Here is a 57,671-nt window from a genome sequence, read left to right on the forward strand (position 1 = left end):
ACGACTTCCAAATAAGTACGCTCTTGTACATACGCATCACGAAGCTTGTTTTGTTCTGCTGAAGATTCAGTGACATTCTCGTCCAATTCTTCGTTTTCCAATTGTTGTTGATTCATTTCACATTTCGTATCAATGCAGTATCTACATGGGATACTAACTTGAACGGTAAGATAAAAACAATCACACATCAGCGAGAGTGACGAATAATTAAACAACCTTACTTTTGCTTTGATCTAAAGACTGTTACATCATCAATTGATGTGCTTTAATCAGAAGCAGACAACGTATTTGACGAATAGGAAAAGGAATCTATGAGCAGCGTATTTGAAATTGTTAACCAAGCACGACGTAAGAACAAACTTAAGCGTGAACTTTTAGACAACGAAAAGAAAGTTCGTGACAACCGTAAGCGTGTCGACCTTCTTGATAACCTACTTGATTACATCAAGCCAGAGATGACCCACGACGAGATCCTAGGCATTATCAAAAATATGAAAGCTGACTACGAAGACCGTGTTGATGACCACATCATCAAGAGCGCTGAGATTTCTAAAGCTCGCCGTGACATCAGCCGTCGCATTCGTGAACTGACAGAAGAAGACAAGCAAATCCAAGGTAAGAAGTAATCTAACCTCGCTAATTTACTTGTAACAATGTTAGTAACCCACTCTTAGTAGTGGGTTTTTTTTACCTAAACTCCAGCGTCTATACTTAAGCATCTAAACCTAACCGTCTAGGCTTAAGCGTACCTAAGCAAAATGAATGAAACTCAACAGCAGTATCAAACTAAATAACGAGTGTACACTAGCGATGGAGAGACTTTATGTACGGAAGTATTCTGATTACCTTGGCGTTATCAACGACACAACCTTACCCTGAAAAATTTGAGAAACTTTATACCGAAGAAACCGAAATCACTTATGACGATCTCGTGGTCGATGTTCATGGCTACAAGGTTCCGACCCGATCAGCATTTCGAGGTTGGATGCTCCTCAATCACGCTCAAGACCAAGTGAGAGCAATCGGACAACAACTCAAGGACAATGGCGTTACTCAGAGCATGCCTCTGCATCTCGTTCTATTGCAAGGGACGGATTGGGCAATGAGTAATACAACCTTGTTTACCCTCCCAAATAAGAAACATGTGCCAAACATGATCAATACCCTGAAGTACATACAACAATATATTGAGCCTGAAATCGGTGTTGTTATACCAGTATCTGGAGAGCGAACCGATATCTACAATCAACAAGCTGGTGGTGCACTGCGAAGTAAGCACTTAGAGTTTTGTGCCTTAGACCTAGTGCCTGCAAATGACATTACTCGCGAAGATCTACACGTGAAACTTAAAAATATTCATTCGGAATTCGGGCAAAAAAATAACGTTGGGCTGGGGTTGTATTCTGGTGTTCGATTCCACATCGATACGTGTGGGTTTAGACAATGGTAAAACAACACCACCAAGTCAGAAAGACTCGACACTGCTGCGTGTCATTTAGACTCAAAAAGTAAATGAATTTTCATAAAATCATGATTTTAAATGCAAATAAAAGATGGAACGCTAATTGCTATTGATAACGAGTATCATAATTATTAATAGCAATTAGGAATTCAATATGAAGACGATGACTCAACGCTCTCAAACGCTACTTTCTGTTTCAAACTTCAGTCTAGCAACCACCGCCTTGCTTATGCTACTCAGTATTATCGTTGCTTATCCAATGGCCGATCACTTCTCACTGCCAATTCAAATCGTCGCCCACATCAGCACCATCTTAATCGCAGCCTTGTTGAAAATCAGCTATGTCGGTCGTTGCCTTGCACAATACAACCTTGGATTAGAAGTTCGTTAAGTAGCGCCACGCTAGCCTTGATACGAATGCCCTTAGACAATATCAAGGCTACTGAAAAGATCGTACAGCTGATGAGATTTATAGGGTTTCGGTAAGTAGGCGTTCATACCGGCTTCAAAACAGTCTTTGATGTCTTCTTCCAGAACACTGGCGGTTAAAGCAATGATGGGTAATGGGGTGACTTGTTGATCGGCTTCCCACTGACGAATCGCACGAGTCGCCGTTATACCGTCCATAACAGGCATCATGCAGTCCATTAAGACCGCATCAAACTGAGCTCCTTGAGTAATGACATCCACCGCTTCTTGGCCATTGCTGGCAATCAAATATTCATAACCCGCTTGCTCAAGGAAGAAGCTCGCTATTTTTTGATTCATCAGATTATCTTCAACGATCAAAATGCGTCGATTCAGAGAGCGAACCTCTTCATCTTTTGCTTCCACTTGAGGAGTTTGCTCTTCGCCGACATCGAGAGATTGTAAGCTAGTTAAGAAACGTCGGCCCAAGAATGGCAAGGTATGAGTCGAGTGGACCGTCTCTGTGATTAGGTTGGTTTTAAATAGGTGATGCTGACACACGATGACGCGAGCAAGAGGATATATCGCCTTCAACGTCGCAAGATCTTTCTCCATAGAGTGATGCAAGGTATGACAATAAAGTATGAAGTCGCTTTCTTTGACACTTTCACTAAGGGCAGCAATGGATGACACCACATTGGCTCGAACATTCAAACGCTCACACTCTTTAACAAGCTGATCGAGGTAATTGAAAGAGTTCGATATGATGGTCGCTCGGCTCAGGTTATCGAAAGTTTGAACTGGCGCTTCTACAACATCGACATACAAACAAAACGTGAATGTAGAACCCTCTCCTTTCACTGAACGCGCAGTAATGTATCCACCCATCAAATCAACAAGCTGTCGACAAATCGCAAGCCCTAGCCCCGTACCACCAAATTGGCGGGTAATGCTGCCATCTTCTTGGGTGAAAGGTTCAAATATGGACTCTAACTTCTCGGGCTCAATCCCAATCCCGGTATCAGACACGCTGCATTCAAGCTTGCCTCTGCCCATAGACATAGGTGTATAAGCTATGTCCGTTGTAATTGTGCCCTTGGACGTAAACTTGATGGCATTAGAAAGCAAATTGGTCAGCACCTGTCTCACGCGGTACTCATCGAAAAACAGTTGTGGCGGCGTTTGATAGTCGATATTGATGTCGAGCTCGATATCCTTACTGATCGCTTTCGACTGAATCACACTTACAGAATCATAAACCGCTTCTCGCAAATCAGCATTGTGTGGTGACAACATCAAGTTACCCGACTCGATTTTAGACAGGTCGAGGATGTCGTTAAGCAGCACCAGTAAAGAGTGAGAAGACGATTCGATATCTCCCAGTACTTCTTGTTGATTTGGGCTCAATTGGCTTTGAGATAAAATCTCAGCCATGCCAATGATCCCGTTAAGTGGTGTGCGTATTTCATGTGACATATTGGCTAAGAATGCGCTTTTGGCTTTGTTAGCCGAAATCGCATCTTCTTTTGCTGTTATCAACTCTTTGTTGTGTAGATAGTTGCGCTCCATCACTCGGTTTAGGGTTTCAGTGAATTCGGTAAGCTCATCGTTCCCTTGGATATGGATCACCTTTGGCTGACCGTAGCTATCAGCGCATTCCGACACGCCTTTCAAAATAATCGACAGGTTTTTGTTTAAACGTAGAGACGTCGCGACCCCAAGCCACATCAGAACCCCAGAAGCGATGAGTATAAGCAACGTCATGACCAAGGTTTGCCTTTTCTGCAACGCGATATTCTTGGTCAGTTCAAACTGTATTTGAGTGGTGTAAGCGCCAATCGCGTTTGAAATAGCGCGTTTTTTAACCTCTAAGCTTTTCAAGTGTTGATATATTTCGGGTGATGAAAAGTCTCCTTTGAGGATTCGAGATGTAAATTTGTCTTGGAATTCATCTTTGGCGACAGCGTTTAGCAACTGTCTAATGTTTGGAGAACGCGTATCCGAACGGAAAAAGGTATCTAATAGCTGTTGCTGCCTCTCTAGAGCACCGACATAGCTAAGCAAGTATTGATTTTTAAACTCTGGGGAGCGATACAAGCTGAAGCTTAACCACGCTTCTCTCTGAGTCCAAAACACGTAATGCGTAAGATTGATAAACATCGCATCCGCTTGACCGATATTTTCATCGACTAAGGCCATACGATATTCAGACAGCTCTATTAACACGTCTTTTAATAAGTCGAAAGCGCGCTCTGTCAATTGTCTGCTGTTTGTTGTTTCAGTTGTACTAGCAAGGCTCATCAACAGCTTTTTCAATTCAGCTAACTGAGGATCAATACTCCAATTGCTGTCGAACTGTTGAAGTCGCATTCCATACTGAGTGAGTCTATCCAGTTCTGATTGCAACGTTAAAAGCAACTGACCTTTCTCAGGGGAGTCATTAGACAGCACCAACCATCGATAAGCATCACTTGAAACCGTATTAAAAGATTGAAGCGCTTCGACCTTAATACGCGTTGTTTCAAGGTGATTCATCTTCTCATCGTTCTTAAGCACTTCATTCACTGTAAACCCAAACATAATGAGTACAGAAACCGTGGAAAGAAAAATAAGACGCCATCTAATTGACATGTTTATCATTTTTATAACTACTCCCTTCCCGAAAGTAATTTACCTAGCCCAAATTAAGAATAGGACATTAACAGGGGGTTATTGATCAAATTGGATATGAACAAACGATACTCTGAGCCCAGAACGAAAAATTAGAGCCAACTGGTATCCAGAAAAGTGCTTTAAAGCGGAAAGGCGTGCTTTTAATAAGACTGGTTTAAACAAGCGAGGTTTCAGTGAGCAAAATGTAAACAAAAGACGTTTTCTCCAGTTATTATCACCCGCATAACAAGTGAACATCCACATTCTACGGCTCAACTAGACTGTGAATAATGACTCTGCGCGCTAACAAAGCGGATAGTTAGGTTAAAATTGTGACATCCAATCGTTTGCGTGATGCACTTTTCACACTCAAGCTAGGCTTATTCAAAGGTCGAACAACAATACTGGTTGATTCCCTTATTTGTCGTTTACTGTTTACGTGTAACTTGAGTTAGCGATCACACCTTTAATGTTCAATATGACCTGTATTACATATTATCTTTTGAATTGAGTATTTTTTGACGAAAAATAAGTGCTACAGATTGTTAAAGTCAATAGTCTTTATTGACGTTCAAATCTTGATTTATGGCTAATATAAAGCCAATTTACAGATATTTTGTCTGCATTTATTTTTCCTAGCAGAATAACCCGTCGTACCTTACAATCCTGCCACATAAAAATTACAAGTTACACACAAGGTATATCAGCACATTTAAGTGGCAATAAAGACCACAGCCTGATGCCTCAAACCCCCTATGCTGATTGGCTTCCCTACAACCGCCATGAATGCAGAAACTTAACGTGAAAGGTCCCGAGTAAAGATGAGTCCCGAAAAGCACCTCCTAGATTGGCAAACTAGTCAAACCATTGCTGAATCCATCGCTCCAACTTTAGGTCAGTTATACCGTCAAAAAGGCGTAGAAGTTATCCTCTTTGGTAAGACCTTAGTTAACGCGACAACTATCGACATCATCAAAGCTCACCGCATCGCAAAACGTTACACTGGTTCTCCTCTTACAGCAGAACAGACTCAACCTATCATTCAACACCTTCTCTCTATGGACTTGTCTCCATGTCGTATTGATGTTGGTCGCCTTGCGCATTCATTCTGGCAAGATCGCGAAGACACACACGGGTTGGATGATTTCCTACAAACTGCGCTTATCGAATCGCTTGAAGGCGATGCGATGACAGAGCCTCGTGACGTTGTATTGTACGGTTTTGGTCGTATTGGCCGACTGCTCACTCGTCTGTTGATCGAGAAAAGTGGCCCGGGTTACCCACTGCGTTTGCGTGCCATCGTTGTACGTGGCGGCAAAGATGGCGACCTAGAGAAACGTGCAAGCCTGCTTCGTCGTGACTCTGTACACGGCCAATTCAACGGCAGCATTGTTGTAGACCAAGAACGCAAAGCGATCATCGTTAACGGTAACTTCATCCAAGTTATCTACGCAAACAAACCAGAAGAAGTGGATTACACGGCTTACGGTATTGAAAACGCACTTGTGGTTGATAACACAGGCGTATGGCGTGACGCGGAAGGCCTGAGCCAACACGTTGCGTGTAACGGTGCGAAGAAAGTGCTACTGACTGCGCCTGGTAAAGGCGACATCAAGAACGTGGTATTTGGTGTGAATGAAAATGTTATTCAGCCAGAAGACACCATCATCTCTGCAGCAAGCTGTACTACCAACGCAATCACGCCAGTATTGAAAGCGGTTCACGACAAGTTTGGCGTGCTGTCTGGTCACATCGAAACGGTGCACTCATTTACCAATGATCAAAACCTAATCGATAACTTCCACTCGGGTGATCGTCGTGGTCGTGCTGCGTCACTGAACATGGTTTTGACATCGACTGGCGCTGCTAAAGCTGTATCAAAAGCGATGCCGGAAATGGAAGGTAAGCTAACAGGAAATGCGATTCGCGTACCTACGCCAAACGTTTCAATGGCAGTTGCGAACCTAAACCTTGAGAAAGGCACAAACAAAGAAGAGTTGAACGAGTACCTGCGTGAAATGGCGCTGTCTTCTGCTTTGTCTGCACAAATTGATTACACAGACTCGACTGAGATTGTATCTACCGACTTGGTTGGCTCTCGTCACCCAGGTGTGGTTGACGGTGTGGCGACTATCGCACAAGACAACCGTGCCGTGCTGTACATTTGGTACGATAACGAGTTTGGCTACAGCTGCCAAGTTGTTCACTGTATGGAACAGATGATGGGTGTACGCTACAAGACATACCCAGAAGTTTAATTAACTTCGCTCTTGTAGATACGTCCATCGCAACAAGCTCCACAACATAATAACTATATCTGCGAAGTCTGTATGGACTTCGCAACCCCTTTTGTTTTACTCCCCCGTATAAACAAGAGGGTTGCCACTTAGGTCTGCTCTCTCTAACTGATCTAGGTGGCCTTTTTACATCTAGCGCCCTAACTTTTATCGCTATAATAAGATCTTGTCTTCATCACTCTTGCACAGCTTTACGTCTGTTATAACTCAACCTCAACATCTGACTGAATCGAGCTTGAACATGCAAGCACGTAGCCCTGTTCAATCTGCTCTGGCGTCAATGTTTCTTGGCTGCTTGATTCCACAGATCCTTTGGTCACTTTGCATTTACACGAACCACAAATCCCACTACGACAAGCGATAATAATTGGAACGCCTGCTTTTTCTAATGAATCCGCCAATGGTGTGCCAGTTTCCGCTTCAACTTCAGCGCCGAACGCAGGCACAAATACCTTAACAGCACTATTCGTATCGTCAGCAATTTCGGCGTTTGACGCTTCTGATTGAGCATCCTGAGTAGCAGGAGTAAAGCTTTCTTGATAGAAGTTATCCATGTTGAACTCAAGCTCTTTCAGATAACTCTCAATATCTTGCATGAAGCCGACAGGCCCACACAGGTAAACCGTTCTATCTAAGATATCTGGGCTCAGTTTCACCAACCAGTTTTTATCTAAACGACCTTGAGAGGCGGTTGTTCCTTCGTTGTCTTTTAACAGCAGTTTTAAGTTGAAATTCGCATGTGATTCATCGAGCTGATGAAGTTCTTGAAAGTAGATAGTCTCAAGCTTGTTGCGTGCCATGTGGACGAAATCAATCTCAATGTCACTGTCACTGTCTTGAGACAGCCAATATTTTACCATCGCCATTACGGGTGTAATGCCACAGCCCGCACTCACTAGCGTTACTTTCTTTGTTGCCGTTGGCATGCAATCAATACAGTTAAACGAGCCTGCCGGCTTCAACACAGAAACCTCGTCACCTTCATCAAGCTCATCAACAATAAAGTTCGAAACCAAGCCACCTTCCACACGCTTGACCGTCAACTTCAGGCGGTTATCTTCGGGGCAAGAAGCCACGGAATAAGCACGGTAATCCGTTTTCGTCGGCATATCTAAACCCAAGGTGATGAACTGACCGGGCTTAAAATTGAAATGTAAATCTTGTGGAATACTGCCAAGCTCAAAGCTGACCGTATCTGGCGTCTCGTGCCATTTCTTTAAACACACTAAATTGATTGAATCGCTATCCGACCATGCATACATAGTTCACACACCTCACTGATACTAAAGAATTAAATCTAAAAAGCCCCGCCGCTGCACGTTCCTAGAGAACAGCAACAACGGGGCTTGGGAGTGGGCTTAGATTAAGCCGCTAAGATTGTTTTAAGATCTTGCTCTGGCGTTGAGATAGAACGCATATCGAACTCGTCTTGAATAATCTTTAGTAGGTTTTCAGTTAGGAATGCAGGCGCTGTTGGGCCTGTGTAGATACCTTTCACACCCAGTGCGAACAGAGTAAGCAGGATAACGATCGCTTTTTGCTCGAACCAAGAAAGAACAAGTGTTAGTGGTAGTTCGTTGATGCCACAATCAAACTCTTGAGACAGCGCAAGAGCAAGCTGAATCGCTGAGTATGCATCGTTACATTGGCCAACATCGAGCAGACGTGGAATACCGTTAATGTCGCCGAATTGGTTTTTGTTGAAACGGAATTTACCACATGCCAATGTCAGGATTACTGAATCTTCTGGCGCTTGAGCTGTGAAATCTGTGTAGTAGCTACGTTCAGATTTGTCGCCGTCACAACCACCCACTAGGAAGAAGTGTTTGATGTTGCCTTCTTTCACTTGTTCAACAACCGCAGGCGCTGCTTCCATCAAGGCGTTACGACCAAAACCGACAGTGATCATTTGCTCGATCTCGTCATGCTTAAAGCCTTCTTGCGCAAGAGCACAATCGATCACTGCACTGAAATCGTCACCTTCAAGGTGAGCAACACCCGGCCAGCCTACGATGCTACGCGTAAATAGGCGGTCAGCGTACGAGCCCACATCTGGGTTAAGCAGACAGTTAGATGTCATTACGATCGCACCTGGGAAGTTCGCAAATTCTTTTTGCTGGTTCTGCCAAGCGCTGCCGTAGTTACCCGCAAGGTGTGGGTACTTGTTTAGTTCAGGGTAGCCGTGTGCAGGTAGCATCTCACCGTTGGTGTAAACGTTAATGCCCTTGCCTTCCGTTTGTTGAAGGATCTTTTCTAGATCATGCAGGTCGTGACCAGAAACAAGGATACAGTGACCTCGCTTCGTCTTCACATTCACGGTTGTTGGTTGAGGGTGACCGAAGGTATCTGTCTCGCCTTTATCCAACATTTCCATGACCTTGTAGTTCATTAAGCCGATCTGCATAGACGTATCTAACAGTTGTTTTAGGTCTGATGGATCTGTACCTAGGAACGCCATGATTTCATGGTATTCAGCGAAAATAGCATTATCAGTTTGACCAAGAACACGTGCGTGCTCCATGTAAGCTGCTGCACCTTTTAGACCGTATAGGCAAAGAAGGCGAAGACCAATCACATCTTCGTGTTGAGAGTCGTGACCACGGTTTACCGCCGCTTGAGGGGCAAGCGCCAATAGCTCTGAAGAGTCCGTTGGAAGGTCGAATTGAGCAGCAGCAGAAAGCGCTGGGATCTCAAAACCAATCAATGTCGCTGCCGCGCGAACCTGTTGTTCTAAGCGCTGCTTAAATTCATGAGATTGCTGTGCAAATTCAATGATACGAGCAGGGTCGAAGTTAACGTTGGTTAATGTTGCGAAAAACGCTTTTGGCGCCCACTCGTCGATTTCAGTATCAATAACATCACACGCACGGCCCAAATTGGCCCAAAAAGAAACACCTTGAAGAGAATGCACCAACACGTCTTGAAGGTCGGATACTTCAGACGTTTTTCCACACATGCCTTGTGCGAAAGAACAGCCTTTTACGGTTGGGGTTTGAATTGTTTGTTCACATTGAATACAAAACATATAAGGGCTCCAGTAATTTTTATTAACTGTAAGTACTTTGCTTACAGTGACTTATTCCAAACCCTATAGAGCATTAAGCGTGCCAACCTTTAAGTTATTGATTTTATTTAACTTAGTTTTATTCCATATTTTTAGTGCGTGATTATGACTACATATAAACTCCCTAACAGCACACATCCGTGTCATAGTGACTCTCTGAGATTTATTAACGACGTTCATGTTTCGTTCAGAATAGAAGCGATAAAGTAACAACATAGAAAAAGAGGAATGAATATGAAAAATATATTAGTTACGATTGTTGCATTGTTTACTGGCCTTTTGGCGTTATTCACAAGCTTGATCCTTGCTATTCCTTTAGCTATTGCAGCTTTAATTACTGGCAAGCGCATTCAGAATCAAATGAAGAAACAAGGTTTCGCAGCACATATGAACACTCGTCAGTCATCAACCAATGATGCCGGTGTTATTGAAGGTGAATACGAAGATCTTTCAAGCAAAAAGTAACCTAAACTTTAGTTTCAGACATAGTGAAAGCACAACAGAGACAAAATTACATAATGCAAAGAAAGCCCCTCCTAGCACTGCTGGCCTTAACGACTTTAAGTCTCGTTGGTTGTTCCAACGAGACACCGATACCCGCTTACGAAACATCTCCAGACTTGCCTAGCTATCAGCAAGACAGCTTTGATGCCTACGTCAATGACACACAAGATTGGTTATTGAAAAACCGCGTGTTCATGACGGAAGACAAGCAACTCGAGATCCAACTCAATTCACCAACCGAGTATCAACCAACCTCGCCAAACGGCAAGGCGGTATTATTGGTTCATGGATTAGGCGACTCACCTTACTCATTTAAAGACATCGCTACCCATTTGGCAGAGCAAGGTTACTTAGTGAGAACCGTATTACTTCCGGGTCACGGCAGTCGCGTGGGTGATTTAATGCAGCCGAGCCTAGAAGATTGGCAAGGTGTGGTGGCTCATCATACGAAGTTACTTGAGCAAGAGTATGATTCTGTTTGGCTAGGCGGCTATTCAACCGGCGCGAACCTCGTGACTTCACAGGCGATGAACGATCCAAAGATCTCTGGGTTACTGCTGTTCTCACCTGCGTTTCAACCGAGCTCGTCTGCCGTTCAATACGCGGGACTAGCAAGCTACTTTGTCACTTGGGCGGATCAAGATCCTGAAGACAATGTGTTGCGTTACAACTCGTTGCCAATGAATGGTGCATCGGTTTACTACGAGACATCAGAAGTCGTACGTGGTGACTTACAAGATAAACACTTCGATAAACCAGTTTTTATTATGATGAGTGAAGGCGACAGCGTGATTGACACCAACTACGTTCAGCAAGCCTTTATTGAATCTATGCCGAATCCAAACAATGTGTTGGTTTGGCAAGGAGAGACGACTCTCGAGGATCCTCGCGCTGTTCAGTACAGCATGAAGATCCCAGAGCAACGCATCTCGAACGGCTCTCACATGGGCTTACTGTTCTCACCAAACAACCCTTATTACGGAATCAATGGTAGCGAGAAGATTTGCTCCAATGGTCAGGCAGAAGGGTTTGAAGAACAATGCAATGCAACCAGTGAGGTTTGGTACTCAGCTTGGGGCTATCGTGAAGAAGGGAAGAACCATGCGCGTTTGACCTACAACCCCTACTTCTCAGACTCGATGGCGAAGCTAGATGCCGTACTGAACTCTGAAGGCTAATAAGCTCAAGTCTTCCAAAAGCTAATCCAGAGAAATCAAAAAGGCTCACTAGATAACGTCTAGTGAGCCTTTTTTAATGAGTGTCGTTTCTGGTGAACGTCTAGGGTCTGTTGACCTTTAGAGCTGATTTTTGCAGCACTTTGTGGGAAATTTCTACAAGGCAGAGGCTTTGAAGTGTAGCTAGCCTACATGAGAAGCCGATAACGCAGTAGAAATGAACCACAAAGGCTGCCCGAAGGGTTCGGCTAGAATCGTTTTATGCTTTGTTAAGAAGTATTAACTTAGAATGACTAGGCTACATACTCCTTGCCGCGCCTAAAACGATTCTATCTCGAACAAAATTTAACCACTAAAAGTTAACAGACCCTAGTTACTTATTCTTATCGTTTACTGCTATATCGTCCACACCACGCGAACAGCAAGCAGGATCAGCACCACGCCAGATAGTCGATCAATCAACTGAGCTTTCGAGCGAATACGTTCAACAATCAACGGGCTAGACAGTACCAAGGTGATAAAGGTGTACCAAAGGCCGTCGACAATCAGCGGCGTTGAGACAATAATCACTTGATTGGTCAGTTCATTACCTAGCGCTACAAATTGGCTAAACAGAGCGATGAAGAACAGTGCGATCTTTGGGCTCAAGATAGAGATCAAGAAAGCCTCACGAGCAGACTGCATGTAACTCATCTTTTCACCCGCTTCTAATTTCGCGGCAACACCACCTTTCGAACGTAACGCATTAACGCCAAGATAAAGCAGATAAGCAGCCCCCGCTAAGCTAATACCTTTAAATAACATTGGGGATTGCTCAAGCACAACGGCTAAACCAACAATGGTTGCGAACGCATAAATACCGATACCAGCAGCGTGTGACCAAGCTGCGATAAGCCCGTTCATACGGCCACCAGCCAAACTGTGTTTAGCGATCATCGCCAAGCTTGGGCCCGGAGACATTGCACCCAACAAGCAAATCGCTAATAAAGAAAACCAAATTGTTACTGTCATCATTCCATTCCTAATAAAATAAAGCGTTCCAGCTGAACGCTCTACGCTTAATACTCAATACTTGGCACTTACCATAATTCGCATGAGGTATTATTTGAAATCAAAGATTATCATCACACCTATGATTTCAAGTCATACTGATATTGTAACTCGACTTTTGCATGGCTTGGAATGCTTTTTCTCGCGCCCATTTGTGGGCAGAGTCGTTGTCATATTTAGGATGCCACATTAACCAATAGGTATGCATTTCCGTATCAAATGGCAACGAAAAGTAGGTAGTATCGAGGTGTCGACCTAGGTTATAGGCAATATGTTCTGGCACGATCATCAGATAGTCGTCTTGCAATAACACAGTACCAGCAGATGAAAAGAACGGAACCTGTAAAGCCACTCTTCGCTTCAGCCCTTGCTTCTTCAATGCTATGTCCGCGTAACTGTCTTTATCTCCACCACCCGTCACTTTGATGTGAGAGTAGTGAACAATATCTTCTGCACTCAAAACCGCTTGTTGAGCCAGCGGGTGCGACTTTCGCATCAAACACACCGACTTATCTTCACCAAGTTTGATACTTGAGACATGTTCTGGCTTTGTGGGAAACATACTAGAAGCCAAATGAATCCCAGACTCGTTCAGTGCTTCAAGGTAGTTTGGCTGCCACAATCGATAAGCCAAATTAATGTTCGGCGCTTCAGCAGACACCTCTGCCACAATCACAGGAAGAATATACTGAGCGACATAATCACTCGAAGACAACACCAATTCACCCTGCCAGTCTTGCGGCTCGAAGGGTTTATCATCTAACAGGTGGTCAAACTCGCCAAGCAGGTCGTCGAGTTTACCTTTGAGTAGCAATGCACGGTTGGTCGGCACCAGTTTGTTGCCGTCACGGACCAGCAAAGGGTCGCCACACAAATCACGTAACTGGCTGAGCTGACGGCTCACCGCGGATTGTGTGATATGCAAACGTTGGGCGGCACGGCTCACATGACACTCTTCAAGAAGTACATGCAGTGAACGCAGTAGGTTTAAGTTGATATTGCCTAACATGAATGCACCGTCGTATTCTGTTTGTTGAAAAACTCGGTCAAAACCGTATGAGTCATTAAGTGGCGAAGATCCGGGTAACTTTGCAGCTGATCGCGAACTCGGTTCAAGCTCTCCATGCTTTCCACTTCCACGTACAACATCATATCTGTCTCACCGCTAATAGAGTGGCACCATTGCACCTCATCAATACTCTGGATTTGTTTCGCGTAAGACTCACAACTATGGTCACTACTCGACATGTCGAACTTCAACAAGATATAAGCGCACACATTCTTCGTTTGGTTGGGTTCTGCCACTTGAGCGCAGTAGCCCGTAATCACTTTGTCGCTTTCCAGTTTCTTGATTCTGGCGTTCACCGCTGAGCGCGAGAGGCTGACATCTCGGGCGATATCGCTCACTGAGCATCGTGCATTGGTTTTGAGAATATCCAAAATCTGGCGATCAAATTTATCCATGCTTCTGATTCTTTTCATTTATTGTTCTATTTATAACGCCTAATTTGACACAACTTTCCTACTTATAACAGCCATTCTGACAGCCGACACTTTCACACTGAATCGGATTAATACCGTTAAAATGACGGTGTCTTACGACGTTTCGCTAGCTGTATTATTGATGTCAACAATGTATGCTTTCAATCATAACTTCTCACACACCAGAAGAAAGTTACTGGAAGACCGTGACCAGAATCAAATAGCTAGGAGAGCGAATGACACAACTCAAACAAGAAATCACGCTTATTTCAGGAATCGGACAACTCTCGACGACCTTGCTAGGCACTGGATTATTTATGATCCCTGCGATCGCAGCAGGCATTGCAGGACAGTTGTCTCTTCTCGCTTGGTTAATCCTGTTTATCGCTATTTGCCCGATTGCACTGACCTTCGCATCATTAGGAAAACGCTACCCGAATGCAGGTGGTACTGCCTATTTTGTGCGCCAGGCGTTTAGCGAGCGATTAGAAACAAGCGTGGCGTGGTTGTTTGTGAGTGTTATTCCTGTCGGTATTCCAGCGGCCATTGCACTGGCTGGTGGTTTTGCTCAACAATTGTTACCCGCACCTCTCGATACACCACTTGGTGCTCAATCCTTTACCGTCGCCCTGCTTATTGCCGTCAATTTGATGGGCAGTAAATCTTCTGGCCGACTGCAAACCGTGATCGCATTGTCGATTTTTGCCTTAGTCAGCGCTTTTGTTTGGAAAGCCGACATCACGGCAACCGATGTTGCTCTTCCTGCCATCTCATCCAATTCAATGTGGTCTATCGGCGCTGCTTTAGCTGTCATGTTTTGGTGCTTTGTCGGAATAGAAGCTTTTGCTCACATGGGAGAGGAATTCAAAAATCCACAACGTGACTTCCCAATCGCCATCATTGCAGGCTGTTTTGTTGCGGGGCTAGTGTACTGGGCTTGTTCAGTAGTGATTCTTAAGCTGGGTGCTTTCGGTTCATCTGAATTCGATGCCGCATCCATCCCTTGGGTAACAGAACAACTGTTTGGTAATGGCTTCAAAACCGTCATCAGCGTGCTGGGGTTCTTTGCTTGCTTTGCCAGCCTAAACCTTTACACACAAAGCCTGTCTCGGATGATCTGGGCTCAGGCCCGCCAACACAGCCCTGCAAGTCGAATGGCTCAACTGAACAGCCGCGGCGTACCGCTCTACCCAACGTTAGCAATTGGCTTTGTCGTGCTTATTTCGTGTGTGATTGGTGAGCTGTCTAATTTAGACCTTGAGTTCTTTCTCAAGCTCGCCAACGGTATTTTTGTTCTGGTTTATCTGCTCGCAATGTTAGCCGCTTGCCGATTACTAACAGGCGCATCTAGATACACTGCCATGCTTTCATTGGTCATCTGTACCTTGGTGTTTATCTGTTTAAGTTGGTCGATGCTCTATGCTGTGATTGTTTTTGTGACATTGTCACTCCCTTGGCGGAAGTGGCTAGGTAAAGGTAAACCCACCGTCTCTATCGACAAGTTGTAACTCGATTCGTGATGAATCAGAAAATGGTAAACAAGCCCTACCAATATTACTGATAAAAAAGCCGAGCGATCTGTTTGATCTTCGGCTTTATGTCAGCCAATCGGATATTTCCAAACCCCAACACCACCCCACTCCAATCACGAGCATCACTTGATCCATATTCATAAAAATCAAACGGACGAATGATGATATTTTCAAGCTCAGCTCTATGACTCCATTCAGTCTCAGATATACCTTGATACCACTTCACGGTCACATGTAGCCCTGCTGCCTGACTGATCACTTCAAGATCACCGTTAAACTCGCTTTCAATCGCTTCTATCATCGCTTCATACTTGAGTTTGTATGACCGACGCATCTTTCTAATATGACGCAGCAAGTCGCCTTCTCGAACAAAATCCGCCAAAGCTTCCTGTGTGTGGGACGCCGTGTCTCCAGTGAGCGCGTCTTTGATCTCAAGACACTTCGCCACCAGACTTTCTGGCACCACTAAGTAACCTAAGCGGAGTCCGTTGAACATGACTTTACTCAGCGAACCAATATAAATGATTCGTTCATCAAACCCGAGTTTACCCGCTAAGCCTTGCATACTGGTGTAAGGGCGATGAGCAAACTGGAACTCACTGTCATAGTCATCTTCAATGATCCATGACTGATGTTGATTGGCCCAGTCGATCAGTTTAAGGCGTTGCTCAGTATTTAAAGTCGTGCCCATTGGGTATTGGTTACTCGGTGTGACATACAGAGCCTTAGCATTACTGGCCAACACTTTTTCAATATCTAGCCCCACCTTTTCACGCACACTTACACGATCCAGCTCTAATCTCAACAGATCGATAATTTTATGCACTTGTCGATAACCGGGCTCTTCCACGAGGATTTTTTCGCCCATCGCTAACGTCGCCATTAATCCGATTGAGATGGCTTGCTGCGCACCTGCGGTGATGATGATTCTGTCGGCACTGCAATGAACGGAACGACTGCTTGCAAGATACCCACTCAACGCTTCCCTCAAGGCTGAGCTTCCCTGAACCTCTTGATTGCCCGCAATGTTCTGACGTGTAGAGTGACGTTGCAGCAACCTCTGCCATTTCGCAAAAGGGAACGCATCTAAGTCAGGAACTCCTGGGGCAAAGCTGCGGTTAATGTCGTTAGGTGTCGCTATGTTTGTACTCGGTTTACTGACTGTTTGTTTGACCTTCGGATCCTGAACACTGTTTGGCTTAGACAAACTTAGAAAGTGTTCTGGTTGTTCAACCGAGACATAAAACCCTGAGCCTTGCTTACTCTCGATATAGCCTTCAGTAACCAGTTGTTCGTACGCATAAATCACCGTATTTCGACTCACCGATAACTCGACAGCCAACTTACGTGTTGAAGGTAACTTACTGCCCTTGCTCCATAAATCTTGAATGATCTTCTCTCTTATCGCGTGGAACAAGGCGGTTTGACGCGTGCCGTGTTGTTCGTCTAACTGTAGATCACCGACATCGATAGGCTGCATAACTGGATCCAAATAGTGTTTAAAAGTGGCTCTATTTAATAGACCAGTTAATCGCTACATTAATCAAAAGGCAATGATTAAGGAGCGATTATGTTATCTAACACGAAAAGAACCACGATTAAAAAAGGGGCTCACAAAGCCGTATTTGAACAAGAGAAACTGCACCAAATTATTGATGAGAGCTTAATCGCACACATTGCATTGCAGGGCGAACAAGGACCAATGGTCATCCCGATGCTCGCGTGGCGAGTGGGTGATATAGTCTACATTCATGGAGCTAAAAACAGTCGCCTACTAAAAGGACTAAAAAAGGGAGAACCAACCTGTTTAACGTTCACCTTGTTCGATGGTTGGGTGCTGGCTCGTTCGGCATTTCATCATAGTGCGCATTATCGTTCTGCTGTGGTATTGGGGTCATTTTCAGTCATCGATGACAATCAAGAAAAGGATCGCTTGTTGAATATCTTTATTGAGCAAATCGCACCGGGCAGAACCGATGAAGTGAGGCTCAGTAATGAAAAAGAACTCACTGCGACCGAGTTGTTGGCGATACCTTTAACAGAAGCTTCCGTGAAGATTGGTAAACATGGAGTGAATGATGATAAAGCCGATATGGACATTCCAGTTTGGGCTGGCGTATTACCCTATAGAACTGTTGTTGGGCCGTTAGAAACCGTTCCAGAACAAGAAGGCATCATTGAAACACCAGATTACCAACAAGCTTATGGTGAACGCTGGTATCAGAATTAACACTCGAAGATGGTGAACTTGATAAAATTGCATACAATCTGAATTAAAAAAATTTAACATGACTCAATAATGTAATCAGACGATGAAAACGAACAAGGATATTCTGCCGTTTCAAGGCTTGCTCAATGGCATTGGGCAAGTCTATTTCACACCGTCTATCATGACGTCGACTTTGCTGTTGCTTGCCATTTCTATTGAGTCACTGGCGCTGGCTTTTCTTACCTTACTTGGCGCCAGTTGCAGCTATGCATTAGCTTTCTATGGCTATATGTACACCAACACCAACACCAACACCAACACCAACACCAACACCAACAAGTCAGTTGACGACATTGATAGTGGAATGTACGCGCTAAATGGCGCTTTGATTGGTTTATTTATCGGTAACTTTTTTGGTGTGACACCATTATTGGCTTTAGTGACTGCGTTAGGTGCATTACTCACGGTGCCGATTGCCCACATCGTATTCAGTTTTGAGAAATATCGCGGTTACACTAGCGCCTTTATCCTCACCACTTGGCTGATTTATATTATCCAATCAACCTTTGAGCTGTCAGCGTTTTCTGCACCTGATTCCGCACTGATGCCACTCATCAGTATTGAGGCTAACTCGTGGTTCAACCTGCCGACAGTGGTGATCCCGTTGTTAAAAGGGATAAGCCAAGTCAGCTTCATCGAAAATGCGTTGTCGGGGCTCGTTATCTTAGTCGCCATCGCACTCAACAATATCAAGCAGGCCATTTGGGTTATGCTCGCAGTAATAATTAGCACCGTATTTAGCGGGTTGATTGGCGCTTCTAACGAACTGGTAGCCCAAGGTCTTTACGGGTACAACGCCATTCTTGCCACTTTAGCACTTGTGCCCTATCCGCGAATCCGTTGGCCGTTAATCCTATTAGGCATGCTGTTAAGCTGTCTCATCACACTTGGTTTTCATGAACTGTCACTGTTACCACTCACCGCCCCTTTCATTTTGAGTACTTGGGGGATGGTTTACTTGTCCAGCCTGATCCATAAACGAACCATAAGTTAGCTCTGAATAGTTACAGGCCAGTTTTTAGGCGCTCAACATATTGCTTGGGTGTCAAACCTCGATGTTTCTTAAACATCCGATTAAAGCTCGCGACATTGGTATAGCCGAGCCTCGTCGCGACTTTATCTATTGGCACTGAATACATCAACAACTCCACCGCCACATTACTTAACGCATAGCCCATAATGGTAGAAAAGTTGATGCCTAAGTTATGCAATCGACGTTGAAATTGCTGTTCAGATAACCCAAGCAAACTCGACACTTTATGCAGTGTTGGCAGGCCGAAATGGCGACTGTAATTGATCATCTCATAGGTCACCTTATGCTCATCCGCGGCATCAGGCATGTTGAGGTAATTATCTAAGTCATGAAAGTTCATTGCCAAGCTCATCTTGCCGCTAGAAGGGGCTTGATTGCTCGATAACCTCGACTGGCTTGGTATCCAGATTTCAGTTCGTGGCTGGCCCCACTGAATATTGCACCCAAAATACTCTTGATAGAGTTGAGTGTTCTCGCGATAACCTGCGATAGAGACGGCTGCGGGAGTAAAGTCGTCTCCCAAGTAACGCCTTAATATCTTCATCATAAAGATGGCAACTCGAATTGAGTCATGAACTTTACCCACCTCAGTATAAGCAGGATTGTCGTAGCACCATTTGATGAAATTACCGACTTGAGCGCCATATAGAAAAGCCCCGGACTGCAAACAGTGCAACCCGATGTTAACTCGGCGTATAGACGACGCCAGATCGTGCCCCGAGAAAAACCAGTTAGAGAGAGGACCTAGCCTTTCAATATCCACTCTATCAGCCAGCTTCAAGATAATATCGGAATCACCGGTTTGTTGTTCAAGTAAGCCATACCATTTGTCCACTTCACTTACGGGGATAAGGTTCATCGGGTTATTAAACACCGATTTAGGAATACCTAATTGCTCAGTATTCACCGCCTTATTAGTCGTTGCGTATTGGTAAATACCCAAAATACCCAATGCTCTTAAGAAGTTACAATTGTTCATTAGCCACCATACTTAGAAGTCACTATTACAGATCAAATCATAATGACATCATTATTAAAGTAATTGGTAAATTATCAACTTCTAAATCTGATATCAATAACACTCGGTGCTCAATTTAACCTAGGGTATATCAATGAGTTTAGTTAGTGTCCCATTTGTCGGAACCGGCGCAGATACCGCACTACACGTAGTTGCAGGCGTAGTGTTAGTCGCAACCATCGCTGCTGCATGTTACGGCTTCTGGCGTGTGCATGAATTACCAATCAACAAGGCTCACAGTAAAGAGCATCAACAACTCGGTTTGATCACCGCATTAACATGGATTGGTTTTGTATGGCACTGGGTATGGGTACTAGCAGTAATTTTGGCCTTCGTTGATATGGAAAAAGCCATCATCAATCTAAGAGACACATGGAAGTCACCGACCACAACCAAGGAGCAAACAACTTCCGACAAGCAAGATGAGGAGAGCCAAACATGTTAGAAGGCTTGGCAATTTGGGCACTGTTCATTTACTTACTCAGACTTGTTGGTATGCCTTGGAACAAAGGCACCAAGGCGTTTGCGTACCTAGGGGGTACATCTTGGTTGCTGTTTGTATGGGTTGGCCTACTCAATTTTACTCCGATGGATCTATCGGGAGGCTCAGTGGTTCAGTCTCCACATATTCAGCTGCGTCCCGATTCAACTAATGTGTCGGGAAAAACTTCTAAAGTCCACATCCACCCGAACCAGGATGTGACTGAAGGACAACTAATTTACGAAATTGATGACACCAAATATGTCATCGCAAGAGACAAAGCCAGCGTTCAACTTGAGTCTGCAGAGGTCGCTTTAGACACAGCTCGTCAAGAAGTGAGCATTGCAAAAGTCAGCTATCAATCGGCGCTTGAAGACATCAAAGCTTCAGTCGCACAAATAGATTCGGCTAAAACAGACTTAGTACTGCAGTCAAAGACGCTTGATCGTTACCAGAAGCAAAACAAAGTGGTAGAACATACGATCACTGAAACTGACATCGACCAACAAACAGCAAAGGTAGACTTAGCGACGTATAACGTTACGACATTGGAATCTCAGCTTAGCAAGAAAGAAGTCGATGCCGAGAATGCGAAGTTGAACATCCACAAAGCTGAAACCAATGTGAGCAAGAAGCAAACTGAGGTCGATTCAGCAAAGGCAACACTGGCACAAGCACAATGGGACTTGAACAGCACCAAAGTCACGGCACCGACTGACGGCTTTGTAACGAACTTTATTCTTCGTGAAGGTCAGCGTGTTTCAATGATGCCTCGTATCCAGATGTATACCGAAGAGAAGTACGTGCTGATGCGAGTTAACCACCAAGCGATTCGTAATATTAAGGTCGGTCAACCTGCGGAATTTGCGACAGCGGTATACCCAGGAAAAGTGTTCTCTGCAACCGTAGAAGGCATTGTAGAGGCCACTGGTGAAGCGCAAGCAAGTTTGCTGGGTATCGATGAGCAGGTTCGTGTTACCACAGGCAAAAACCTTCAGAACAAGCACCACTTTGTTCGTTTAAAAATTGATGAGGCAGAGGGTTACGATATTCCTGTTGGCTCTGTCGGATTAGCGTGGGTAAGCGGTGAGAAGCCTATCAGCTTTATGGCGTTCCTAGACGTAATACGCGGGATCATCATTAGAATGAAGTCTCAACTGTACTTCTTCTACTCCATCTAATACTTCCTATTGGTGAAACAATACCCAAGCCCGTGCGCTCTTAGATCGCACGGGCTTTTTGTTTATTTCACCATTCGTCGCCAGAAAGAACACAAACCCGAAAAACGAATAAACACTCTAAAGTTGCAAATCGCAATTGCATTTTGCAACTAGGCATTGCAAAAACGCAAATTAAACGCTCAAATACGCACCAGATTGCTATAAAACTGCCGTTTTACGTGGTTTTAAAAGTTGGCACACTAACTGCAATGTATATATTGACCCTTCTTAAGCCGAGGGTCACCTAGCCAACTGACGTTGTTAGTGAACCTATTCTTGTTCACAAAATATATAGGCCAATTGCGATTATTGCGATTGGCTATTTTTTTGCCTGCAGTTTGGCCAACCGCCCTCTTTTTCGATACAGACACCCATTCAGACGTATAATAATAAGCATTCATAGCCAACCAAGAACAGCAGATAACCAACGCATTATAGAAAACGTTTTCTATTTGTTTTTTTAAATAAAGACAGAAAATAACCCTATGTTTTACAAAATAATTACTGCAATAACTGGTTTTTATGGGCAATTATTGACAAAATTAGCATTGACCATGTGATTTATATCACCATAATGCGCAAGTTTTCCTGCAATACGGCGACCGTTAATTTTAATTTTGATCATTTGCGGAGGTAAAAAATGGCTGCTGATAATAACTACAGTCTAGGGCCGGTTCCTACATCGGCTAGGAAAGGAGTCGCTTCACTCACCATGGTAATGCTTGGACTCACTTTCTTCTCTGCAAGTATGTGGACAGGTGGTTCACTCGGGACAGGTCTTTCATTCAACGATTTCTTCCTCGCCGTTCTCATCGGTAACCTAATCCTCGGTATTTACACTTCTTTTCTTGGCTACATCGGCTCATCTACTGGCCTCTCTACCCACCTCCTTGCTCGTTTCTCTTTCGGTACTAAAGGCTCATGGCTTCCTTCTGCTTTACTTGGTGGTACACAAGTCGGTTGGTTTGGTGTGGGTGTTGCGATGTTTGCTATTCCAGTACAAAAAGCAACGGGCATTGATACCAACACCTTGATTATCGTATCTGGCTTATTGATGACGGGTACAGTGTACTTCGGCATTCAAGCGCTAATGGTGCTTTCAGCGATTGCAGTGCCTGCGATTGCGATTCTGGGTGGTTACTCAGTACTGACTGCGGTAGACAGTGTTGGTGGACTAGAGCAATTGCAACTTATTAAACCAGAGACGCCAATGGACTTTTCAATGGCTCTTGCAATGGTTGTAGGTTCGTTCGTAAGTGCGGGTACGTTAACGGCCGATTTCGTTCGCTTTGGTAAAAAGCCAGCAAGCGCAGTATTAATTACTATGGTTGCGTTCTTCATCGGTAACTCGCTGATGTTTATCTTCGGCGCAGCAGGAGCAGCAGCAACCGGTCAGGCTGATATTTCAGATGTGATGATCGCGCAAGGTCTGCTGCTTCCAGCCATCATCGTGCTTGGCTTGAATATCTGGACAACCAATGAAAATGCACTTTATGCATCCGGTTTGGGTTTATCTAACATCACTGGTCGCTCAAGTACTACAATGTCAATCATTAACGGCATTATCGGTACGATTTTCGCACTTTGGTTATACAACAACTTCGTTGGTTGGTTAACCTTCCTTTCGCTGGCGATTCCACCAATTGGTGGCGTAATCATCGCCGACTTCTTCGCGAACCGTAAACGTTACAAAGATTTTGCAAATGCAGAGTTCCAAACCGTTAACTGGGCTGGCATTATCGCGGTAGCAACAGGCGTAGCCGCTGGTCACTTCCTACCTGGCGTTGTTCCTTTGAACACAGTGTTAGGTGGTGCAATCAGTTACCTCGTGCTTAATCCTCTATTGAACAAAAAAGCTCTGAAATCTCAGGCCGCTTAAGGACACACTATGACAACCTTATTAATCAAGAACGCGAAACTTCAAGACCAAGAAGGCTTGAAACAGATTCTGATTGAAAATGGTCAATTTTCTCGCATTCTCGATAATGGCGCGCAAATCAATCATCAAGGCGACATCCTTGATGCTGAAGGTGGCATTGCAGTTACTCCTTTCTGTGAACCGCACATCCACCTAGATACTACTCAAACTGCTGGTGAGCCTAACTGGAACATCTCTGGCACTTTGTTTGAAGGTATTGAGCGTTGGGCTGAGCGCAAAGAACTGCTATCAATCGAAGACGTAAAGTCTCGTGCCAAGCAAACACTGAAATGGCAGATAGCTAACGGTGTTCAACACGTTCGTACACACGTTGATGTGTCTGACCCAACACTCGTTGCGTTAAGAGCGATGGTTGAAGTTCGTGAAGAGATGAAAGAGTGGGTCGACATCCAGATCGTTGCATTCCCTCAAGAAGGTATTCTTTCATACCCTAACGGCAAAGAGTTGCTTGAAGAAGCAGTGAAGATCGGCGCTGACGTTATCGGTGCTATCCCTCACTTCGAATTCACTCGTGAATACGGGGTTGAATCTTTGCATTATGTGTTCGAGCTTGCACGCAAGTACGACTGTCTGATCGACGTTCACTGTGATGAAATCGACGACGAACAGTCTCGCTTTGTGGAAACATTAGCAGCCCTTGCTCATAAGTTTGAAATGGGCGAGAAAGTAACTGCTAGCCACACCACTGCAATGGGTTCGTACAACAGTGCTTACACATCTCGCCTGTTCCGTCTATTGAAGATGTCTGGTATCAACTTCGTGGCAAACCCGTTAGTGAACATTCACTTACAGGGCCGTTTCGACGATTACCCGAAACGCCGCGGTGTAACGCGCGTTAAAGAGATGCTAGCAGCAAACATCAACGTTTGTTTTGGCCACGATGATGTGTTTGACCCATGGTACCCACTGGGCACAGCGAACATGCTTCAAGTTCTGCACATGGGACTGCATGTGACACAGGTTATGGGCTACGATCAAATCAACAACTCACTTGATTTGATCAGCAAGAACTCTGCTCGCACATTGAACATACAAGACAACTTCGGCATCGAAGAAGGTAAGCCAGGTAGCTTACTGATTCTTCCTGCTGACAATGGCTTTGATGCAGTGCGCCGCCAAGTACCAGTGCAGTACTCAATACGACACGGTAAGGTGATTGCAGAGACTCAACCAGCGAAAACAAAAATAAATTTAGATCAAACTGAAGATATCAACTTTAAGCGTTAATATCGTCTATACTAATGATCAAAAGGAAGCTGAGATGCTTCCTTTTGTTGTGTTGGACGAAGCGACAAAACTATCACTAAATCAGTGTAAATCTTGTACATTCGCACGGTATGACAAAAAAAGCACAAATTTCTTAAGCAATGCGTGTACATCTCAAAAGACTGTGTTAACATGCTCTCGCTCTGTTAGCCGGAGTTATTTAAGTTAGATGAATAGTAAAAAATTGACATGTAAAATCGTTACCCGTTTTTGTAAGTAGTTTTTCCTTATTTCTTAGCAATATTAAATAATTCAATTATCAGCGCATTGCATTAAATGCAATCAACAACTTAGAAAATTTATGAATAAGGGACAAATTATGTCTAACACAAATACTGGCACTGTAAAATGGTTTAACGAAGAGAAAGGTTTCGGTTTCATTTCTCAAGACAACGGCGGCGCTGACGTATTCGTACACTTCCGTGCAATCGTTTCTGAAGGCTTCAAAACTCTGAAAGAAGGCCAAAAGGTTTCTTTCGAAGTTGAAAACGGTCAAAAAGGCCTACAAGCAGCAAACGTTGTTGCTCAATAATTAGCTCTTATAGCTAAAAAGAATTTTAAAGCGCTGATTTTTATCGGCGCTTTTTTATGCCTGCTTATAAACATTTCCCCTCTCGATACAGGCTTTCCCCCGTAAACTCTGAACAAATGCAAATCACCAGCCAAGCGTCCTCAACCTAGACTTTCTCAGTTAAAGCTCAACGATCAATTTACGTCACTTTTTGTATGCACTTCCCTAAACAACACTTAATTCTCAGCAATCTTTTGATACTAACTCACGCTACGCCGAAAGTTTGATAAGCCCAAATATGGTTAAAGAACAATCCATTAGATTACACTTATGAATACGCAATCGATATTCATAATAAAAATGAGTTATTTATCCAACCCTCATCCACTAATCATATAATTTTTAAAGCAAAGACCTTCGAAATCCGCTAACCTTGTTCGCAAGTGGCTTAGTTGTTTTGGTATCTGCAGTAAAAATAATGAACAAAGACGAATTTCAGAAATCCACCGCAAATCTAAAAAAAGCGGTGCCTCTTATGATGAAGAACAGGGTGTCAACGACACCTGCAAATTACGCACTTTGGTACACCTATGTCGATAACGCTATTCCCCAGCTGACTCAAGACATGGATGGTGTTTTAGAACACTACGGTATTTGTCCTCCTGCCGTTGGTGAGCAGCTATACAACAATTATGTTGCCAGCAAATCCGAAACCAATATCAATGACCTTCGCGCTAATTTGGAACTGTTAGTTTCTGAAGTTTCCAATTCAATGAATGACACCCTGACCGACACCTCCGCTTTTTCTGACATGATCGATAAAAGCTTCGAGGACTTGGCTCGTGTTGATAATGAAAGCCTATCTATTGATGAAGTCATGTCCTTAGTTCGACAGCTGGTGTCTGAATCCCGTCATATTCGTCACTCTACTCAGTTTTTAAACTCTCAGCTAAACTCTGCAACCTCAGAGATCACCAAGCTAAAAACCCAGTTAGTAGAAGTTCAGAAAGATGCGCTTTTCGATAGTACAACCACACTCTATAACCGTCGCTCTTTCGACCGTGACATAGAAACCCTGTGTGAAGCACAACAATCTTTGTGTCTGATTCTTCTCGATATCGACCACTTTAAAAATTTCAACGACACCTATGGCCACTTGTTTGGCGATATGGTGCTTAAAGCGATCGCTCGCAAGCTGAAGTTAAGTTGCCGTGAAGGTATTTCTGCCTATCGATTTGGTGGTGAAGAGTTCGCGCTGATTGTGCCTAACAAGTCTTTGCGTATTGCTCGTCAACTCGCTGATACCAATCGTCGCTCTCTAGAAAAGCTGTCGATTAAAGATCGCCGCAGTGGTCAACAAGTCGGCAGTATCACTGCATCGTTTGGTGTCGCTGAACTTGAACCCGGCGAATCAGCTCAATCGCTGATTGAACGTGCTGATAAGCTACTTTATGAAGCGAAATCACTTGGCCGTAACCGAGTCATGCCTTTGTAAAACACACCAACAATGCTCTTATCGACATATTAGTCGGCTCGTATTGAGACTAGAAAGCCCCAAAGACATTATCTTCGGGGCTTTTTCTTTAGTTGTATAAATTACTTTAGCTAACTAGGATTCACCGTTAGATCTGGAAGCAATAATTCAAGCAGTAGTCTTCACCACTCTTTGCTCTGAACTCTTTATCTTCACTGCATGCCTTTGGTTTACCCTTTGCGTCACCTTGAATCAAACTGATCCAGTGGCGCATCGCTGCAATGGTCTCTTCACGCATTGTGGTTGTTGCTTCCATTGGTGATTGGCCAAACGTGGTGCATGATTCCAACTGAATATCATCAATTTCTACTAGCTCAATACAACCTGTCCCTTTGTGGCAACCAAACATCACCTCTAGGTGGCTGCCACTGCCATCTCGAAACAAGATAGAGTCTGGGTCGTTCTTCTCACCCATGTACGCTACAAACTGCTTAGGGTGCTTCAGACCGCTGTGCTGACCGTCTTTAAAGTAAGCCATAATATGGCGGTAATCGACTACGTAGCTGGTTACGTCTTGATGTGAGCCATTCTCTAGTGGGAATAGTCGATCAAGCAGCTGCTTTGCTTTCACTTGCTTTTCAGTTTGCTGATTAGCATTGATTGTCTCCACGGCAAAGACAGCTTCAGCGATAAATGGCTTTGATTGTTTTTGGATTTCTGTTTTATCGAATGTAAGCATATTCATAGTCTTTCCCTCTTGACCAGTCCGGTGATAACCACCGATTTCTACAGCAAAAATGTGTCCTAGAGCAATTATTCCAAACTAACGTTTAATTTATTTGTCATTTTGTGAATTGCTTAGTTTGTAGATTAGCGCTTTTTTACATACAATTTCACAACAAAAATTTTACAATGTGAATTTTACAAATATGGCCTTGTCAAAAAGTTTAGTTCGTCAGTCACATTTCCTAGGTACGAAAATACGTAACCTAAGAAAACGTAACCATTTAACGATGGAAGACCTGTCTGCGCGTTGTATTAGAATCGACCCAGAATGTGCTCCTTCCGTTTCTTACCTTTCAATGATTGAACGTGGAAAGCGGGTTCCGAGCATCGATATGCTGGAAGTGATTGCACAGGTCTTTCAGAAGAATCCGACGTGGTTCCTCGACGACGAATCTGAACAACAAGCCATTGCTCCTGATAAGGGGAATCGTGGTGGGATAAGTGGCATGGCGCTCGAGCCGAGCTTCCTATTCTCAAACGACATCCTGCAAATTGCGATTCCTGAGATGCTGTCACAAACGGGCATTTCAGGCCGCCAGTTTGCGCACCTCTTGATTCGAGCACACCAAGAGAGCAACCAGAACCACTTCCCTGACCTTGAGCGCGCTGCGGAAGAGGTAGGCTTAAAACGTCTTAACCTCAGCGTAGAAGACCTGATAGACATCGCTAGAAGCCTAGGAATCAACATCCGCTGGGTGACGCGCACGCCGCAAGACGTCGTCGATGAGCTCGGAATTAACGCTAAGCAGTTAGTGACCTCCTTCTTTGAGCCTCCCGGTACTATCTTCTTAAACGAGATTCTTAAAGAGTATCCAACTCGTCTGAAATACGACCTTTCGGTTTATATCGGTCATTGCATTCTGCACAGCAAAGAAGGCCTAAAGAGTGTGTTGTCGGTCGGTAACAACAACACGTGGGACGACAACCAGGTATCAGGCTCTTCACAGCTCAACTCCCAAGATATTCTTCAAGCATGGCGAGACTTTGAATCCAGCTTCTTTGCTGGCGCACTTCTGTGCCCGAAAGTCCCGTTTAGGCAGCTACTTGACCGCACTGGTTACGAAATCGACGTTCACAAAAGAGCAGGGGTTTCCCCCTCTGTTGCGATGCGTCGAATGACTGTAGTATCGCCCTACCCTCACTGGCACTACTTTGATGCTTATGGGCCGGGGAAACTCAAGGCGGTATATCGCGGGAACGGGATTCCGCTACCTTGGGGAAATATGAGAACGGTCGCTGACCCATGTCAACATTGGGCTGTGTTCCGTCGATTATCAGAACCTCGAGCGGGAAGCTCGGCTCAAATCTCCATTTTGAACGTGGGTGATGAGCCAAGAATCTACTGCTGTGAATCCATCAATATGACGGATCCTGCGGGTAACAATCGTGTGTTGTGTGCTGGTATAGATCTCAACCCTGCAATTGATGCTCAAGGCGGTAATTCAAGAGACATAGCAGAGCAGCTTAAAGCGTCATGCGTTAACAATGGTGGCTCTGTGGCAATTCCGCGTAACATCAAAAAAGATCTCACGACAATAGCCAAGATTCTAAATATAAATTGGATTGAACGTGGGATTGAGACAGAGGCGAGGCTTATCTGCTCCAGAGGTGGAGAATGCCCACGCCAACCAAGCTGTTACTCTAAGTGTGGTGAGTAAAAAAGTAATAACAAAAAATAGAACCTAAATTTCAGGCAAAAAAAAACCAATCACAATAAGGGTGATTGGTCATATATTTTGTGTGAACAAAAAAGGTTCACTAACAACGTCAGTTGGCTAGGTGACCCTCGGCTTAAGAAGGGTCACCATTACTAATGCAGCATGCGTGCCAACTTTTAAAACACGTATTTACTACGCATCTGGACACGTATTGGCCGGATATCCTTGTTTGTTTTGCAAACTGGAATTGCAAATTGCAAAATCCAACAAAAACGCTAGTGATTATGTTATTATTAATGAATAATTAAAGATTCATTACCCTTCCCAAAAATGTCATATTTCCCTTAGATTCAATCACTTTAAACAGCAATAACCCCCCCCCCCTAGCTTACTCAAGCTATACGGTTACTCAACATAAACAACACCCTAAACAACGCCCATAAAAAAACGCGAACATTGAGATTCAATATTCGCGCTTATTCGATTTCTATGACAGAAAGAACTTAACCCACGAGACGCCTTTTTATAAAGCGACTCATGTTCGTTGCTCTTTCAATATCTCAGAAAAGATTACTTCTGAGGAGCTGGCTTAGAACGGCTTCGAGACGGTTTGTTTGTAGAAGGTTTGTTGCTTGTCGGCTTATTTGACGACTTGCTTGGGCCGTAGCTACCGCCGTAACCAGACTTCTTAGGTTTGCCTGCAGGTTTACCCGCGTTGTTTGGCTTACCAATACCGTTAGATTTACCCGCACCGCTTGGTTTGCTCAGAGTGTTCTGAGCACCTGCGTTATTTGCAGCAGGTTTATTGCCCGCACTACCGCGTTTAAAGTTGCTGCCGTTGTTTCTTATTGATTTATCTTCAGTTGTCGCAGCTGAGTTGTTTTCAGCAGGTTTCTTACCAGATGTCGGCTTACGCTTTGGAGCCGAACCATTACCAGCTACATGACGCTTGTTCTTACCTGCTGGCTTGTGCCCGCGAGCGTTATCACCAGAGCGTTGACCATCAGCATGTTCACGTGGCTGTTTTGCTTTCTTCGGTTTCTTAGGCTTGATTGGACGTGAATCCAACCGAGACTCAGGTAACTTATTTACTGGAGAGAAACCTTCCAGTTCACGACGCTCTAGCACTTGTTGAATCAGGCGTTCAATACCGAACAGCTCACCCACTTCATCAGCACAAACCAATGAAATCGCTTTACCTACTTCACCTGCACGGCCAGTACGACCGATACGGTGTACATAGTCTTCTGATACATGAGGAAGATCGAAGTTAACTACTTGAGGCAGTTGCGGGATATCGATACCACGAGCGGCGATATCAGTTGCAACAAGTACTCGTACCTTACCTGTTTTGAAGTTCTCTAAGGCTTTAGTACGTGCACCTTGGCTCTTGTTACCATGGATAGGTGCAGCAGTGATGTCTTGCTCTTCAAGGAAGCGAGCAAGCTTGTTCGCACCGTGTTTCGTCTTGCTGAACACCAACACTTGTTGCCAATCGTTATCTTTGATTAGCTTCGCTAGCATTGCGCTCTTTTTCTTTTTGTCTACGGGGTAGATGCTTTGCTCAACCGTTTTTGCCGTCGAGTTTGCAGGGCTTACTGAAATCTCAACAGGATTGTTCACTAAGCCTTTCGCTAAACTGCGGATATCATCAGAGAACGTCGCTGAGAACAGTAGGTTCTGACGCTTCTTAGGCAAGAAAGCTAAGATCTTACGAATATCGCGGATGAAACCCATGTCTAGCATGCGGTCCGCTTCATCTAGCACTAGGATTTCTAGTTGGTCAAAACGCACTGCATTTTGGTTGTATAGGTCAAGTAGACGACCAGGTGTTGCCACCAACACGTCACTACCTTTACGCAGTTTTTGCATCTGAGGGTTAATCTTCACACCACCAAACACTACCGTCGAAGTCAGCGGTAAGTTAATACCGTACTTCACTACGCTGCCATTCACTTGCGCAGCAAGCTCACGAGTTGGCGTTAGCACGAGCGCACGAACTTGGTTCTGACGTACGCGAGTACCTTTCGATAACATTTCAAGAATAGGTAGCGTGAAGCCTGCAGTTTTACCTGTACCTGTTTGAGCAGCGGCCATAACATCTTTGCCCGTTAGGACAGCTGGCACGGCTTTCTCTTGTATTGGTGATGGCTTATCGTAACCTTGTGCTTCAATAGCTTTAAGGATCGGTTCAGAAAGGCCAAGGGAGGTAAAACTCATAGATTATTTTCTCAGTTGAATAACATTTAGTATGAGCAACACGTTAAAAAGTGCGTTGCTTCAGCTTTTGCTCATCAAATACATTGATACGGAGCAAAGCGCGGTATTCTGAGGCTTTTCCCCCCATTCAGCAACTAAATTCTAATCGCAGCTAAAATTCAACCTAGATAACTTGTCGCTTCTGTTCGTACATTTTTTCATCAGCGGCTTTCAAGAGCGCATCGACATCATTGTAGTTACTATTGTGAATAACCCAACCCACACTGATTCTGAGATAAATAGAGTGCGCTTCGTACACAACTGGCGCCGAGCATATCGCCTTTCGTAGTTTAGTCACGATTGAAGATACGTGTTGATCATCGATGATGCGCGGCAACAAGACCAAGAACTCATCACCGCCTATCCTTGCAACGATATCTGAAACACGCAGCTCACTTCTTATGCGGTTAGCACACTCAATCAATACCTGATCGCCTGCCGCGTGACCATAAGTGTCGTTGATTGCTTTAAACCCATCGAGGTCGATATTTACAACGGCAAAGGTTCTCGCTCTCTGTTTTTGAGTGGGTTTGAAGGCCTGTTTGAGGCTATACATGAAGTATCGACGATTCGGTAACATCGTTAGCTCATCATGCATAGAGCGGCTATCTGCAATCCGGTACAGACGATAAATAGTAAAGAAGGCAAACGCCAACACTAATATAATGGAGTAGCCTACCAGCCTTACCGCTTGGATTCGATACCAAGGCTCATCCATCAATACATGTTCGTTACCGGAGAGAGCAAGGTACCACCCCCCGTATGGGAAACTCACCTGTTCAGTGGCGAACGCATTATCGAACACATCCTGAGTGCCATAAAAGACAGCGCCATCTTTCCCTGAACTGTTTGCACCACGAATTGCTAATTCATACTTGTTCTCTATCTTGCCGATTCCAACATCTTCAAACAGCTCATCTAAACCGATAACAGCACTGGAGACACCCCAGTAATCTTGATTGAAAGGCGGGTCTCGGAAGATCGGAGTGCGTGCAATGAGGGCTTGTCCACCTTGAAACAGCTCAAAAGGACCGGCAATAAAGGTGTTGCCAAGATTACGGGCTATCTCAACAGACTCCCATTGATTTGGGTGATCACGATAATTAATACCGAGAATCTGCTCATTACCTTCCATCGGGTAAACAAAGTTTAGAATGTCGTCTTTGGCGAGTCCGATAAGTCGAATATGGAAGCCATCTTGAATGATATTCTCAGCAATCTTATCCCAATTTTTCACCTCACCATCGGGGTTGATGGTCACTAAGGTCGAGAAATTATTGAGGATATACATATCTGACACGATCGCGGCTTCAATCCGAGAACGAATAATGGATAGTTGCTTTTTTGCCTCTGAATACGATTCGTTTTTAAGAAAAGTTAATTGCTTGGCATGAAAGAACTCAATTGCGCTTACTATCGCAAGGAAAAAAAGAAAAGATACTACTCTGGCAGACCACTGCTTGCTAGAACCACTTGGCATTTACGAACCTCTAACACTATTGTTCTATATACTGCCTTATAACGGCTCATTTCTGGCTTATTGCCCCAGTATGCCGCTAAGTCATTAAAAATCCATACTGACGTCGACTATCTATCAAATATTGAGTGATCCATCACTTCAAACTTCTTTACTAAACGAATGGTTTAATCAAAAAGGGTTAGTGAACCTTATAAAGCTTACATTGTATTGACTCAACGCTTACATTGAAGGATTCATCAATGTTATTTTACATAGACTAATAATCAGCTTGGTACCTCACGACATGAAGTTAAAAACTATCACACTGTGTACATTGCTATCAGCCTCGGTTGCCGTTCACGCACAAGAAAACGTTCAAGCGCCAACCGCAGTGAACGTTCAATCCCAAGCAGATTCGCTCAATTCTCAAGAACAATCTTTCAAGCAATCTGCAGACCTAATTCGCACCACCTACGAAAGCCAGCTTTACACCCTGCCTGCATTCAAAGAAGGTCACTACGGGCTGCGCATGTATCGTCAAACATTAGACGATAAGTATTCAGCGGCGGTGTGGAGCGACATGGCTCGAGTGGCAAGCAAGCTCAGCACCCTGTCGAATGACGTTCAAACCATGGAACAAATCGTACTCTACTCAGAGAAGCGAGTTGCATCTTATATTGGTGATAACGATGAGCGCAGTATTCGACGCTACAACATCACCAAGCACATGCCTGAATACCTTTACCTTGGTGTTGACCTTCTAGGCTCTATGGCTCGTGCTAACGAATACGGTTTAGAACACAAGAACGATGCCAAGCTACGCGAAATCATTCGTCGCTATGACTTCTCACGATACGTGACCAATGAAGACATGGTGAAAGCGTGGGCCGCTCAATTAGCGAATCAGGTTTACTGGTTGCGCCAACTGGGTGAGCAGGATGTCGTTGATGAGTTTGTCGATACCTTCAAAAAAGCGTATCCAGACGATAAAGACAAAAAACTCTCAAGCCAGCAATTCGGCAATAAGATCTATGGTATGACACACGTCATCTTCGGCGACTCAGAATATTACCAACATCAAGTAAGCGAACAAGACCATCAATGGATCTACGATTACTTTAGAGAAAACATCGATACGATTCTGCTGCGTGCGAAAGAAGATGTGATTGCTGAGGTTGGATTAACCTTCTTATTGGCAGGTTTAGAAGATGACCCAGTTCTAGAGAAAACTCGACTCGCGATTCAAGCTTCAATCGATGAGAAACAAGGCATGATCCCTTCAATTACTGGCGATTTTGACCTTGAGTACGGTGAACACCGCAACGTATTAGCAATCATGCTACTCGATTGGCAGCAAGTGAATGAAGCGCCGACTTATGAAGGCAACCCTAAGGTGTTTACTAACATCCCTTACGGACTCATTAAAAACCAACCACCGAAGAACTAGCAACATACCTAGCCTAGGTTCATCATAGAACCCAAAAAGCCTCATACCTTTCAAGGCTGCGGCTTTTTGCTGTTTACTACGTCAGTACTCGTATCAAAAGTTGTTAATATCAAAACCTGCGTAAAGATAAAAACAAAGACGACATCAAGCTCCTGACACGGCTTTGTTCATCACTATCGTAAAATCCCCTTCTGCGTAGCCCTCCGTTAAAGAGACATCATCGCAGAGCGTTTTACAGAAACGATAGACACCTTGAGGGTGATAACTCATCAAGGTATTACGCGAAGGATACTGGCTTGAGTTGAGAAGATTAAAAATCACCGTCTGATTCGCCAGTTCATACATGCGAGTAATCATGTTTGTCAGATAATCAGAATCACGAGAGATGTAGTTCAGTGAACCACTAGCGATGACAATGTCGTGCGCCTCAAGGTTCATTTTGCTCATATCACCCGCCAAAAACTGACAACGATCTTCTGTGTAGTTTTGCTTCGCCTTCTTAAGAAAGCCTACGTGTTGGTCAACGCCGGTATAAGATTGAATACGATAGATGCTGTCGAGCAGTTCAAACAGCTCGCCATAGCCGCAACCCAAATCTAAAACACTCTTCTTTTCGAAGTCCGCCGCACGAGCGATTACTTCAAAGCGACACAATTGACTCTCTTCGCTAGTCCAACCTAAAGCTTTAGCCTTGTCGCCATTCGAGCGGTTAGTCTGTTTTCGATGATAGCGATACACCTTCCAACGATCGAGCCAGTGCATTACGAGAAATCCACCCACACTTCACGACCTCCAGCCAGCTCTTGGTTATGGTATTGCCATTGATATTGCGCGAGCAGCTTTTCGGTGAGCTCTAACCCTAGACCAAAGCCCAAATGATTGTCTTCTATCGTGCCGCCAGTATTGTGATTAACAATGGTGACTTTCGAGCCTACCTGAACGATGACCACGGTACCGCTCCCTGTGTGTTGGAAAGCATTGCGAATCAAATTGGTCAGCACGATGCGAGTGAGTCCGACTGGCAACTGACATTGTGTGTCGTCGCTTTCAAGATTCACAGCCACGGCTTTGCCATTCAATAGATAGCTTAAATCGTGGTTTATTTGTTGCAGCAGTTCGCCGAGATGTACGTTTTCCAGAGGCAGATCTTTGTCTTGTTGTCGGGTAAGCCACAACAAGGTTTCTGTCAGATCTGTCATGGTGAAACCCGCGCGCTTGATTCGATCAATGACTTCAAGCTGCTTTTCTGGGCTCTTACCCTTTTGAATCAGCTTCTCTAGCAGTTCACTATTTGTTCTTGTGACCGCAATAGGAGTACGTAATTCGTGGCTCGCGTAACCCAAAAATTTCTGCTCTCGTTCTAAGCTGTTTTGAACCGAACTCAAACTATCACGAATGATGTTAGCCAAGGTGTTCAGTTCACTAAAGTGAAAATCTGGTGTCGGTTCATTGAGGTTATCTTTATCTAGCGATTTGGCCCAGTTCTTTAGCTGCTCAACAGGCGATGCCACCTTACGTAACACCAAAACCAAGATAACGAAAAACAATACAATCGCACCCAGTGCGGTCAAAAAAATCGTGATAAAGTGCGGAAGCCCTTCGTCATTAATGAAAGGGTCATGTTTTTGAGCAAACACCGCAGAAACATAACGAACTTCATTACCTTTCATCACCTTCATGGCGAAATAGCCTTTCTCCGGAGGTGAGAATATAGATTTGCCAATGATTATTTTGGTCATTCGGTTGAATTGCAGTTCGTTCTGGTTGAGGTTGTTCTGAATACTTTGTGGCAAGTCGCTCCATTGGGTCGCCACCGTAAATTCTTGATTGGTCATAGGCTTGCCTGCCTTCACCGCATCTTGTTGCGCTTGGGCAATCATAGAGCCACGCATAGCGATATCCATCCCCGAGACAAAGTAGTTTACGCTCAACGCAGAAAGAACCAGAATCGTCGTGACACCTGTAACCAGAATCGCCAACAAAACGTAGATCCTTAGGCTTGGTCTGATCTTCATGCTTGTCGTAACTCCTTAATCGCAAAACCTTTACCCGCAATGGTATGCAGCAGCTTATTGTCTTGTTCCGCATCCACTTGTTTACGCAGATTGAAGATATGCACTTTTAAGCTGTTACTGTCTGGTTGATCGTCGCCCCACACGCCCTGCATGATGGTCTCGCGAGAAACAGGATTAGGGCTAGAACGCATCAAGATTTCCAGTATTTTGAGTGCGGTAGGCGAAAGCTTTAAAGGGGAATTATCACGATAGGCTTGATGCTGTTTGAGATCGATTTCCAAATCGCTTACCGACAAGCGGCGAACCTGACCACTGCGTCGCTTCGCCAGCACTTGTACTCGAACAATCAACTCTTCCATTGCAAAAGGTTTCACTAGGTAATCATCGGCCCCTTTTGAAAAGCCTGTCAGCTTATCATCAAGCGTATCACGTGCCGTCAGCATCAAAACGGGTGTATCAATGCCCTGCGATCTGAGATTCTCGCACACCTGTAAGCCGTTCATTTTAGGCAAATTGAGATCGAGAATGACCGCGTCATATCGGTTTGCTTCGATGAGGTTGAGTCCAGCTAAACCATTCGCTGCATGATCGCACTGGATATCTTCTAAATCGAGGTAATCAATAACCGCAGTGGCTAAATCGAGGTCGTCTTCAACCAAAAGCAATTGAAGCTTATCTGTGAGTTTATTAGTGACGGATTCTGCCATCGTGAAGACCTCTATTGTTAGTTGTAGTGTAGCTTTGTAGTGATCTTTAATATCTTGTTCGGTAATGAACCTAGACCGAAGTTGCTGAGGCTCGCTCGGCAATCATCAGCCTAGATATCATCATTAGCTTAGCTATTGTTAAGCCGTTTGTTCAGCGCCTTTGACTCGATTTGTGACTTTAAGAATCAGAGACTTAATCTCACACTGAATCATTAACAATGCTGGCGTTAGAATCAGTGTAATAAACGTCGCAAACAAAATACCGTAGCCTAGCGCCGCTGCCGCAGGGATCAGGAACTGAGCCTGCAGAGACGTTTCACTTAATAGTGGCGTCAAACCTGCGAACGTGGTGACCGATGTGAGTAACACGGCTCTTAGTCGACCAGAACACGCTTCAACAATCGCATCGTGAACCGACTTACCTTTCTCTTTGATTAGCTCGTTAAAACGAGAAACCAACAACAAGCTGTCGTTCACCACCACACCGCTCAACGCAAGGATACCGTTTAACGATAGGATACTGATTGTTAAGTCATTCCACCAGTGCCCTAAGATTGCCCCAACAATGCCAAATGGAATCGCTGTCATGATGATCACAGGTTGAATGTAAGACTTCAGCGGGATAGCAAGCAGCGTATAAATCGCTATCATGGCAAGTATGAACATACTCATCATTGAACTAGCCGTCTCTTCTTGTTCTTCCGTTTCGCCAGCAAAGTCGACCGTTAATCCCGGGTATTGCGCTTCTAAATCGGGTACTAATGTGTCTTGCAACTGATGAACAAGCTCAGCAGGTGCAACCACGTCTTTATCTAATACTGCACTGATGTACACCGCTCGTTGGCTATCAATACGTGTGATCTCTGATACTTGGTAATCAGAATATACTTCAGCCACGGTGCTCAAAGGCACCACGGTACCGTCGTTGGTTCTCACGCTCGATTGCTTGATATCCGCAATGGTTTGGCGATCCGATTCTGGGTAGCGCACACGGACTTTTACCTCATCCTTACCACGTTGGAACTGCTGAACAATATCACCACCAAACGCTTGCAATACTTGCTGTGAAAGACTTGCAGTATCAAAGCCTAACGCACGGCCTTGCTGTGTTAATTCAAAACGATACTGAGGCTCACCAAGATCCAAGTTATGGTCAATACCACTCACACCTTCAATCGCTTGCAGCTTGGTTAAGAACTCATTACCCGCCGCAGTCACTGATTCTTCGTTCCACGCTTTCAATTCTACTTTGAAGTTGTCGACCATCTCCATTTTAGACAAGACTTTGAGCTTCTTAACCCCTTCCATCTGGCCCACAGTCTCTTGCCAAGCATCAGCAAACTCATTCGATGTGTAGACACTGTCGCTGTCCAATTCAATTTTAACTTGACCAGAGTCATCAGCATCCGCGATAACTTGAAGACTCAGCAGTTCAGATGCTTCATCTTGAGCACCGTATTGCGCTCTCAGAGTTTCATCCGTTTGGGTTGCCGCCGCTTCAAGCACCAACAAGTTTTGTTGTGTTTGACCAAAGCTCGCATCGTTTTGCATCGACATATCGGCAGTTACCGTATCGCCCGGCATATCAGGGAAGAACGCTACACGAACCGCCCCCGTCATTGGTAACCCAGCAACTAAAATAAGCAATGACAAGAAAACCATCACTACCGCATAACGCAGTTTCAACGCCCATTCAATTACGGGGCAGTAGATACGCTTATTAAACCAACCTAGCCCAGTATCGGCAGCATGTTGAACGCGAGCCCACAGCCCCTTCTTCTCACTACGCTTAGTATTAATATGAGCAAGGTGCGATGGCAGAATGAACTTAGACTCAACTAAAGACAGCAACAAACAGATAGTCACGACCGTGCCGAATTGAGCGTAAATTTGCCCCATTTTACCGTCAACATTCGCTAACGCTAAGAAGGCAACAACTGTCGTTAACACACCAAATATAGTTGGTGATGCCACCTTCATGGTGCCTCGTATAGTACTGCCTATCGAATCGCCTTCTTCTTTGCGCGTGGAATAGATACTTTCCCCAACCACCACCGCATCATCGACTACTATCCCGAGCGCCATAATGAAACCAAAGGTGGTCATTTCATTGATGGTTAACCCCATGAAGGTATCTGTCATGAAGAACATGGTGCCAAAAAAGACAAACGGTAAGCCAGCTGCTACCCAGAAAGCGACACGCACGTTTAAGAATACCGCTAACACCATGAACACCAATGCAATACCGGTGAGCGCGTTCTTCATCAATAGGCTTAAGCGGTCTTTGATCATGGTACTTTTGTCGTACCAAGTTTCGATTTCGACATCGCTCGGCAGCATGTTGCTGTTTTCCCAGCGTTCTACCACTTTCTCTGCTTGTTCAACAATGCTGACGACGTCTCCGTATTCATCCATCACGATCTGAATTGCCATCGCATTCTGTTGGTTATAGCGAGACAGCATGAAAGTGTCGTCGGCAAACATGTCTTCTACATTGGCAATATCACCCAAGGTAATTTGCGTACCGTCAGTCGTCGTCATCACCGGAATCGCATTGAAATCTTGGATCTCATACGCCTGTTCAGAAACCTTCAAACGAACCGTTTTTTCGCCATTGCGAAGGCTAGTCGAGATAGCCGCAGAAGATTCCGCATTGATCGCTTCAGAAACGTCAGTCAGAGTTAAGCCGTAAGCCTGTAGCTTGTTCTCATCAACCTCAACCGAGATCATAGGATCGGCTTTGGCTTTGATTTCCAAATCACGAATGGATGACTGGCTCAGTAGATCTGATTTCAATTGCTCGGCTAAGCTCTGCAGCGTTGCTCTGTCTGCATCCCCATAAAGCTGTACCCATAAGGCATGATCTTGCATGCGAGCTTTATCAATCACAGGATTATCAGCGCCAGAAGGCAGGTTATTGATCGCATCTACCTTGGTTTTTACGTCGGCTAATAGGGTATCAAGATCGTAAGTGCTGGTTTTTTCGATCGAAACATGGCTGCCATTCGCATCAGACGTTGACGTAATACGCTTAATGCCCGGTACGGTTTCTAACGCATCTTCAATCTTAATCGCTAGGCCTTCTTCCGCCTGAATAGGGTCACCACTGTCATAGGTCACAGATACAGTTACCACATCGGGTTCAAGGCTTGGAAATGCTTCTTTACGTAGCGTGTTAAGCGATAAAAGACCGATGATGATCACGCCCACTAACAACAAATTCGCCGCTACAGAGTTATTCGCGAACCATGCGATTGCGCCAGTGTGTGGTTTAGTTGGCTTCTGGTTACTGTCCGCTTGGTTATTCGGTTTCAACTCATGAGACATGACTAACCCTCCGCCTTAGCCAGAACGACCATGCCCGCTTTAAAGCTGCTTAACGGACGCTTAACCACTTGTACACTGTCACCAATTTCCACGCCCAGTTTGGTAGGGTCGATATAAATCAAACCACCCTTTTCAAATTCAACATTCGCGTTTGATTTCGAAAGTTGACCGCTATCATCCACAAACCACAGGTCACCTTGTTGCGAAAGTGCAGAAGCCGGAAGCTCCCACAATTGAGTTAGTTGCTTACCCGAGATCGTTGCTTGCACGAACGTGCCTGGATAAAGATCTTTCTCTTGCTCCAAAGGATTATCGACTTTAACGATCAATGAACGTTGACGCGTGTCTTGTTGTAAATGCTGCTCTACTCGCTCAACATAACCTTGCCATTGGAATTGACCATCAGAACTCGATAGAGTCACTGGCCACGGCTGCTCTTTCAGTTGGGTGTTATCGCTGTTGGGTAGGCTCAACCATTGGCTTTCAGAAAGGGGGACAGAAACTTCAACCTCATCAACGCTGTATAACGTGGCTATCTGAGCGCCCGTTTGTGCGTAGCTTCCCGGTTGAACATCACGGCTCACGACCAACGAATCAAAAGGGGCAACCAAGGTTGTTTTTTCGAGGTCTTGCTCAGCCTTTACCAACTCTAGCTTGGCGTTCTCCAAGGCTGCTGTTACTTGTGCCAGTTGTGGCTCACGTAATACTAAAGGTGAATCCGGCTCGCCAGACAAACCAGAACGTTGCCATTCAGACTTAGCTTGTTCGCCTTGCCTCTGTTCTTCCAATAAATCCAGTTGAGCTTGAGCAACATTCGCCTTCGCTTGGGTTACCGCTTGTTGGTAACTGGTCGAATCGATATTAGCGATCACTTCACCTTGGCCAATCACTTGCCCAGTTTCAAACTGCGAGCTGATTGTCTCTACTCGACCACCAACTTCCGTCGAAAACATCAGCTCATAACGCGACTTCGCTTCTCCGTACCCCACCACTTCTGCTTGGTAGTCACCGAGAGTGACAAGTACCACAGACACTTGCTGTTGTTGTGAAGCTGGCAAGGTCGTCGTATCAATAGACTTGGTTTGAATAGGCGTAGCTTGAGGCTCTGAAACCGTTAGTTCATTCGTCTTTTTAGGAGCAGGAGCCACTTGTGAACCATTGTAAGCAAGGGCAGCAAAAATGCTTGAACCAGCAACTAAGGTGATTGCAATTGTGATGGTGTTCAGTTTCATGAAGATACTCCCAAGCCCAGAGCTAGGCCTAAATCAATTCGGTTTACGAGACGGTTATAAATGGTTTGTGTTAACTGCGCTTCAAGGTCATAGGTTTGCTGCTGAACAGTAAGTAGATCAAAAATGTCGACCAAGCCCTGACGGTATTTCTCTTCATAGCTAGTGAAGCTGCGTTGTGCGCTTACCAAGGCGTTCGTTAGGTGTTGCTGTTGAAGCGTTAATGAGGACTCTTGCCCCATTGCGTTTTCCACTTCATTCACCGCATTGAGCAGTGTTTCTTGGTAAGCCCAGTAGCTGGTTTCTGTGGTTAGGTCAGCAATTTCTGCCTGCGCTTTTAGCTTGCCACCTTGAAACAGTGGTGCTGACACTTGGCCAAGCGCACTCCACAAAGGCCCGGTAAGCAGAGCTTCGCTCGGAGAATCCGCCATATCGGTTAGGCTGGCAGATAAGCTGATAGATGGCAGCATCGCTTTGTACGCCGCGTCAGCACGCAATGTTTCTGCTTCGATATTAAAGAAAGCGGCTTGAAGATCGGGACGACCTGCTAGATCTTGTGTCGGCATGTTTTCTAGCGGATTAATGATGGTTGGGAATGAACCGAGCTCAGCAAGGGATAGCTCATCAGACTCACCACTCCATTGCCCTGTTAACAAAACCAACTCACGTCGACTTTGTGCAAGCTGCTCACGGTAATCAGCTAAGGTTGCTTGAGTCGATGCGCTGCTGGTTTTTGCATTATCTAGATCTTCAAGGCTACCTAGCCCTGCTCGATAACGTTCTAAAACAAGTTCTTCATTGTTTTCTAGAATCACCAAACGCTGCGTTTCAATATCAACAAGCTGTTGCTTCAAACTGATATCAAGCCAACCTCTCATCACACTCGCGACCAAAAGATCTTGAGCGCCCTGAAGGTTAGCCTGAGACGTCGCAATGTCTTTCAAAGCAGCGTTGTTTGTGTCTGCAAGCTTCTGCCATAGATCGAGCTCCCAACCAACCGTGACATCAGTGGTGTAGGTTTCAGTAGTGCTTGAGCCGTTAGTGCCTTCGTCAGCTTGACCAGAAAAGCTCGCATCGACGGTTGGTAAGCGATCACCTGAAGTTACACCTTGCTGCGCATAAGCTATTTTGAGTGCTGTAATGCTTTGTTGGAGGCTTGGGCTGTTCTGCAGAGCGCGCTCGATATAGAGATCGAGCTCCGGTGCATTCACTAAATCGGTCAGTTGTAGGTTTTCCGCGTCTCGATCTTGTTGAGTCGACGCTTGATCACTAGAAGCCTGTTGAATCAGCTCTGCGAGTAAGCTTTGTTGTGTCTGATTAGTGCTTTGCTCAGCGAGTGAAACATAGTCGGCCTGACTGGTTGTCGTGCAACCCATCAATCCGATTAGAGCAAGTGAAATAAGGGAATGTTTTAAAGGAAGATTCAATTTCATCTTCTTGTCTCCTGTAAGAATGGAGACAAGATAACGAGCTGGGGGTTAAGAGAGGGTTAAGGCGAACGTTAACCCCAAAAGAAAATACAAAAAGCGTACGTTTAAACTTCAGCTTTACGCTTCTGACTTGCTTGAAAAGAGCCCACCGATTTTATAACCGATCGCATAGCAAACCACGGCGACAGTAACAAACACCAATGCCGAGAAGAAATACGCTACAGACGCTGCGACACCAGCCCCCCACACCACGCTGAACACCAAACCGAGATAAGCCTCTTTTGGCCACTGGTAGATAGGAAACTGAGCGCCGCCAGCAATTAGGTAAACCATCGCAAACAAGCCAATGAAGGTAACAATAAGACCGATGAGAACGCGAATGTTCATGGAGAGACCCTTGATTAATTTAGCTTGGTTGCCATTGTTCCTAATCGAAAGCGGATATGCTTAGTCGGAACCGAATATTCTCAATCGAAATCGAATGTTATTAATCGCAACCTGATGATATTCAAGTATATCGGATAAAAGGAACTGGCTCTATTACTCTTCCGAGTGAGCTTTTACTCACGATAGACAAATCACAGTCGACGGCCAAAACCTGATTTCGCCTGATTAACAGGCACAAAAAAGCGGACACCCTCCTTACGTTAACTCCGTAAGTAAAGTGTCCGCTTTAACTGAATATAGCTTAAAGCAGGATGAAAATACCCGCTAAGCATGCACTCATTAGGTTTGCTAGCGTACCAGCAGCTACAGCTTTCAAACCTAAGTTTGCAACTTCAGCACGGCGCTCTGGTGCCATAACACCGATTGAACCTAACTGAATCGCGATAGAACCAATGTTAGCAAAGCCACATAGAGCAAAAGTCACGATCACTTGGCTGTGTTCAGATAACAGAGCTTTGTTCTCAACGAAGTCGATGAAAGCAACAAACTCGTTCATAACGATCTTCTGACCGATGTAAGAACCCGCCATCAATACTTCGTCACTTGGGATACCGATCAGCCATGCAAGAGGCGAGAACAGGTAACCAAAGATAGCTTGTAGCGTAATACCCGCAAAACCGAACGTTTCACCTAGGCTTTCTAGGCCAGTGTTGACCATCGCAATCACACTCACGAATGCAACCAACATAGTACCAACCGCTACCGCAACCTTCATACCGTTCATCGCGCCGCTTGCCAATGCATCAATCACGTTGCTTTGGTCAGCTTTATCTAGTTCGATATGGTCGTAATCACTTGGTGTGCTGCGCTCAGGAACAATGATCTTCGCCATTAACAGACTGCCCGGAGCCGCCATAAAGCTTGCAGCGATAAGGTATTTAAGCTCAACACCAAGGCCAGCATAACCACCAAGTACACTACCCGCTACCGACGCCATACCACCTGCCATTACAGCAAACAGTTCCGAACGAGTCATAGACTTTAAAAAGGGACGAATAAGAAGAGGAGACTCACCCTGAGAAAGGAAGATGTTACCTGTAGCAACCAGAGATTCAGCTTTACTTGTACCCAGCAGTTTTTGCACCGCTCCGCCCAAGATTTGAATCACTTTTTGCATGACGCCTAAGTAATAAAGCGCAGAAATCAAAGCACTGAAGAAGATAATGATTGGAAGCACGCGAACCGCGAAAATGAAGCCTTCAGTAGCAAGGTCACCGAAAAGGAATGCGATACCAACGTCTGCAAAACCAAGCAGGCTAGAAACACCATTACTTAGGCTTGTTAGCGCCAATTGTCCCCATGGGAAATACAATACTAAGGCTGCAAAACCGATTTGAAGTAATAGTGCACGAGAGACCGTTTTCCAGTTAATTGAAGAACGACTTTCAGATAACAGGTACGCGCAAGCAATCAGTGCAAGAACACCGACAAAACCAAATAGAATATTCATAATGTGTCCTAGTAATCCTTAAAGAGTGAACATGAGCCAAGCAAATGACATCAAAGGAAAAGGACAAAGAACCGCAAGCAAAACGCTACGCGATGAAGGAGCTAACAGGGTTAGCGAATGTAACAACGAGTTGTTCATGTAAAAAATCACCTTATACAAGCAGTGGAACGTAGCTGGTCCGGTCCGTGGGGTCATTCACATATCCATGTGACGGCTTGTATTGGCTAAGCACCGGCTTAAAACCGGAAGAGAAGTATAAATAGTTAAATGAGACTTTCATCACATTTTTTAACGCAAACGATCGCGCGGTCATAAAGCGTACAAATCGAACTACTTCTCGCAATAATTAATTTTTCCAGCAAGAAATAATGCAAAAAAACCATCATTAAAATAAAAAGCCACAGAGTGTGGCTTTTTCAAAATATGAGATCAAAGTGGGAATAACTAGTTTAGCAGGGCACTTTTCACTTCAGCATCTCGGAATATCTCTTCAAAACGCTGTTTGTAGATCAGTTGCATCTCATTGATGATTGCACCACCATCAGGTACATCATTCTCGCCTTGGAAATTTTTGCTGAGTAGCTTATTACCAGCTTCATCATAGATAATCACATTAACGTTGTACCAAGAGTTATCCGTAAATGCGTGGAAGTCATACTTCCACTCATTCAAGACAAACATCATCGATTTGTTGTCGAATGCTTTCATCTGCTCAGCAACCTTGGTGATATCCTCTTCAGGCGTCGTCTCAACCGACTCAACAGCTACTTGCTGTTTTTTCAAGCCTGCGACCAATCTGTCAGTCAAAAATTGAGACATTGGCTGCTGTGTCGCCGTGTTGTAGGTATAAGGAATACCTAACGAACTGCGAATAATTCCCTCAAATTTTGGCTCTTTATCATGATCGAGAACGTATGGTCTCTTATCGATTACAGCGACGGTCAACGCTTTTTCCTGTGGAACTTCATTGAGTTGAGGCGCACTTTGTTCTGCTGTTAATACAGTTGCACAACCAGAAAGCCCTAACGATACTGCAGCGAGCAGTAAACTGACGAGTTTTTTCATAGATTTACCTATCTTATTGTTTTGAATAGGCTGTTCTAACAAAAATCGACTTAATGAGTAAACATTCATAAAATCAATATTTTACATAATTGTTATTTATATAAATTCGCTCACACATCGGGTTAAATTTATTGAGTCATCAGTCAATAACAAGGGTTTGTAACGGAACGTTATGAAATGAACAGATTATGTTCAAGCTATCAAGCAAAAGCACAAGGACATCGGCGCGTACTATGTTCTGGCACCAAAAATTGCGATGCCTCATGCTCGCCCTGAAGATGGTGTGAACGAAGCATCACTGCAAGTAACGGTATTCAAAAAGGGTGTTGATTTAGAGTCAGAAGACAACGGTGACGTTTACCTTTCGATTACTCTGGCGGCGATGGACTCAGATAGCCACATCCATACGATTATGGCGCTATCAGAGTTGTTCCAAAATGATAATGACATTGATGCCATCATCGCAGCGGAAACTGAGCAAGCGATCATCGAGATCTTAAAGCGATACTAATCTCGATCTAAAAATCCTGATAAGCCCCCATTAAAAAAAGCGATAGCCTCGGCTATCGCTTTTCTGTTTCTGGTGTTTAGTCATTTCGACCGAGTATGAGTTTAGGCGTCACACCTCGAAAGCATTCAGTGGCGTTAAAACGCGTACATTCGTTTGTCTGTCGATAATTCAAAGCAATATTGCGCGTGTTTATTAAGGCACTCAAACACTTCTCGATCCAACTTAAAGTTATCAACGTGGTCCCTCAAAATAGCGAGAGTCTCTTCTAACGTCATGCCTCCACGATAAGGTCGAGACTGAGTTAGCGCTTGAAACACATCCACCACAGCAACAATTCGACTGGGTTGATCCAACTCTTCCGCCGTTTTTCCCATTGGGTAACCCGAACCATCTAACCTTTCATGATGATCAGATGCCCACTGACAAACCTGAGGTGAACTGAACAACTCCTGCAATGCGAATCGAGTGTCCGTTGCATGGCGTTTAATACAGCAATACTCTTCTTCAGTGAGTAAATCCGGCTTATGCAGAATGTCATTAGGAGTTTGCAGTTTACCGATATCATGGACTAACCCAGCCAGATAGAGTTTGCGCTGAGTGGTGTAGGAATAACCCAGCTGTTTGGCGAGGTATTCTGAAAGCTGCCCAACCTTTAAAGAGTGCTTAAAGGTAAACGAACTTTTGGTATCAACAACATTGGCGATAAACTCGGCAAAGGCCACCGTCTCATCCAGCGACATTTGCTGGGAGAAAAATGGCACAGGTTCAAAGTTATCCCTCATGTTCTCGATGTATGGAATCTCCATAGAAAACCAGAAGTCATCCAAATCAACCAACTCGCACATGTGTTGCACAAGGTTGGTTTCGAACATCTCATCCGCTTGTTCAGTCAAACGTTCAATGATGCTCGCTTTGCCATCTGGTGTTAGGTTTCCATAACGATCAGAAGAGGTTATGCCGTATAGATAATCGACTCTATCGGCAAGCATCACGATGGCAGCTAGTTCTCTTTCTAACTCGCTGATATGAATAGCCCTTAGCTCAGACCACGGAGTATGGTGATAAAGAACCGGCTTAGCAAATATAGAAAGAACTGGGCACTCTTTTAAGATTTGGTAGCCCTTTTGACAATGGTGATAGCTTGAGTCAGGTACAAACCCAGACGTTAAACTGAGCTGTTCATCAATTTGCGAGACACCACAGTCGTGAATCAAGCCTAACGAAAACGCGAGCTGCGCTTGCTCTTCTTCCCACCCCACACTCAGAGCACATCGATACGCGATATAGCCCACTCTCTGTCCATGATTTTTACTTTCGAAACCGACGTTATCAAGCGCCTTAGCAATACCGAATAGAGCCTTCCTTAAGTCCACGGTCACGTCCTGGCAATGTTGATTCATTATTTAAGCCTAGCATTTTTATATTTTTTATATATTTAGGCCGCTAATACTAATGCATAGCTAATGATTATATACACAACTATTGTAAGGTTTAATGAGTTTCGTGATAGAACCAATGTATCACGAAAAATCCGTGCTACAAATGGTTGCATATTAAAAATCATGCGACATTATAGCCTGCCGACTAAGATTCGCTTAAATAAGCAGCCATAAGAAAAGGAAAAACATGTTTAAAACGGTTATCGACAACGAACTCTCCATCGCATTGGTTGAAGAGAGCTTCGCTTCTCACTACGCGGAAATCTCACAAAGCCAGAATGAGTACCTAAGTCAATGGCTCGTGTGGCCGCCACATTGTAAAACCGAGCAAGACTTTAGGATCTTCATCCAACGCTCGCTACACGATTATGCGGAAGGGAAAAGCATGACCTGTGCGATCGTGTATCAAGACAAGGTCGTCGGTAACTGCAGTTTCAATACTATTGATCATGATAAGCAAAAGGTGACGATAGGTTATTGGTTATCTGAGACATACCAAGGAAAGGGGATTGTGACGCGCGTTGTCCAGAAGCTGATTGATGTTGCTTTCAATGAGTTAGATATGGAAAAGGTAGAGATATCAGCCGCAACCGGTAACCAAAGCAGCCGCAAGGTTTGTGAGCGCTTACATTTCACGTTAGAAGGTATCATCACGCGTAACGAAAACTTGAATGGTCGCATCATTGACCACGCTATTTATGGCCTTCATCGCTCTAAGCTCTAAGCTCTAAGCTCTAAGCTCTAAGCTCTAAGCTCTAAGCTCTAAGCAGTAGTACTAAGAAGTCACTCGCTTGTAAATAGGAATATGAAAAAGCCACGGTATTAGTCCGTGGCTTTGTTATTTGACGAGCCTGAAGAGTTCTTAAAGCTACAGTTTATGCGATCTTAGGAATCACGATACTGAACTTGGCACCACCATGGTTGCTGTCGTCGATTTTGATATCCCAAGAAAGTTTTTTAGCCGCCGATAGAGCAATCGCGAGGCCCAACCCCAATCCACCGTTGGTCGACGTTCTGCTTGAGTCTAGTCGAGAGAACGGAAGGAATACCTCATCACGCTTATTCTCCGGTATTCCAGAACCATTGTCTTCAATCACCACCAGCCAGTTTTCTGAGTTCTCATCCAGCGTCATCCACACTTTGTCTTGTGTGTAATTAACCGCATTCTTGAGAACGTTATCGAACACCAAGCGTGCCATTGAGCAATCACACTTAATCTTGCACTCTAGCTGTACCTTAGATTCAAAGGTGGCATTGTCTAGTTTCGAGTAACGAATTCGGTCTAGGCAATACTCACGAAGATCGGAGGTCACTTTAACGAGCTCAAAGAAAGAGTTATCCATGACATTCAACTTCGACAGCATGATGATTTCTGACGTGAGCTCGTTGATATCCTCAATGTAGGTATCAATGTCATCGAAAAGAACCTGATGATTATCGGGGGCTCCCCTTCTTAGGATATCGGTCGCCAGTTGAATACGACTTAGCGGAGTTCGTACTTCGTGTGGGATAGCTTGAGCGAAAATATGACTTTGTTTTACTTTGCTTTCGATCTCTTCAGCCATGAAGTTAAAACTGCTGGCCAAATCAGAAACAGGATGGATGTCGTCCATGTCAGATCGAGTACTAAGCTTGCCCTTACCAAACTGTTTCTGCTTCTCGACGAGCAACTCTATTCTTTCTTGAAAACGCCTCACAGGTAAGTAAACACTTGCTCCAATCGCCACAATCACAGCCAACAACAGCCCTAACAAAAAGTGTCGTTCTGAGTCTTCGTACCATTCAATGTCAGGAGAGAAAAAGTCCCCTACCTCACTGAAGCCAAAACTGAATTTAGAGTTTGGTAGCTGAAACACGGTCGAATAGAGGTTGTCATCACTTAGATATATCGGCACACCGTTTAAGGTTGTGTATAACTCACATTGTTGGCAAGGCGCCTCGCCCGACCAATTCTCCAACAGGCGTAAATTGAAGATATAAAATTGTTGGTAGCCTGTTCTATCGAGCTCTTTATAGAGTGAGTTTTCTTGATTGTGTTGACGAACATACTGCTCCGCAAAGTAGATGCCATCATTGAGGAAGGTTTCGATCTCGGTGCGTCGCATGTACCCCTCACCAAGGTTCAAGAACAAAAATATCGTTGCCGACATCCCAGTCACAATCCCAAGGTATAAGCGAGCAAACATCGAAACCGAGCGAAGCTTCGTAGCAATGAACTTACGCAACCAGCATGTACCCCTTGTTGCGAACCGTACGAATCAACTGTTTGTCTTTTGCGTGAATGCGCAGCTTTCGGCGTAACCCAGACACGCGCATATCAATCGAGCGGTCGTTGAACGCGTAATCTATCCCTCTAAATAACTGACAGCACTGGTCTCGAGTCACGACCTGACAGATGTTATTAACGAGAAGGTTTAAGATTTCAAATTCAGCAGAAGTAAGCTTGAGGTTTTGGCCGTAGAGCGTGGCACTTTGAGCAGAGCTGTTGATTACAATATCGCACTGTTTTTCAGCCGTAGTTTCTTGCGCAGTTTTTACGGGAGTCGCTCGACGCAATAACGCTTCAATTCGCGCTAACAAGGCATGGCCACGAATCGGTTTGGCAACGTAATCGTCCGCACCAAATTTAAACAAGCTGACCTCGCTCATTTCATCGGCGGAAGCCGTTAGCACTAAAATCATTCCATTGTAAAACTCACGGGCTTGACGGCAAATTTGCGCGCCGCTCATCCCTGGAAGCATCAAGTCCAACAGCACTAAATCAGGTTCAATACTACGGATCGCTTCAAGTGCCAAGTTCCCTTCATGAACAACGCTAACATTGTAACCTTCAGCTTCGAGGTAAAGCGTCGTTAGACGAGCTATCTCTTGGTCATCTTCAACAATGAGCACTTTGGTTTTCGACATTCCTATCACCAGTATTTATTAAAAGCGAAGGCAGTATATATACTGGTCATAGATCATCAATATTGGAATCAGAGCCCTACATTTACCGTACGCAAAACATAGTAATCACTTTTGTACATACACGTTTACAGAATAGAGAACCAACAACCGGTGCGCCTTGGTTTATCAAGGTTTCCTCCTTCAGAGCACACCATTTTGATGTGCAAGGAAAGTGGCTCTTTGATAAAAGCGAACTGCTGCTAAACCTAACCTGTACAACAAAGCAAAAAGAGAAGCTGATAAAAGCCAGATACAACGCAGAACACGACTGTTTAACGGAGCTTTATAATCGCCGTGGGATCAGCAACCTTCTAGAAACCAGCATTGCCTATCGCTCACCGTTTGAATTGATGTTTGTCGACCTTGATGGCTTCAAATTAGTTAATGACACTTATGGGCACACTGTCGGAGACCAACGACTCAAACAGGTTGGTGAACGCCTTAAACAGTTGGTTGATGAGAAATGCATGATAGGGCGATTTGGTGGCGACGAATTCATTGTGATTGCCCACACCTGCCGAAATCAAAATATCCCACTACTTTGCTCTCGCATCATTGATGCCTTAAACCGAAGTTTCCATATCAGAGGCATCGGCAGTTTATCTGTCGGTTGCAGCATAGGTACCGCGCATTTCCCTGATAACGCGGTTGACCAAGAAACATTGCTAAAGCAAGCGGGTATGGCGATGCATCTTGCAAAAGCGAATGGTCGAAACCGCTTCCAAACGTTTACCCCAGACTTAGCACAAACCCTGCATCGCAAAGTAGAGATCCGCCATCGACTGGCACGCGCCATAGAAAACGACGATCTCAACCTTCACTATCAACCGATCATGAACACCAACAGCGACAAGGTGAAAGGGTTTGAAGCCTTGCTTCGATGGTCAGACAAAGAGCTAGGTAACATAGACCCTGATGAGTTTATTAGCTTAGCGGAGGAGACGGGGCAGATTGTACCGCTCGGGAAATGGGTTCTGAACTCTGCACTCAAACAGCTATCGATATGGCAACGTGAGTTTGATAGTGAGTTGATGATGAGTATCAATATTTCGAGTATTCAGATGCACGCGACCTTTGCCGAGCAGCTATTAGCAATGTTGAACTTCTACAATATCCAACCTCAAAGCATCGCCCTTGAGATCACCGAATCTTCCATGATCTTCAAGCATGGTGAAGTCAGGCAAGCGTTAAGCGATATTTCTAAATTGGGCGTAGAGCTTCACCTTGATGACTTTGGCACAGGCTACTCGTCACTGTCGATGTTGCATGACTTACCGATTAGCACCGTGAAACTCGATAAAAGCTTCGTCCACGGTTCACACAAAGGGAGCAAAGCGATTGTCCAAGCCACCCATGCTATCTGTGAAAAATTGGGGCTAAAAGTGGTTGCTGAAGGTGTCGAAACCGAAACGCATAAAGCGTTCTTAATCGATTGTGGATACCAGTATCTTCAGGGATTTTTATTTAGTAAACCAATTCCCTCAAATGAAGTCGAAAGTCAGTTTTTGAATGGTCGACAATCCTACAATTAAAGACTTATTTATCAATAAATTAAGTCGTTTGAATGCTTCCTAAACAATCGGCTGCTGTGGGTGTGTACGCTTACGTATGCTTACATAGCGTTTAACAGTAAGAGGAAATAATTAAGCTATTGTTTATAAAGAAAATTACTTAGAAATTCACACAATAAAACACCAAACCATTATACCCACTAACTGTAATGACTTTGGTATTTAGATTACCCTCATTCCGTCCCTTTAGCAGAGCAAATAATCGGTAACCATGAACAGACAAAACGGCTTCACTCTTTTAGAACTCATCATCTCTGTATTAATTTTAGCGATCGTTTCGGCGACAGCTATGGTCAAGTTCTTAGACGTTCAAGGAAGTGCTCGGGCGAGTAAAATACATGATGTGGCTGGTAACCTTCGCACGGGTATCGATATGATCTACGCGAAGTCAGCGATTGCTGGCGTTGAGGATGAGTGCAACTATGTTGAAAAGACGGAGATTGAGACCTACTACGTTTGTCATGGTTACCCAATCGCCTATGTTGACTCACTAAGAAGACTGCTCAATATCGACGCAACAGAGCTTCATGTCATCAACAAAGAAGTAGACTCTGGCAGCAATGCAGAAAGAGTAGCCGCCATCTCTTTCGACACCGAAAACTACACCTATTCGCCAGAAGGAGACTTTTGTCAGGTGCTTTATCAGCCAGAAAAAGAACCACAGATCGTGGTGCTTGATGGTGCATGTTAAATACTCAACGATTGCACGCTTCCATAGTTAACACAAAGCCACCGCAACAGATCTTTGAATATCATGTGGTTACGCTAACATTTGCTCAAAAATAACACTAATTGATCTAACTTGTTGCTGCTTATACTTTTAGGCAGTGCTCATGGTATAACACCAACCTCATTCATATCTTATTTTCATCACTAGCCGATTAATATTTACATAGACACATATTTGATACATATGTCAATAATAATTCCATTAAAATTCTTTAATCAACACATCATGATAAAAATCATCCTTTCCCTATTTTAAATATCTCACCTTAAAGTTTAATTATTTAAATTTCGTAACAGAATAAATTAAAGTCAATCATTCAACAAATATAATTAATTCTATCATTGATTACTTTAATTAAATCACCAAAACAATACGCCACATAAATTATATTAATATCACATAAAATGACATAATTTAATTTTATAATGAAAAATTCTGATAAATCTCACACATCGATAAACCGAATGAATACCATCAGAAGCTACATTAGAAACCTCTAAATCCAGTCGCTAAACCTACCGCGTAGAAGCTGTGAAATGGATAAATACCAAAACAAATGGATAAATCCCCCTTACCCCTTGTAAATCATTGGCTTTCATTTATAAATTCAACTTTTGGGTGAACATCTCCATAACCTTTCATTAAAGCCCAAATTCTGCGATTAGTATCAACATCTTGAGATAAAATGGTGACATTTTGGTTATATTATTTAGATCGAACTCTTGTGTTGAATGAAAATCCCAGCCATCACATATCCATCACACAAATATAATAACTATCGCTTAGGAGTTAAGCTATGCACTGTTCTTTCAATATAAATAACAATAATGAGAGCTTGCAACTGATCTACAATGAAGAAAAAATATACATAAAAAGAGACAGTAATAAGATATCAGAGGAAACTCTTAATAGTAAAGAGAGTTTTGTTTTCAAATACCTTATTGAACACTCATCAATATCTAACCCTCAATCTGCACGAGATGTTGAAGAGTCTTTTAAATTACATTTTGATGAAGAGTTTAGTTTGTATGCATTAAAAAACATCATCGCCTCAATAAGAAAGAAGTATCGAAACTTATGTAAAAAAGCAAAGATAGATAATAATAGCGAGCTTATCTCTAACCTTTATAAAGTGGGTTACTTCATCGATCTCGATAAGAGCTCTACAAACTGCGTCGCACCAAAGTACGACATCAATCAATTCAAGCCCAGTCAGATAGAAATGTTGAAAATGATGTTCAACACCTATCATAGAGAACTGATTAAGGCTCTGATAACCGTGTTCACCATCTCTTCATTTTTCCTCTTCGTTGTCTACTTTTTCCAAATCCTTTATACGACGAAGATTGCGAATGAATACAGTGAGAACACCAAACACATTGCCGCAGAAGTCATGGACTACAGTTGCGATAGCCACGGGGCTGTGCACTCGCTAAGGCACTCGCTCAACCTTGATTCTGTCGTCATGACCACACCTTATGACTCCTGCTATATCTCTAAAACACGTTCTAAGATGATAGAGCTCAATCAATTAGACGACTTCTACGATAGTGCTGACTTTGCCTATTCACGCTTCATGGATACCGAGCACGACATTGAGATGGTTGCTCGAATATCTAAACGATCTATCGAAGCTCGATACAAGAACTCACTATTGCCTCTATTAGTCGATTCGATTTCCATCCAGAAGAATGGTTACCACATCTTAAACCTTGGCGAAGAGAGTAAATCTATCTATCAAACCCCCCTACCAACGGGTGCAACCATCACCTTCTACAGTGACGACATTGTTGCACTATGGATTGCGCTTTCTCTGATACTCGCCACCCTGCTTTATCGCTCCTATATTCTGGGTTTCGTGATCTACCTGTTTCGTTGGAAACACATCTCCTTTGAAGAAGAGCCGATCATCAACACCGAAGACAACTGCGTTCTCTACTACGAGTTGTTATCTCGTGTGCGTAACGTTGGCGTTTTAAGCTTCATCAACACCATGAGACGCACCAATTTACTCACCTTTCATACTATTTTACTCATCGAGACAGTCAGAAAAGCGAAGTTAAACAACAGCCATGAGATCTATGGTGTCAACGTGTGTCCGAGTGCTTTGGTAGGGTCGAACTTCGCAAGGCTCAGAGAGCATTTAGCCGCGATGGAAGCGAATGAGTTTGTCGTAGAGATTACTGAATATTCGAACATTGGCTATGGGTGTGAGGTTATCGATAACATTAAGGATATCAAAAAGCTTGGTATCACTATCGCTCTGGATGACTTTGGTACGGGCAATAACAACATCGAAATCATCAATGTTATCTCTCCGGCCTATCTAAAACTGGATCGTTGCTTTGTTAAGGATATCGAGTCAGGAGAGCATCATCAGGGTGTATTGCTCAATATCTCGGAGATTGGACGCCTATCAAATATCACAATGATTTATGAAGGTGTCGAGACGCGTAGGCAGCAATATATCTTGTGTCAGTTAGGCTACAACTTACATCAAGGTTACCTATATAGCCGGCCTAATGACTCAAAGGAGCAATAGGCCCAGCCTAATAGAAATCTTGATCAGCAACCATTCCCTATTCAAATAATCATCGCTTATACAGCTGCTTGAGAGCCCACAAGGATGTAGGCTTCAAGTGCCCTCCCCACCAAACGTGCTTTATCTAAATATAAAAATACCCGATGCACTTTCATAAAATCCTTGCCAACTCGAATAAATAGGTTAGTGTTATACACATATATATCACCATGCAGTTTTAATTATGACCGAATGGAAAGACGACCAGCCGATCTTTAGGCAGCTTGCCGCCAAGATCAGTGACCAAATTCTTCAGGGTGTTTGGCTAGAACTACAAGCATTGCCCTCTGTGCGTGCGGTTGCCGCCGATCTCAAGATCAACCACCTTACTGTCATGAAAAGCTACCAGTTACTGGTGGATGAAGGCTTGGTAGAGAAAAAACGCGGCCAAGGCATGTATGTGGCCGAAGGGGCACTTCAAAAATTGAAAGAGTCCGCACACCAATCATTCATCAACACACAGATCCCAGCCATCGCTGAGACGCTAAGCATCATTGATATGAGTGTCGAAGAACTCGTGAAACAGCTAGCACAACATATAAAGGACAAGTCATGAGTACGTTACTTTCCGTGAAAAACGTAACCAAAACCTATTCAAATCAAGTGGGTGTCGAGAACATCAGCTTTGAGTTAAAACCGGGGCAAGTGCTTGGACTGCTGGGCCATAATGGCGCAGGGAAATCGACACTGATCAAATCACTGCTTGGTGGACACAGCTATCAAGGTGAGATAGAGGTTAATGGCTACCACCCTATCCACCAGCATGCAGAACTCATGCTGCACTTGTCGTACATTTCAGATGTTAACGTGTTACCCGAGTGGATGACCGTTAAGCAACTGCTTAGATACACCCAAGGTGTACACCCTAGCTTCAACAAGCAAAAAGCAGAACAGACGCTAAGCAGCACCAACATCAAGCTCTCTTCGACTATCAAGCAGCTTTCTAAGGGAATGAAGGTACAACTTCACCTTGCGATCATCATCGCGACTGACACCCAAGTGTTGATCTTAGATGAGCCTACAATTGGCCTAGATTTACTGTACCGCGATACTTTTTATCGCCATCTACTTGAGTGGTTCCACGACGGCGAACGCGCCATGATCATTGCAAGCCATGAGGTTTCAGAGATTGAACATTTATTAACGGATGTTCTGATTTTAAAACAAGGCCATTGTGTGCTGCAAAAGAGCATGGAAGACATCGAAAATGACTATTTCATTATCGAAGTCGCAAATAACCATTCAAGCGAGATACAGAAACTCAACCCACTGACCTCGCAATCAGGCCTGGGCACCACTAAGTGGTTATTGGAAGGTCAATACAAAGCGCAGGTTGAATCACTGGGTAACATCTATAACGTTGGTCTCGCAGATCTATTCCTTGCAACACAGACGGAGAAGGCATAATGCATCCAAGTTTTTACATGCTAGAAAAAGAACTCATCGAGCACAAAATTAACACTCGATTGCCTCTGTTTGTCGCGTTATGTGGTTTCTTACTGTTCGTTAGTCTGTTCTTCAATGGCGCAGCGCAGCATGAGTTTTTCTTCGAAATGCAAGTGAACGGTGACGTGAGCGACATCCACAGAGAGTTCGCACAAGACCTCAACTCAGTGATCTACTTTGGCGCGGGCCTTATTTCACTGATCCTATCAACGCTTTACATCCCTAAAACGCTGCGTAAAGAGCGCCAAGAAGGCAGTTCGATGTTTTGGAGAAGTATGCCGGTATCTAACGCAATGACTCACGGTGTGAAACTCGGCTTCGGTTTAGTGGT

General features: G+C 44.2%; 47 protein-coding genes and 2 pseudogenes (2 of these 49 cut by a window edge). 25 read left to right on the top strand and 24 right to left on the bottom strand.

Annotation, left to right across the window (positions count from 1 at the left end; translation table 11 throughout):
• Positions 1-116 carry the 5' portion of a hypothetical protein gene (locus AB6D58_RS09370; RefSeq protein WP_017061770.1) on the bottom strand. Its footprint begins 85 nt before the window's first position, so only the first 116 of its 201 coding nucleotides appear in the window; its start codon is at positions 114-116; the stop codon falls past the left edge of the window.
• A gap of 195 nt (positions 117-311) precedes the next feature.
• Here AB6D58_RS09370 and AB6D58_RS09375 point away from each other — a divergent pair, with 195 nt between their 5' ends.
• The 3 genes from AB6D58_RS09375 to AB6D58_RS09385 all read left to right on the top strand — a co-directional run bounded on the left by AB6D58_RS09375 (position 312) and on the right by AB6D58_RS09385 (position 1,853).
• A complete protein-coding gene (locus tag AB6D58_RS09375; protein WP_004742367.1) occupies positions 312-626 on the top strand; it encodes a DUF496 family protein in 315 nt (104 codons plus the stop codon).
• Positions 627-823: 197 nt separating this feature from the next.
• Positions 824-1,450 (top strand): D-Ala-D-Ala carboxypeptidase family metallohydrolase, encoded by a 627-nt coding sequence (locus tag AB6D58_RS09380; RefSeq protein WP_017064850.1) that lies wholly within the window; start codon positions 824-826, stop codon positions 1,448-1,450.
• A gap of 166 nt (positions 1,451-1,616) precedes the next feature.
• On the top strand, positions 1,617-1,853 hold the full coding sequence (locus AB6D58_RS09385; RefSeq protein WP_081229931.1) for a hypothetical protein: 237 nt from the start codon (positions 1,617-1,619) through the stop codon (positions 1,851-1,853).
• 32 nt (positions 1,854-1,885) lie between these two features.
• Here AB6D58_RS09385 and AB6D58_RS09390 read toward each other — a convergent pair whose 3' ends face one another.
• A complete protein-coding gene (locus AB6D58_RS09390; RefSeq protein ID WP_372157125.1) occupies positions 1,886-4,450 on the bottom strand; it encodes an ATP-binding protein in 2,565 nt (854 codons plus the stop codon).
• An 893-nt stretch (positions 4,451-5,343) separates the two neighbouring features.
• On the opposite strand from AB6D58_RS09390, the gene AB6D58_RS09395 reads away from it, so the two are divergent.
• On the top strand, positions 5,344-6,780 hold the full coding sequence (locus AB6D58_RS09395; protein WP_048612894.1) for a glyceraldehyde-3-phosphate dehydrogenase: 1,437 nt from the start codon (positions 5,344-5,346) through the stop codon (positions 6,778-6,780).
• A gap of 239 nt (positions 6,781-7,019) precedes the next feature.
• Here the strand turns inward: AB6D58_RS09395 and AB6D58_RS09400 are convergent, their stop codons facing one another.
• Together AB6D58_RS09400 and hcp are read right to left on the bottom strand one after the other, a co-directional pair.
• Positions 7,020-8,081 carry a hybrid-cluster NAD(P)-dependent oxidoreductase gene (locus AB6D58_RS09400; RefSeq protein WP_102320588.1) on the bottom strand — a complete coding sequence of 354 codons (1,062 nt, stop codon included), beginning with the start codon at positions 8,079-8,081 and terminating at the stop codon, positions 7,020-7,022.
• Between the two features lie 101 nt (positions 8,082-8,182).
• Complete coding sequence (gene hcp, locus AB6D58_RS09405; protein ID WP_017068651.1) at positions 8,183-9,844, bottom strand: hydroxylamine reductase; 1,662 nt, start codon at positions 9,842-9,844, stop codon at positions 8,183-8,185.
• A 273-nt stretch (positions 9,845-10,117) separates the two neighbouring features.
• On the opposite strand from hcp, the gene AB6D58_RS09410 reads away from it, so the two are divergent.
• Both AB6D58_RS09410 and AB6D58_RS09415 read left to right on the top strand, forming a co-directional pair.
• Positions 10,118-10,348, top strand: a complete 231-nt coding sequence (locus AB6D58_RS09410; RefSeq protein ID WP_017061777.1) for a hypothetical protein — start codon at positions 10,118-10,120, stop codon at positions 10,346-10,348.
• Between the two features lie 53 nt (positions 10,349-10,401).
• A complete protein-coding gene (locus tag AB6D58_RS09415) occupies positions 10,402-11,565 on the top strand; it encodes a carboxylesterase (protein WP_017064855.1) in 1,164 nt (387 codons plus the stop codon).
• Positions 11,566-11,958: 393 nt separating this feature from the next.
• Here AB6D58_RS09415 and AB6D58_RS09420 read toward each other — a convergent pair whose 3' ends face one another.
• The 3 genes from AB6D58_RS09420 to AB6D58_RS09430 form a co-directional block, all read right to left on the bottom strand.
• Entirely contained in the window at positions 11,959-12,573 is a 615-nt protein-coding gene (locus tag AB6D58_RS09420; RefSeq protein ID WP_017061779.1) for a LysE family translocator, read from the bottom strand.
• 127 nt (positions 12,574-12,700) lie between these two features.
• Positions 12,701-13,621 (bottom strand): LysR family transcriptional regulator, encoded by a 921-nt coding sequence (locus AB6D58_RS09425; RefSeq protein ID WP_017061780.1) that lies wholly within the window; start codon positions 13,619-13,621, stop codon positions 12,701-12,703.
• Positions 13,615-14,076 carry an Lrp/AsnC family transcriptional regulator gene (locus AB6D58_RS09430; protein WP_017064856.1) on the bottom strand — a complete coding sequence of 154 codons (462 nt, stop codon included), beginning with the start codon at positions 14,074-14,076 and terminating at the stop codon, positions 13,615-13,617. Before AB6D58_RS09430 ends, AB6D58_RS09425 begins: the two co-directional genes overlap by 7 nt.
• Before the next feature lie 254 nt (positions 14,077-14,330).
• Here AB6D58_RS09430 and yjeH point away from each other — a divergent pair, with 254 nt between their 5' ends.
• Positions 14,331-15,602 carry an L-methionine/branched-chain amino acid transporter gene (yjeH, locus tag AB6D58_RS09435; RefSeq protein WP_017064857.1) on the top strand — a complete coding sequence of 424 codons (1,272 nt, stop codon included), beginning with the start codon at positions 14,331-14,333 and terminating at the stop codon, positions 15,600-15,602.
• A 46-nt stretch (positions 15,603-15,648) separates the two neighbouring features.
• Here the strand turns inward: yjeH and AB6D58_RS09440 are convergent, their stop codons facing one another.
• Complete coding sequence (locus AB6D58_RS09440; protein WP_102320589.1) at positions 15,649-17,106, bottom strand: PLP-dependent aminotransferase family protein; 1,458 nt, start codon at positions 17,104-17,106, stop codon at positions 15,649-15,651.
• 90 nt (positions 17,107-17,196) lie between these two features.
• On the opposite strand from AB6D58_RS09440, the gene AB6D58_RS09445 reads away from it, so the two are divergent.
• Both AB6D58_RS09445 and AB6D58_RS09450 read left to right on the top strand, forming a co-directional pair.
• On the top strand, positions 17,197-17,856 hold the full coding sequence (locus AB6D58_RS09445; protein WP_017061784.1) for a pyridoxamine 5'-phosphate oxidase family protein: 660 nt from the start codon (positions 17,197-17,199) through the stop codon (positions 17,854-17,856).
• Between the two features lie 82 nt (positions 17,857-17,938).
• Positions 17,939-18,889 (top strand): urea transporter, encoded by a 951-nt coding sequence (locus AB6D58_RS09450; RefSeq protein WP_372157110.1) that lies wholly within the window; start codon positions 17,939-17,941, stop codon positions 18,887-18,889.
• A gap of 10 nt (positions 18,890-18,899) precedes the next feature.
• On the opposite strand, the gene AB6D58_RS09455 is transcribed toward AB6D58_RS09450, so the two are convergent.
• Entirely contained in the window at positions 18,900-19,907 is a 1,008-nt protein-coding gene (locus tag AB6D58_RS09455) for an AraC family transcriptional regulator (protein WP_017061786.1), read from the bottom strand.
• 133 nt (positions 19,908-20,040) lie between these two features.
• Between AB6D58_RS09455 and AB6D58_RS09460 the strand changes: the two genes are divergently transcribed.
• From AB6D58_RS09460 to AB6D58_RS09485, 6 genes are all read left to right on the top strand, one after another.
• Entirely contained in the window at positions 20,041-20,391 is a 351-nt protein-coding gene (locus AB6D58_RS09460; RefSeq protein WP_017066493.1) for an MFS transporter, read from the top strand.
• Entirely contained in the window at positions 20,385-21,608 is a 1,224-nt protein-coding gene (locus AB6D58_RS09465) for an HlyD family secretion protein (protein WP_048608932.1), read from the top strand. Before AB6D58_RS09460 ends, AB6D58_RS09465 begins: the two co-directional genes overlap by 7 nt.
• Before the next feature lie 679 nt (positions 21,609-22,287).
• Positions 22,288-23,526 carry a cytosine permease gene (codB, locus tag AB6D58_RS09470; protein WP_102320591.1) on the top strand — a complete coding sequence of 413 codons (1,239 nt, stop codon included), beginning with the start codon at positions 22,288-22,290 and terminating at the stop codon, positions 23,524-23,526.
• A gap of 9 nt (positions 23,527-23,535) precedes the next feature.
• Positions 23,536-24,813, top strand: coding sequence for a cytosine deaminase (locus AB6D58_RS09475; protein ID WP_017066495.1), 1,278 nt, complete (start codon positions 23,536-23,538; stop codon positions 24,811-24,813).
• Positions 24,814-25,171: 358 nt separating this feature from the next.
• The gene (locus tag AB6D58_RS09480) at positions 25,172-25,384 is read left to right on the top strand and encodes a cold-shock protein (protein WP_004740083.1); all 213 of its coding nucleotides are present in this window, start codon (positions 25,172-25,174) and stop codon (positions 25,382-25,384) included.
• 457 nt (positions 25,385-25,841) lie between these two features.
• A complete protein-coding gene (locus AB6D58_RS09485) occupies positions 25,842-26,858 on the top strand; it encodes a GGDEF domain-containing protein (RefSeq protein ID WP_017060611.1) in 1,017 nt (338 codons plus the stop codon).
• Between the two features lie 127 nt (positions 26,859-26,985).
• Here the strand turns inward: AB6D58_RS09485 and AB6D58_RS09490 are convergent, their stop codons facing one another.
• Complete coding sequence (locus tag AB6D58_RS09490; RefSeq protein ID WP_017060610.1) at positions 26,986-27,582, bottom strand: malate synthase; 597 nt, start codon at positions 27,580-27,582, stop codon at positions 26,986-26,988.
• A gap of 169 nt (positions 27,583-27,751) precedes the next feature.
• On the opposite strand from AB6D58_RS09490, the gene AB6D58_RS09495 reads away from it, so the two are divergent.
• Positions 27,752-29,281 (top strand): DUF3612 domain-containing protein, encoded by a 1,530-nt coding sequence (locus tag AB6D58_RS09495; RefSeq protein WP_081090203.1) that lies wholly within the window; start codon positions 27,752-27,754, stop codon positions 29,279-29,281.
• 570 nt (positions 29,282-29,851) lie between these two features.
• On the opposite strand, the gene AB6D58_RS09500 is transcribed toward AB6D58_RS09495, so the two are convergent.
• Together AB6D58_RS09500 and AB6D58_RS09505 are read right to left on the bottom strand one after the other, a co-directional pair.
• Positions 29,852-31,501, bottom strand: coding sequence for a DEAD/DEAH box helicase (locus tag AB6D58_RS09500; protein ID WP_372157112.1), 1,650 nt, complete (start codon positions 31,499-31,501; stop codon positions 29,852-29,854).
• Positions 31,502-31,664: 163 nt separating this feature from the next.
• A complete protein-coding gene (locus tag AB6D58_RS09505) occupies positions 31,665-33,020 on the bottom strand; it encodes a diguanylate cyclase (protein ID WP_102320593.1) in 1,356 nt (451 codons plus the stop codon).
• A gap of 283 nt (positions 33,021-33,303) precedes the next feature.
• Here AB6D58_RS09505 and AB6D58_RS09510 point away from each other — a divergent pair, with 283 nt between their 5' ends.
• On the top strand, positions 33,304-34,446 hold the full coding sequence (locus tag AB6D58_RS09510) for a DUF3541 domain-containing protein (protein ID WP_017060606.1): 1,143 nt from the start codon (positions 33,304-33,306) through the stop codon (positions 34,444-34,446).
• 144 nt (positions 34,447-34,590) lie between these two features.
• On the opposite strand, the gene AB6D58_RS09515 is transcribed toward AB6D58_RS09510, so the two are convergent.
• The 9 genes from AB6D58_RS09515 to AB6D58_RS09555 all read right to left on the bottom strand — a co-directional run bounded on the left by AB6D58_RS09515 (position 34,591) and on the right by AB6D58_RS09555 (position 46,116).
• Positions 34,591-35,208 carry a class I SAM-dependent methyltransferase gene (locus AB6D58_RS09515; protein WP_102320594.1) on the bottom strand — a complete coding sequence of 206 codons (618 nt, stop codon included), beginning with the start codon at positions 35,206-35,208 and terminating at the stop codon, positions 34,591-34,593.
• A complete protein-coding gene (locus AB6D58_RS09520; protein WP_102320595.1) occupies positions 35,208-36,461 on the bottom strand; it encodes a HAMP domain-containing sensor histidine kinase in 1,254 nt (417 codons plus the stop codon). The genes AB6D58_RS09515 and AB6D58_RS09520 overlap by 1 nt, the downstream gene beginning before the upstream one ends.
• Positions 36,458-37,168 carry a response regulator transcription factor gene (locus AB6D58_RS09525; protein ID WP_102320596.1) on the bottom strand — a complete coding sequence of 237 codons (711 nt, stop codon included), beginning with the start codon at positions 37,166-37,168 and terminating at the stop codon, positions 36,458-36,460. The genes AB6D58_RS09520 and AB6D58_RS09525 overlap by 4 nt, the downstream gene beginning before the upstream one ends.
• A gap of 138 nt (positions 37,169-37,306) precedes the next feature.
• Positions 37,307-40,495: an efflux RND transporter permease subunit gene (locus tag AB6D58_RS09530; RefSeq protein WP_102320597.1), complete on the bottom strand. Its 3,189-nt coding sequence runs from the start codon at positions 40,493-40,495 to the stop codon at positions 37,307-37,309.
• A 2-nt stretch (positions 40,496-40,497) separates the two neighbouring features.
• Positions 40,498-41,727: an efflux RND transporter periplasmic adaptor subunit gene (locus AB6D58_RS09535; RefSeq protein WP_372157114.1), complete on the bottom strand. Its 1,230-nt coding sequence runs from the start codon at positions 41,725-41,727 to the stop codon at positions 40,498-40,500.
• A complete protein-coding gene (locus AB6D58_RS09540; protein WP_102320598.1) occupies positions 41,724-43,157 on the bottom strand; it encodes a TolC family protein in 1,434 nt (477 codons plus the stop codon). Before AB6D58_RS09540 ends, AB6D58_RS09535 begins: the two co-directional genes overlap by 4 nt.
• A 114-nt stretch (positions 43,158-43,271) precedes the next feature.
• On the bottom strand, positions 43,272-43,541 hold the full coding sequence (locus AB6D58_RS09545; RefSeq protein WP_017060599.1) for a hypothetical protein: 270 nt from the start codon (positions 43,539-43,541) through the stop codon (positions 43,272-43,274).
• A 301-nt stretch (positions 43,542-43,842) separates the two neighbouring features.
• Complete coding sequence (locus AB6D58_RS09550) at positions 43,843-45,051, bottom strand: NupC/NupG family nucleoside CNT transporter (protein WP_017060598.1); 1,209 nt, start codon at positions 45,049-45,051, stop codon at positions 43,843-43,845.
• 444 nt (positions 45,052-45,495) lie between these two features.
• On the bottom strand, positions 45,496-46,116 hold the full coding sequence (locus tag AB6D58_RS09555; RefSeq protein ID WP_017060596.1) for a hypothetical protein: 621 nt from the start codon (positions 46,114-46,116) through the stop codon (positions 45,496-45,498).
• Positions 46,117-46,303: 187 nt separating this feature from the next.
• On the opposite strand from AB6D58_RS09555, the pseudogene AB6D58_RS09560 reads away from it, so the two are divergent.
• A pseudogene (locus AB6D58_RS09560) lies at positions 46,304-46,627 on the top strand (PTS sugar transporter subunit IIA); the annotation flags it as partial.
• A gap of 134 nt (positions 46,628-46,761) precedes the next feature.
• Here AB6D58_RS09560 and AB6D58_RS09565 read toward each other — a convergent pair.
• A complete protein-coding gene (locus AB6D58_RS09565; protein ID WP_017072205.1) occupies positions 46,762-48,027 on the bottom strand; it encodes an HD-GYP domain-containing protein in 1,266 nt (421 codons plus the stop codon).
• Between the two features lie 226 nt (positions 48,028-48,253).
• On the opposite strand from AB6D58_RS09565, the gene AB6D58_RS09570 reads away from it, so the two are divergent.
• A complete protein-coding gene (locus AB6D58_RS09570; RefSeq protein ID WP_017072204.1) occupies positions 48,254-48,790 on the top strand; it encodes a GNAT family N-acetyltransferase in 537 nt (178 codons plus the stop codon).
• Between the two features lie 151 nt (positions 48,791-48,941).
• On the opposite strand, the gene AB6D58_RS09575 is transcribed toward AB6D58_RS09570, so the two are convergent.
• Both AB6D58_RS09575 and AB6D58_RS09580 read right to left on the bottom strand, forming a co-directional pair.
• Positions 48,942-50,291: a sensor histidine kinase gene (locus AB6D58_RS09575; protein WP_372157116.1), complete on the bottom strand. Its 1,350-nt coding sequence runs from the start codon at positions 50,289-50,291 to the stop codon at positions 48,942-48,944.
• On the bottom strand, positions 50,284-50,973 hold the full coding sequence (locus AB6D58_RS09580; protein WP_017060591.1) for a response regulator transcription factor: 690 nt from the start codon (positions 50,971-50,973) through the stop codon (positions 50,284-50,286). Before AB6D58_RS09580 ends, AB6D58_RS09575 begins: the two co-directional genes overlap by 8 nt.
• Positions 50,974-51,155: 182 nt before the next feature.
• Here AB6D58_RS09580 and AB6D58_RS09585 point away from each other — a divergent pair.
• The 6 genes and pseudogenes from AB6D58_RS09585 to AB6D58_RS09610 form a co-directional block, all read left to right on the top strand.
• Positions 51,156-52,544, top strand: a pseudogene (locus AB6D58_RS09585) (putative bifunctional diguanylate cyclase/phosphodiesterase); the annotation flags it as partial.
• 250 nt (positions 52,545-52,794) lie between these two features.
• On the top strand, positions 52,795-53,274 hold the full coding sequence (locus AB6D58_RS09590; protein WP_017060589.1) for a type II secretion system protein: 480 nt from the start codon (positions 52,795-52,797) through the stop codon (positions 53,272-53,274).
• Between the two features lie 835 nt (positions 53,275-54,109).
• Entirely contained in the window at positions 54,110-55,855 is a 1,746-nt protein-coding gene (locus tag AB6D58_RS09595; protein ID WP_372157118.1) for an EAL domain-containing protein, read from the top strand.
• Between the two features lie 223 nt (positions 55,856-56,078).
• Positions 56,079-56,450: a GntR family transcriptional regulator gene (locus AB6D58_RS09600; RefSeq protein WP_017060587.1), complete on the top strand. Its 372-nt coding sequence runs from the start codon at positions 56,079-56,081 to the stop codon at positions 56,448-56,450.
• Entirely contained in the window at positions 56,447-57,301 is an 855-nt protein-coding gene (locus AB6D58_RS09605) for an ABC transporter ATP-binding protein (protein ID WP_372098817.1), read from the top strand. The genes AB6D58_RS09600 and AB6D58_RS09605 overlap by 4 nt, the downstream gene beginning before the upstream one ends.
• Positions 57,301-57,671 carry the beginning of a hypothetical protein gene (locus tag AB6D58_RS09610; RefSeq protein WP_372157120.1) on the top strand. Its footprint extends 487 nt past the window's final position, so the window shows 371 of its 858 coding nt (coding positions 1-371); it begins with the start codon at positions 57,301-57,303; its stop codon lies beyond the right edge, outside the window. Before AB6D58_RS09605 ends, AB6D58_RS09610 begins: the two co-directional genes overlap by 1 nt.

Source organism: Vibrio sp. 10N.239.312.D08 (assembly GCF_041466145.1).
In the GTDB taxonomy this organism is placed as follows: Bacteria; Pseudomonadota; Gammaproteobacteria; order Enterobacterales; family Vibrionaceae; genus Vibrio; species Vibrio crassostreae_C.

Excerpts from the sequence above, each read along its gene's own strand:
- AB6D58_RS09375 (WP_004742367.1), top strand. The coding sequence starts at position 312 with ATGAGCAGCGTATTTGAAATTGTTAACCAAGCACGACGTAAGAACAAA.
- AB6D58_RS09380 (WP_017064850.1), top strand. The coding sequence starts at position 824 with ATGTACGGAAGTATTCTGATTACCTTGGCGTTATCAACGACACAACCT.
- AB6D58_RS09385 (WP_081229931.1), top strand. The coding sequence starts at position 1,617 with ATGAAGACGATGACTCAACGCTCTCAAACGCTACTTTCTGTTTCAAAC.
- AB6D58_RS09390 (WP_372157125.1), bottom strand. The coding sequence starts at position 4,450 with ATGTTTGGGTTTACAGTGAATGAAGTGCTTAAGAACGATGAGAAGATG.
- AB6D58_RS09395 (WP_048612894.1), top strand. The coding sequence starts at position 5,344 with ATGAGTCCCGAAAAGCACCTCCTAGATTGGCAAACTAGTCAAACCATT.
- AB6D58_RS09400 (WP_102320588.1), bottom strand. The coding sequence starts at position 8,081 with ATGTATGCATGGTCGGATAGCGATTCAATCAATTTAGTGTGTTTAAAG.
- hcp (WP_017068651.1), bottom strand. The coding sequence starts at position 9,844 with ATGTTTTGTATTCAATGTGAACAAACAATTCAAACCCCAACCGTAAAA.
- AB6D58_RS09410 (WP_017061777.1), top strand. The coding sequence starts at position 10,118 with ATGAAAAATATATTAGTTACGATTGTTGCATTGTTTACTGGCCTTTTG.
- AB6D58_RS09415 (WP_017064855.1), top strand. The coding sequence starts at position 10,402 with ATGCAAAGAAAGCCCCTCCTAGCACTGCTGGCCTTAACGACTTTAAGT.
- AB6D58_RS09420 (WP_017061779.1), bottom strand. The coding sequence starts at position 12,573 with ATGACAGTAACAATTTGGTTTTCTTTATTAGCGATTTGCTTGTTGGGT.
- AB6D58_RS09425 (WP_017061780.1), bottom strand. The coding sequence starts at position 13,621 with ATGTTAGGCAATATCAACTTAAACCTACTGCGTTCACTGCATGTACTT.
- AB6D58_RS09430 (WP_017064856.1), bottom strand. The coding sequence starts at position 14,076 with ATGGATAAATTTGATCGCCAGATTTTGGATATTCTCAAAACCAATGCA.
- yjeH (WP_017064857.1), top strand. The coding sequence starts at position 14,331 with ATGACACAACTCAAACAAGAAATCACGCTTATTTCAGGAATCGGACAA.
- AB6D58_RS09440 (WP_102320589.1), bottom strand. The coding sequence starts at position 17,106 with ATGCAGCCTATCGATGTCGGTGATCTACAGTTAGACGAACAACACGGC.
- AB6D58_RS09445 (WP_017061784.1), top strand. The coding sequence starts at position 17,197 with ATGTTATCTAACACGAAAAGAACCACGATTAAAAAAGGGGCTCACAAA.
- AB6D58_RS09450 (WP_372157110.1), top strand. The coding sequence starts at position 17,939 with ATGAAAACGAACAAGGATATTCTGCCGTTTCAAGGCTTGCTCAATGGC.
- AB6D58_RS09455 (WP_017061786.1), bottom strand. The coding sequence starts at position 19,907 with ATGAACAATTGTAACTTCTTAAGAGCATTGGGTATTTTGGGTATTTAC.
- AB6D58_RS09460 (WP_017066493.1), top strand. The coding sequence starts at position 20,041 with ATGAGTTTAGTTAGTGTCCCATTTGTCGGAACCGGCGCAGATACCGCA.
- AB6D58_RS09465 (WP_048608932.1), top strand. The coding sequence starts at position 20,385 with ATGTTAGAAGGCTTGGCAATTTGGGCACTGTTCATTTACTTACTCAGA.
- codB (WP_102320591.1), top strand. The coding sequence starts at position 22,288 with ATGGCTGCTGATAATAACTACAGTCTAGGGCCGGTTCCTACATCGGCT.
- AB6D58_RS09475 (WP_017066495.1), top strand. The coding sequence starts at position 23,536 with ATGACAACCTTATTAATCAAGAACGCGAAACTTCAAGACCAAGAAGGC.
- AB6D58_RS09480 (WP_004740083.1), top strand. The coding sequence starts at position 25,172 with ATGTCTAACACAAATACTGGCACTGTAAAATGGTTTAACGAAGAGAAA.
- AB6D58_RS09485 (WP_017060611.1), top strand. The coding sequence starts at position 25,842 with ATGAACAAAGACGAATTTCAGAAATCCACCGCAAATCTAAAAAAAGCG.
- AB6D58_RS09490 (WP_017060610.1), bottom strand. The coding sequence starts at position 27,582 with ATGAATATGCTTACATTCGATAAAACAGAAATCCAAAAACAATCAAAG.
- AB6D58_RS09500 (WP_372157112.1), bottom strand. The coding sequence starts at position 31,501 with ATGAGTTTTACCTCCCTTGGCCTTTCTGAACCGATCCTTAAAGCTATT.
- AB6D58_RS09505 (WP_102320593.1), bottom strand. The coding sequence starts at position 33,020 with ATGCCAAGTGGTTCTAGCAAGCAGTGGTCTGCCAGAGTAGTATCTTTT.
- AB6D58_RS09510 (WP_017060606.1), top strand. The coding sequence starts at position 33,304 with ATGAAGTTAAAAACTATCACACTGTGTACATTGCTATCAGCCTCGGTT.
- AB6D58_RS09515 (WP_102320594.1), bottom strand. The coding sequence starts at position 35,208 with ATGCACTGGCTCGATCGTTGGAAGGTGTATCGCTATCATCGAAAACAG.
- AB6D58_RS09520 (WP_102320595.1), bottom strand. The coding sequence starts at position 36,461 with ATGAAGATCAGACCAAGCCTAAGGATCTACGTTTTGTTGGCGATTCTG.
- AB6D58_RS09525 (WP_102320596.1), bottom strand. The coding sequence starts at position 37,168 with ATGGCAGAATCCGTCACTAATAAACTCACAGATAAGCTTCAATTGCTT.
- AB6D58_RS09530 (WP_102320597.1), bottom strand. The coding sequence starts at position 40,495 with ATGTCTCATGAGTTGAAACCGAATAACCAAGCGGACAGTAACCAGAAG.
- AB6D58_RS09535 (WP_372157114.1), bottom strand. The coding sequence starts at position 41,727 with ATGAAACTGAACACCATCACAATTGCAATCACCTTAGTTGCTGGTTCA.
- AB6D58_RS09540 (WP_102320598.1), bottom strand. The coding sequence starts at position 43,157 with ATGAAATTGAATCTTCCTTTAAAACATTCCCTTATTTCACTTGCTCTA.
- AB6D58_RS09545 (WP_017060599.1), bottom strand. The coding sequence starts at position 43,541 with ATGAACATTCGCGTTCTCATCGGTCTTATTGTTACCTTCATTGGCTTG.
- AB6D58_RS09550 (WP_017060598.1), bottom strand. The coding sequence starts at position 45,051 with ATGAATATTCTATTTGGTTTTGTCGGTGTTCTTGCACTGATTGCTTGC.
- AB6D58_RS09555 (WP_017060596.1), bottom strand. The coding sequence starts at position 46,116 with ATGAAAAAACTCGTCAGTTTACTGCTCGCTGCAGTATCGTTAGGGCTT.
- AB6D58_RS09565 (WP_017072205.1), bottom strand. The coding sequence starts at position 48,027 with ATGAATCAACATTGCCAGGACGTGACCGTGGACTTAAGGAAGGCTCTA.
- AB6D58_RS09570 (WP_017072204.1), top strand. The coding sequence starts at position 48,254 with ATGTTTAAAACGGTTATCGACAACGAACTCTCCATCGCATTGGTTGAA.
- AB6D58_RS09580 (WP_017060591.1), bottom strand. The coding sequence starts at position 50,973 with ATGTCGAAAACCAAAGTGCTCATTGTTGAAGATGACCAAGAGATAGCT.
- AB6D58_RS09590 (WP_017060589.1), top strand. The coding sequence starts at position 52,795 with ATGAACAGACAAAACGGCTTCACTCTTTTAGAACTCATCATCTCTGTA.
- AB6D58_RS09595 (WP_372157118.1), top strand. The coding sequence starts at position 54,110 with ATGCACTGTTCTTTCAATATAAATAACAATAATGAGAGCTTGCAACTG.
- AB6D58_RS09600 (WP_017060587.1), top strand. The coding sequence starts at position 56,079 with ATGACCGAATGGAAAGACGACCAGCCGATCTTTAGGCAGCTTGCCGCC.
- AB6D58_RS09605 (WP_372098817.1), top strand. The coding sequence starts at position 56,447 with ATGAGTACGTTACTTTCCGTGAAAAACGTAACCAAAACCTATTCAAAT.